Below are 56,614 nucleotides of genomic sequence, written 5' to 3'. Positions count from 1 at the left end.
TGGACGGCGGCCCGCTGCAATGGAGCCTGGCCCGCTTCGCCGACTTCTTCGCCGAACCGCTGCACCTGCAGGTGCTGTGGCGCACCCTGCGCATCGCCGCCCTGGTCACCCTGTGCTCGGCCCTGCTGTGCTATCCCGCCGCGCAAGCCATCGTCCGGGTGGCACCACGCTGGCGCGGACTGGTGCTGGGCATGATGATCCTGCCGCTGATGGTGTCGCCCATTGCGCGCACCTATGCCTGGATCGTGCTGTTCGGGCGCAATGGCGCGGTCAATGCCGTGCTGCTGCAACTGGGCCTGACCGATGAACCGCAACGCCTGCTCTTTACCGAGATGGCGGTGTTCGTGGGCTTGCTGCAGTTGCTGCTGCCGCTGATGCTGATGTCGCTGGTCAGCGCGATGGAAAACATCTCCGCCGATCTGGCGCTGGCGGCCTCCACCCTGGGCGCCAATGCCTGGCAGGTCTTCACCCGCGTCACCCTGCCGCTGACCCAGGAGGGCTTGATCGTGGGCGGCACGCTGGTGTTCACCGGCAGCGTCACCGCCTATGTCACCCCGGCCTTGCTGGGTGGCCCCAAGGTCTTGATGCTGGAAACCCTGCTCTACCAGAAGGTCAGCGTGGAGAGCGACTTCGGCACCGCCAACGTGATCGCGGTGATCCTGGTGGCGATGACGCTGGCCGTCAACGCCGGATTGAAACGCATTGCCGCTCCCCGGAGGACGACATGAAACAAGGACTGTTCCCGCGCCTGGTGCTGTGGGCCGTGATGTTGTTCCTGCTGGGGCCGTTCATCATCGTCTTCCTGGCCGGCTTCAGCGGCGGCGAGACGCTGGCCTTCCCGCCGCCCTCCTATTCGCTGCGCTGGATCGTGGCGGTGCTGCAGGCCGACGAATTCCGCCAGGCCTTCGCTACCAGCCTGGAAATCGGCCTGCTGGCGACCGTGATCGCCCTGCTGCTGGGCGTGCCCGTGGCCTATGCCATGTCACGCATGCCGCCGCCCGGCATGGCGGTGATCAAGCAGGTGCTGACCTCGCCCCTGATCATCCCGGCCATGCTGGTGGGCCTGGGCCTGCTGCGCCATTTCGTGCTGGTGATCGACGCGCCGGTGTTCCTGGGTCTCTTGATCGGCCACGTCGGCCTGTTGACGCCCTATGCGGTACGGGTGGTCTATTCCAGCCTGGCCAATCTGCGCGTGGACATCGAGGAAGCCGCCATCACCCTCGGCGCCACCCGCGCCCAGACCTTCCGCCTAGTGGTCTTGCCCAATATCCGGGGCGCCGTGATCGCGGCCTTCTTCCTGGCCTTCGTGACCTCCTTCAACCAGGTGCCGGTGTCGCTGTTCCTGACCGGACCTGGCATCAGCACCCTGCCCATCGAGATGCTGGGCCACATGGAAAACAGCTTCGATCCTTCCATCGCGGCGCTGTCCACGCTGCTGGTGCTGTTCACCATGGCCTTCGTGCTGGTCACCGAAAAGGTGCTGGGCATTTCCAAATACATGTGATGTGAGAACGTGATGAGTTACCTGACACTGCAGCAAGTCGCCCTCGGTTACGGCAATGCCAAGACCGCCGTGCAAGGGCTGGACCTGGACGTGGCCCGGGGCGAGCTGATTTCCCTGCTCGGCCCCAGCGGCTGCGGCAAGACCACCACCATGCGCGCCATCGCCGGCCTGATCGAGCTGCGCGCCGGCAGCATCACGCTGGACGGACGCGACATCAGCCGCCTGCCGCCCAACAAGCGCGACATCGGGCTGGTATTCCAGTCCTATGCCCTGTTCCCGCACCTGAACGTGTTCGACAACGTCGCCTTCGGCCTGCGCCTGCGCAAGGTGCCTGCGGCCGAACTGCGCCAGCGGGTGGAGAAGGTGATTGCTGCCGTCGGCCTGGCCGGCTTTGAAGCGCGCCTGCCGGCACAGATGTCGGGCGGCCAGCAGCAGCGCGTGGCGCTGGCACGGGCCATCGTGATCGAGCCCAAGCTGCTGTTGCTGGACGAACCGCTCTCTAACCTCGACGCCAAGCTGCGCGTGCAGATGCGCGCCGAGCTGCGCCGCATCCAGCGCGAGCTGGGCATCACCATGCTCTACGTCACCCACGACCAGGATGAAGCGCTGGCGATGTCGGACCGCATCGTGGTCATGAACGGCGGCAAGATCGAGCAGCTGGATACCCCGGAGCGCCTCTTCAATGCCCCGCGCACCCGCTTCGTCGCCAATTTCATGGGATTCGAAAACCTGTTCGACTACCGCGACGGCGCCCTCCACGGCCCGCAGGGCAGCCTGCCCTGCCCAGGCCTGCCCGCTGGCACCGCCTGCGCCGGCTGGCGCGTGCAGCAGGTCCAGGTCGGCAGCGGCAACTACCAGGGCCGCGTACTGTCACGGGGCTTCCTGGGTGAATCGGTGGAATATCTCTTGCAGACGGCCCTGGGCGAAGTGCGCGGCATGGCCCCGGCGGCCCAGGCACTAGCCCGTGAAGGCGACGACGTGGCCTTCCACCTGCCGCTGGAACAAGCCCTGACACTGTCGGCCTGAGCCCGCCCCTACCCTCCAAGGAAAACAAGAACATGCACAAGATCTGGCTTGATACCGACCCCGGCTTCGACGACTGGCTGGCCATGCTGATGCTGTCGGCCAATCTCGATGTTAACTGGCTGGGCGTGTCGGTGGTGGCGGGCAACGCGCCGCTGGCGACCACCTACGACAATGCGCTGCGCATCAAGCAGCACTACCAGCTGGATGTCCCGGTCTATGCCGGCTGCGAGAAGCCGCTGGCCGGCAACATCGAAACCGCGCAATCCATCCTCGGCCAAGCCGGCATGGCCACCACCGGTGACGCCTTGCCGCAGGTCGACATCGCCGAACTCGAAGCGCGCCAGTCGCAGCAACTGCAGCGCTCGCCGCTGCCGCACGCGGTGGATGCCATGATCGAGGCGATCCGCCTGCACGCCGGCGAGATCACGCTCATGTGCATCGCGCCGCTGACCAATGTGGCCATCGCCCTGCAGCGTGCGCCCGAGATCGCCTCCATGGTCAAGGAAATCATCCTCATGGGGGGCTCGGCCGACCAGGGCAATCACACGGCGGCGGCCGAATTCAACATCTTTGCCGACCCCGAGGCGGCCGATGTGGTGTTCCAGTCGGGCATCCCCTTGCGCATGTTCGGGTTGAACCTGTGCCGTCAACTGCTGGTGACCGCCGACGAGGTGCAGCAGGTGCGCGCCCTGGGTACGCCCCGCGCGCGCTGGCTGGCCGGCTACTTCGATGCCTATCTGCGCATCCGCAGTCCGGACGGCTCGGTGCCCATGCCGATGTACGACCCGGCGGTGGCGATCTGGCTCAAGCGTCCGGAACTGTTCAGCTTCCGCTCGGCGCGGGTGGATATCGAACTGCAGGGCCGGCTCACGCGCGGCATGACGGTGTGCGAATTCCGCGTCCCCCGGCGCGCCCCGGCCAATACCGAGGTTGCCATGACCGTCGATGGCCCGCGTGCCATGCAATGCATGATGCAGGAGCTGCTGGGCACGCTGTCCTGAAGACGCCCCCGCCACTCCTCCCTGAACCGATCTTTCGCGATGTTTCGTCCATGAGTTTTAACGACCCCACCGATACCGGCCCGCTGACGCTCGAACAATTCGTGCGCGCCCTGCCCAAGGTCGAATTGCATTGCCATCTGTTCGGCGCGGTGCGCCGCCAGACCTTCAGCGAACTTTCCGCGCGCGCCGGCCATCCGGTCTCGGCCGAAGAGATCGAAGCCTTCTACACCCGTGGCGAAAAGCCGGTCGGCGTGCTGCGCGTGCTGCGCGCCCTCGATGCTGTGCTGATCCGGCAGCCCGACGACCTCTACCGCATTACCTACGAATACCTGCAGGACGCCAGGCAACACGGCGTGGCCTATAGCGAATTCTTCTGGAACCCGACCGGCACGGTGCGGGTCTCGGGCATTGCCTATGACGCCGCACAAGACGCCATCGTGCGCGCCATCGCGGATGCAGAACGGGACATCGGCATCATCGGCCGCCTGATCCCCAGCATCGACCGCGAAGCCAGCCCCGACGAGGCCCTGAGCATGGTGCAGTGGATGCTGCAGCATCCGGCGCCGCAGGTGTTGGGCATCGGCATGGACTACCGCGAGAACGACCGTCCGCCCGAGCTGTTCAAGACCGCCTACCGCCTGGCGCGCGAAGCAGGCCTCAAGACTACCGCGCATGCCGGCGAATTCGGCATGCCCTGGAACAACGTGGCCACCGCCATCGACCTGCTGCAGGTGGACCGCGTCGATCACGGCTATACCATCGTCGACAACCCGGCACTGCTGCAGCGCTGCATCGAACGCGGTCTGATCTTCACGGTGGTGCCGACCAACTCCTATTACCTGCGCACGCTGGCGCCACAACGCTGGGCGCAGGACCATCCGATCCGCCAGATGCTGGCCGCCGGCCTGCGCCTGCACCCCAACACCGACGACCCGACCCTGCATCTGGTCACCCCCACCGGGGCCTGGCTGATGATGCTGCAACTGGGGGCCGACATCGATGCCCTGCGCGGCTTCATGCTCAACGGCCTGGATGCTGCCTGGATGGCACCGGCCCTGCGCGAGCGCTGGCGCCGGGAATGGCCGGCCCGCTTCGATCAGCTGCGTGCCCGGCTGGCGGCCTGAGTCGCGCGGCGCGGGTGCCTGACGAGTCCGCTATTGGATCATCAGGTAGGGCATGTCGTCGTCCAGGGTCGGCAACAACTGGAATTCGCCTACCAGGTGGGCCAGCCGGATCGCCTGCTGCTGCATCGATTCGGACGCTGCCGAAGCCTGCTCGACCAGTGTGGCATTCTGCTGGGTGACGTCGTCGAGCTGCTTGACCGCCTGTGAAATCTGCTGCAGACCGGTCGACTGCTGCACACTGGCACCGGCGATGTCGACGATCACATCACTGACCCGCTGCACGCTCTGGACCACCTCGGCCATGGTCTGCCCGGCTTTCCGGACCAGCAGGTTGCCGGTCTCCACCCGACTCACGGAACTGTCGATGAGGGTCTTGATCTCCTTGGCCGCAGCCGCCGCGCGCTGCGCCAGATTGCGCACTTCCCCGGCCACCACCGCAAAGCCACGGCCCTGGGTCCCGGCGCGCGCCGCCTCCACCGCCGCATTGAGGGCAAGGATATTGGTCTGGAAGGCGATGCCGTCGATCACCGCGATGATCTCGACGATGCGATGCGAGGATTCCTTGATCGATGCCATGGTCTGCACCACCTCCCCCACCACCAGGCCCGCCTGCTGCGCTACCTGCGAGGCGGTGCCGGCAAACTGGCTGGCGCGCTGGGCGTTGCCGGCGTTGCGCTGGACGGTGGCGTTCATTTCCTCCATCGAGGCGGCTGTCTGCTGCAGGGAACCGGCCTGCTGCTCGGTGCGCGAAGACAGGTTCTGCGATCCGGAGGCGACCTCGGTGGCCGAGACGCGGATCGATTCGGCGCCATGGCGCACCTGGCGCACGATGCTGGCCAGGCCATCGCGCATGTCCTGCAAGGCGTGCAGCAACAGGCGGGTCTCGCCCTTATAGCCGACCTCGATGCTGGCGGTCAGATCGCCATGCGCGACGCGCCGGGCCACTTCCACCGCTCCCGTGAGCGGACCGGCGATGGCCTTGTACACCACCACCAGCGTGCCGACCAGCACCAGCAGGCTCAGCCCGATGAGCAGATAGACCAGCCGCGTCATGCGCTCGGCGACTTCCCGCGCCCGCTGCACCTGGGCGGCGGTGCGCTGGTCCAGCATGGCGAAGAACTCGTCGAGCGGCTGCATGATCCTAGCCTTGTTCTGATGGTAGGTGGCATCGTGCATCATGCGCCGCGCCCGCTCCAGTTCGCCCTCGTCCACCGCTGCACCGCGCTCGGCCAGGGCCTGCTGGGCGCTGACCATGTCCATGGCTACGCTCTCCAGCCTGGCCAGCGAATCGGAGATGTTCTTGGCTTCCCCCAGCTTGCCCAGTTCGGCCGCCGTGAAACCGTTCTGGCGCATCAGCTCCTCCAGCGCGATGGTGAGGGCGCTGTCCGGACGAGGTACGCGCCCGTCGGCTTCGACGAAATCCCAATAGATGCGTTCGTAATGCTGGGGTCGCGCGCGCCGCCCTTCGCGGATGTCGAGCACGGCCTGGTAGTGCTGCGCAAAGCGCACATCGCCGGTCACCACATAGGTACGCACCATGCGCGTGAGGTCGTCGGAACTCTGGCGCAGTTCGGCCGCCAGCAGGAAGGAGTCGAAACGCTGCTCGTTGGCCAGGTTCAGCGCCCGGTGCGCCCGCTCTTCCTCGAAGGCGGCGGTGGCCACCAGCGACATCAACAGGGCGATCACCACGACCAGCGCGATGAAGATCTGCCGGATGGAAAACCGTTGATAGATGAAATGCACGATGAATCCTCCCCAGGAATACCCGGCCTGCCCACGCCGCCGGAGTGCAGACGATACGGCGAGCCTGGCGGGGAGAATCGGATCTAGAAAATTTACTGATCCTTCATCGAATTTATTCTATAAAACCACGTTCTCCCGTCCCCTCAACTTGTCACATCCGGGCATCGTCGCCCGCCAGCGCCCTTCCGTCTTCCAGGCGCCGCCGGCCCCGCCAGCAAAAAAACGCACCAAGGTTCACAATAGCGCTCTTTGTCCACGCAGCATCCCCTTCATGAACCCCTCTGCCAAGCCGTCTCCCAACCACCCGCGCTTCCTGCTGTTCCTGATTTGCGCCTTTGCCTCGGCCGGGCAGCTGGCCATCGACCTGTACGTGCCGGCGCTGCCGGAAATGGCCATCGACTATGCCACCTCGGCCCAGGCCATCCAGACCAGCGTGACCGGCTACCTGATCGCCTATGCCTGCGGCCAGCTGGTCTTCGGACCGATGGCCGATGCCTATGGCCGCAAGCGCATCCTGGCCCTGGGGCTGGGCCTGTTCACGCTGGGCTGTGTGCTGACCCTGCTGGCACCGAACCTGGAAACCTTCGTTGCCGCCCGCATCCTGCAGGGCTTCGGCATCGCCGCCACCAATCTGCTGGCCAAGGCCATCATCACCGACTCCTTCGGTGGCCAGGCACTGGTGCATGCCTATACCTATATGGCCACCGCCTGGGGCCTTGCGCCCATCATCGCCCCGGTGATCGGTGCGCACCTGCAAGAGGCCTTCGGCTGGCGCTCCTGCCTGGTCTTCCTGCTGCTCTATTCCTTCGCCATGTGGGCCATCCTGTGGCGCTACCGGGAAACCCTGGCACAGCCGGTACGCCTGCACCCGCGCACACTCTTGCGCAATGCCCGCATGGTGCTGACCAGCCCGGTATTTCAGAGCTGCTTCCTGGCTCAGGGCCTGTGCTACAGCATCCTGCTGGTATTCAACATCGTCGGCCCCTTCATGGTGCAGAACACCTTGCACCAGCCGCCGACCTTCTTCGGCTACATGGCGCTGGCCATCGGCATGATGTATTTCGTGGGCGGCATCTCCAATCGCATCCATCATCCCCGCCTGCCCAGCGCCGAGGTGCGCCTGCGCCTCGGCGCCCGGGTCATGACGGCGGCCGCCTTCGCCATGCTGGCGCTGGCGCTGACCGTGGGACTGCAGGTGTGGACGCTGATCACGCCGGTGCTTGTCATGGCCTTCTGTGCCGGTGCCATGTACCCCACGCTGATGGCCAAGGGCAATTCGATCTTCCCGCATATCGCCGGCCTGACCAGCGCCATCCTGGGTTTTGCGCTGTTGCTGGTGTCCTCGGGAATGATGGGCCTGGCAGGCTTCGTTTCCATTCAGAGCCTCACGCCGCTGGCTGTGTTCTTCTGCCTCCTCGGCCTGACCGTGATCCTGATGGTGAGCAAGCTATTGCAACACCTGCAAGAGCCGCCAGCGGCGCTGGTGCAGCCAGGTTCGGGACGCTGAGGCGGCGTTGCGGCCAACCACATCAGAAAAACCCTGATAGGCGGCGCCCGTACGGCGGCATACGATGAGGCCATCGACATTGAATGCGTCCCCAAGGAGGACCTATGGCCATCATCGACACCCTGCTGCACTACGGTAGCTATCTCGCCGCCTTCTACGCCCTCTATGTGGTCGCGGGGGTACTGGCTTTCGGCCTGTTCCTGCGTCACAGGTTGCACCAGAATGCCCGCCGCACACCGCTGGCCTTGCGTGTGCGCCGCGAGCCGGCGTCTGCCCGCGACGGTGAGTCGCGCTCGCACTGATCACGCGCTCACAGGCAAAGGGCCGGATTCACCGAATCCGGCCCTTTTTGCGTCCGCAGAGGCATCAGAACAGTTCTTGCTGGGGTGAGGTCACGGCCGCGAAACTGTCGCCGACGAACAGCAGGATGGCATCGGCCACCGGGGCCAGCTGGCGCTCCAGATAGTGCCGATGGTCGATGGCGGCGCTGCGCTTTTCCAGCGGTTCCGGTCCGGCGGTGGTCATGACGTAGTTGATCCAGCCGCCCTGCTGGTATTGCAGGGGGCGGCCATCCTGCCGGTTGACCTGGTCAGCCATGCGCGCCGCCCGCACGTGTGGCGGCACGTTCTTTTCGTAATGGTCGAGCTGGCGGCGCAGGCGCTTGCGGTAGACCAGCAGATCGTCCAGCCTTCCTGCGAACAGGTCGGCCACATAGCCGACGATGTAGTCGCGATACGGTTCACCCCGGAAGATGCGCAGGTACAGCTCCTGCTGGAAGCGCTGCGCCAGCGGCGACCAGTCGGTGCGCACCGTTTCCAGCCCCTTGTAGGTCACCTTGTCGCTGCCATCGGCGCTGCGGACATAGCCGGCGTAGCGCTTCTTGCTACCGGTATCGGCGCCCCGCACGTTGGGCATCAGGAAGCGTTGGTAATGCACCTCGTACTGCAATTCCAGCGCGCTTTCCAGTGCGTATTCCCGTGCCAGGTGGTCACGCCACCAGGCATTGATGCGTTCGGTCAGACGCAGGCCGATCTGGTGCGCCTGTGCGTCGTCGTGGGCGCGACGCAGCCAGACGAAGGTCGAATCGGTATCACCATAGATGACCTCGAAGCCCTCTTCCTCGATCAGTTCACGCGTGCGATGCATGATTTCATGCCCGCGCCGGGTGATGGACGATGCCAGCCGCGAATCGAAGAAGCGGCACACCGTCGAACCCAGCACCCCGTAGAAAGAGTTCATGATGATCTTCAGCGCCTGCTGCAAGGGCTTGTTGCCCTGTGCCTTGGCGGTTTCCCGGGCTTGCCACAGCTGCTCGATGATGGCCGGCAGGCTGTGGCTGCGACGCGAGAAGCGCCCACCGTTGAAACCAGGCACGGTCTGCTCTTCCGGCTCGTTGAGGGTGCCATCGACCAGCCCCACCGGGTCGATCAGGAAGCTGCGGATGATGCTCGGATACAGGCTCTTGTAGTCCAGCACGATCACCGAGTCATACAGCCCCGAGCGCGAATCCATGACGAAACCACCAGGACTGGCCAGCGGCTCGGCATCGCCCAGGTTGGGCGCGACATAGCCCTTGCGGTGCATGTGCGGCAGGTAGAGATGGGTGAACGCTGCCACCGAACCGCCGCTGCGGTCGGCCTGCAGGCCGGTGACGCTGGCCCGTTCCAGCAGGAAGGACAGGATCTCGGTATGCGCGAAGATGCGCGTGACCAGCTCGCAATCCTTGAGGTTGTAGGTGGCCAGGGCCAGCTTATCCTCGGCGAACATGCGGTCGATCTCGTCCATGCGCTGGTAGGGGGTGGCAATCGCCTTGCCCTCGCCCAGCAGGGTCTGTGCCACGTTCTCCAGGCTGAAGGACGGAAAATTCCAGAACGCCGAACGCAGGCTTTCGATACCGTCGATCACCAGCCGCCCCGGGGCCGACACCAGCAGGTGGTTGGCGCGCAGGCCATGTTCGCGCCATTCCAGGGCCCGTCCGGCCCGCCCCAGGCGTAGCGGAACGCGGTATTTGTCGGCCTGTTTCTGCAATACGTTGAGGTCGAACTGGATCAGGTTCCAGCCGATCAGGGCATCCGGATCATGGCGCGCCATCCAGTCGTTGAGGGCTTCGATCAGCGCGGCACGGCTGTCACGGAATTGCAGCGCAAAACCGGCCTCGGCCGCCTTGGCGACCGCCTCGCCTGACTGCCCGGCGGCTCCGCTGTCCGTCTCCAGCACATAGACGCTGCGCTGGCCGCAACCTTCGATGGCGATGCTGTAGAGCTCGCCCTGCCAACTGGTCTCGATATCCAGCGAAGCCAGCTTCAGCGGCGGGCTGTAGCCCGGCAAGGCGCGGATGCGGGCCTCGAGCAGCACTCCCTGGCCATCGTCGATGCCCTGGAAAGCCAGCGGCGCGTTGATGAAGCGCTCCATGAGGTAGCGCTCAGGCGGCCGGATATCGGCTTCATAGACGGGGATGCCGGCAGCGATCAGCGCCTTTTCAATCTTCAGCAGCTTGCGGTAATGGCGACCATACAGGCCCATCACCGGCCGCTGGCTATAGTCCTTGAGTCGTTCCAGCGGACGCAACTGCATGCCGCGCTCGCCGGCGATCAGGGCGTCTACCCGTTCGGCCTCGGCCTGCGGCACGAAGGCCACCGCCTCCTGCGGCGGCAGGCGCAGGCATTGCGGGCCGTCATCGGTGGCCACCCACAGCTCGATCTCGACGCCCGCCGGCGTGTCGCGCCAGTGTCGGCTCAGGATGAAGCCGGCACGTTCGCCTGGGCGCAATTGCGATTGCGGGGTGTTGTCCTCTGTGCCTGTCACCGGTCTGCTGCGTGCTGGTTGTGTGCTGGTTATGTGCCTTGCGCGGATCGCGCAAATGGCATGAAGACCGCGATTCTACTGCCATGTGGCATGGCCTGCGCGAGCAGGCAGCACGATGAATGTGAAGACAAACCCAACACGCTTTTTCAGCTGCAAAGATTTTGGAAATTTTCCCTGTCTTATCCGCGTTTTGCGTCGGGGCGCGCAATGCGAAGCTGGCACCCGTCATTCGCTCGCAATACGGATAGTCTCGCCATGAACAAGCTCTCCCATTTCGCTTTACCAGCACTGCCGGCCCTGCTGACGCTCCTGGTCACCTCCGGTAGCTTGGCCGCCAGCTTCGATTGCGGCAAGGCCGCTTCCCGCAACGAAAAGACCATCTGTGGCGATGCCCAGTTATCGGCCATGGATGACGCCCTGGGTCGGGTCTTCCGCCAGGCCCGCGACATGGCCCCCGACAAGCGCGCCTTTCGCGCCGCCAGTGATGCGCAATGGCGCTGGCGCGAGCAGCACTGCAGTGACCGTGCCTGCCTGCTGGACTGGTACCGTCGGCGTCAGGCCGAACTTTCCGCCGCCGCAGGCCAGGCCGATATCAGCGACCAGGGTAAAGCCGCCGTACCGGTGCCACTGGCCCAAGCTTTGCGGCTGGGGCTCGATGCGCGCCAGATCGACGGCCTGGCGCCGGCCGGCAGCATGCCGTGGCCGCATTACACGCGGGTCGAACGCGGCACGTACTTCTATCACGACCCCGATGCCGACGCCTCACAGCAACTGGTGAGCGTGCGCTACTACGGCGTGGAACACGGGCAGACCATCCTGGAGGCGGTGCGCGGCCAGACCGTGCTGCGCTACACCTGCAGCAGCGACTGTCGCTACATCGCACAGCTGGTGCTGCCGGGCGATGTCGAGAAGGACAGCGTCATCCTCGCCAACGACCACCACTCCCTGCCCTCACTGATCGTCGGCGATGCGCTCAATGGTTTGCTGGTGCCGGCTACGGTGCGCTGAATGCCCGGAAACGGCAGATGCCGGGCGGCGCTCAGCCTGCCCGCGAGGCGGCTGCCCGAACCGCCACGGCCTGCCCACGATAGAGGATCAGTGTGGCCGACAGGCCGCAGACGGCAGCGAAGGTCAGCCAGTAGCCGGGCGCCGCCTTGTCGCCGGTGAGTTCGATCAACCAGGTCGAAATGGCCGGGGTGAAGCCGCCGAATACGGCGGTGGCCAGGCTGAAGGCCAGCGAGAAGCCGGCCACGCGGATCTGCTCCGGCATGATCTCGGTCAGTGCCGCCACCATGGCGCCGTTGTACATGCCGAAGAAGAACGACAGCCACAGCAGCACCAGCAGCATGCGTTCCACACTGGGTGCGGCCGCCAGCCAGGATAGTGCGGGATAGGCGGTCAGGATCGCCAGCACGGTGATGCTCAGCAGCACCGGGCGCCGCCCGATACGGTCGGACACCATGCCGCCGATGGGCAGCCAGAAGAAATTCGACAGCCCCACCAGCAAGGTCACCACCAGGCTGGCCTGGGTCGAGAGCTTGAGTACCGACTTGCCGAAGGTCGGCGTGTAGACGGTGATCAGGTAGAAAGTGGTGGTCGTCATGGCCACCAGCAGCATGCCGGCGATCACGGTCTTCCAGTTCGCCAGCATGGTGCGATAGACCTCGCCCAGGGCAGGACGATGGGCGCGTGCCTTGAAGGCTTCGGTCTCCTGCAGGGAACGACGCAGCAGGAAGATGAACGGCACGATCAGGCAGCCCACGAAGAAGGGAATGCGCCAGCCCCAGGCGGCAATCTGCGTTGCGTCCAGCCAAAGATTGAGGGCATAGCCCATGAGCGCGGCCATGACGATGGCGATCTGCTGGCTGGCCGACTGCCAGGCAGTGTAAAAACCCTTGCGGCCGGGCGTGGCCATCTCGGCCAGGTAGACCGATACCCCGCCCAGTTCGGCCCCGGCCGAGAAACCCTGCAGCAGGCGTCCGATCAGGACCAGCAGCGGCGCCAGCAGACCAATACTGGCGTAACCCGGCACGCAGGCGATCAGGATGGTGCCGCTGGCCATGATGGAAAGCGTCACGATCAGGCCTTTGCGGCGGCCCACTTCGTCGATATAGGCACCCAGCACGATGGCGCCCAGGGGCCGCATCAGGAAGCCGGCACCGAACACGGCGAAGGTCAGCATCAGCGAAGCGAAATCGCTGCCGGTGGGGAAGAAGACCTTGGAAATGTGGGTGGCGTAGAAGCCGAACAGGAAGAAATCGAACTGTTCCAGGAAATTGCCGCTGGTCACGCGCAGGACGGCGCCTGCGCGCGAACCGCGCGTCTCGGGTTGGGTGCTCATGCTGAAAGTCTCCTTGCTGTTGTGTTCATGAAAACCGGGTGGGCCGGCGCGTTGGCCGGCCCGGGATCAGGCCGATCCGGGATCGTGCCGCAGGGGCTGCCGCTTCTCGATGGCGGACTTGAGCAATGCGGCACTGCGATAGATGCCGTGGGCGAACTTGCCGTAAGGCAGGGTCAGGAACAGGGCCATCACGCAGCCCAGATGCAGGGCCAGCAGGGCCGCCATGGCAGCGCTGTCACGCCAGGCCAGCAGGGCCAGACCGGTGGCACTGACCAGCAGCAGCAGGACGATGAAGCCACGGTCCATGGGCCGCTGGCGACGGTCGCCCTGCTCCGGATGCCGCCGCAGGTTCAACCACAGCAGACCGGCGGGACCGACCAGCAGGCCGATGCCGCCCGCCGTGCCCAGCAGCACCGGCAGGCTCAGTACGGGGTATGGTGCCTCCAGCCCCAGCAGGTAGTGGTACAGGGTCGCCACCGAGGTGGCCGCCAGGCACAGCATGAAACCGTAGAAGGTGAAGTGATGGAAGCGCCGGCGCATGAGCGTGTAGCCGTCATCGGACTCGTTGCACCCCTCTCCGTGGCCGCCATCCAGATAGCGCAGGGCCAGCACGTCACGGGTGGCCTCGGCCGCCGCTGCGCCGCCCGGGGCGCCAGCCGTGCCGTCCGTGATATCACGCCAGAAGCGCCTCACGCCCATGCCCAGCGCCAGCACCGCCAGGGCGAACACCGCACCGAACATGCGTGCCAGCTGCCCATGCGGGAATACCGCATAGAAATTGCCGCCTGCCGGGCTGCCGGCCAGCGTGCCGTTGAGCGCCAGGGCCAGCAACAGGAACAGGGCCAGGCTGCCCGCCAGCGCCAGGGCCAGGGTCAGGCCATTACGCCGATACAGTGCGCCGGCGGCGGCCGGCCAGGCATAGCTGGAATAGGTGTCCAGTCGTACCCGCGCCATGGCCTTGGGAACGTTGACCGCGAATTCATGGGGCGGCGCGTACTGGCAGGCGTGATAGCAGGCGCCACAGTTGTGGCACAGGTTGGCCAGGTAATGGACATCGGCCTTGGCAAACTCCAGACGGCGTGTCATGGCCGGGAACACCGCACAGAACCCTTCGCAATAGCGGCAGGCATTGCAGATCTGCATCTGCCGGGCCACTTCGGCCTCGTCGGCGTTCATGGCCGGCGCCGCCTTGACGGGCAGGATGGGAATGATGCGGGCCCCGCCCGGGGCAACGGTGGCAGGACCGGCCTGCGCGTCGCGGCGGGCGGCATCGGTCAGGGCTTCAAGCTGCTGCATGGGAAACTCCGGAAGATCGGGTGGCGAACTGGGCGGCCTGCGCTCCGGCAATGCGCCCGAAGGCGGTGCCGATGGACATGCCCACACCGGCTGTATAGCCCTTGCCGAGCACGTTGCCGGCCATCATTTCGCCTGCCACGAAGAGGTTGTCGCTGGGCCTGCCGGCAAAATGCACCTGGGCTTTGTCGTTCACTTTCAAACCGAGGTAGGTGAATGTCACGCCAGGTCGCAGGGCATAGCCATAGAACGGCGCCCGCTCCAGCGGCCGCGCCCAGTGGGTCTTGGGGGGCTGCAGGCCGTCGGTATGGCAGTCGTCCAGCACGGTGTGGTCGAAGCTTCCCTGGCGGCAGGCGGCGTTGTAGTCGCGCACGGTCTGTTCGAACTGTGCGGGCGGCAGCCCCAGATGGCGTGCCAGGTCCGCCAGGGTCTCGGCCTTCTCGCCGGGGAACACCGGTGGCATGAAGTGTCCGATGGCCTGACTGTCGATGATGGAATAGGCGACCTGGCCCGGCTGTTGCGCCACCAGGCGGCCCCAGATGGCGTAGCGCTTGGGCCAGAAATCCTCGCCCTCGTCGTAGAAGCGCCGGCCGTCGCGATTGACCACCACGCCCAGCGAGACGCAGTCGATACGGGTGCAGATGCCGCCGTCATAGAGCGGTGCACGGGCATCGATGGCCACCATGTGGGCCTGGGTGGGATCGCCGATGCTGTCGGCGCCAGCCTCGATCATGTAGCGCAAGAGTTCGCCACGGTTGAAGCGGGTGCCGCGGATCAGGAAATTGTCGGCCGGCCATTCGCCGCGCTCGTTCTGGCCCCAGGCCTGGCGCAACCATTCGCGATTGGATTCGAAGCCGCCAGCGGCCAGCACGCAGGTGCGGGCGGTGAAGCGCTGGCGGCCACTGCGGGCAGCGACGAAGCGCGTGCCATCCAGTTCGATGGCGTCCACCGGGGTGTCGTAGCGGATCTCCACGCCCAGTGCCTCGGCACTGCGGTAGTAGGCATTGACCAGCGCCTTGCCGCCGCCCATGAAAAAGGCATTGGTACGCGCCACGTGCAGCGCGCCCGACAGCGGCGGCTGGAAATGCACCCCATGCTTGCGCATCCAGGGCCGGCAGGTGGCCGAGGCGCGGATGGTCAGGCGCGCCAGATGTTCGTCGGTAAGGCCGCCGGTGACCTTCAGCAGATCCTGCCAGTATTCCTCTTCAGGATAGGCCTCTACCAGCACGTCCTGCGGTGCGTCGTGCATGCAGCGCAGGTTGCGGGTGTGTTGTGAGTTGCCCCCGCGCCAGGCGCGAGGCGCCGATTCCAGCAGCATGACCGAGGCGCCGGCCTCGCGTGCCATCAAGGCCGCGCACAGGGCAGCGTTGCCACCGCCAATAACCAGAACGTCCAACATCGCCGTCCCCTCCTTTGATATGTCCAGGGAGGCGACTATAGGCAGCCTGCCGGTGCGCCGCTATCAGCGCGCCGGCAAGGGGTGTTCAGTTTTCGTGAAGACCGGTGCCGCGCAGGGTAGCACCGGGCCAGCGGCCCTGCCCCACCTGGGTACGTGCCACCTCGGCCAGCAGCACCCGCGCGGCCAGCCCGGCCGGAGACAGTTCGTCATCGGAGACGCTGACGATCAGGTTGGGGCGGGAGGCATCGCCATCGGCCACCGGCACGCTGGCCAGGTCGGCATTCTCGGCCCGGGCCAGGACCGCACCAGGCTGGATGGTGGCTCCCATGCCGGCGCGCACGGCGTCCATCAACATCGGCAGGCCGTCAACCTCAAGGACGATATTGGGTGTGTAGCCCGCATGACGGAAAGCCGAATCCAGCAGCGAACGCAGCCCATGCTTGCGGGTCGGCAGGATCAGGGGCAGATCCCCCAGCTTGCCCAGGCGTGCCTGGCGCGCAACGGGCATGCCGGCCAGCGCGGGGGCGCCGATCACGAACAGCCGCTCATCCAGCAGGGGCAGTACGCTCCAGCGTTGTGCCGGTTCTTCCTGGAACAGGATGGCCAGGTCGATCTGGCGCGCGCCCAGCATGGCGCCAAGGTGACCGGACAGGCTTTCCACCATGCGCAGACGCACCTCCGGATAGCGTTCGTGCATGGCCTGCATGAAGGCCAGCCCCATCACCCCCGCCGTACTGGAGGCCATGCCCACGCTGACATGCCCGGACAGGCGCGCCTGTCGCGCCGCCAGGGCGGCATCGTCGATGTGGCGCAACGCCAGCTGGGCCTGCTTGAGAAAGGCGATGCCCGCTGCGGTCGGCACCACTCCAGTGGAGGTGCGCTGCAGCAGACGGGTGGCCAGTTCGGTCTCCAGGCGGGTAATCTGCTGGCTCAGGGCCGATGTGACCATGCCCAGCTCCAGGGCGGCTTTGCCGATGCTGCCGTGTTCGACGATGCTGGCGAAATAGCGGAGCTGGCGGATTTCCATAGTGATGAATGAAGGTGGCGGAGGTAGCAAACAAGGCGACAATTCAGCGCGCATGATGCCATAGCTCTTGTCCTACAAACGATTGCGCAGGCGGACGACATCCAGCCACCAATCTGCGCGGCATACTTCCGCAAACTGCTGCTGTTGAGTTGACCGCCCCGTCCTGACGGCGGAGTCAGACACCTCAGGCAGCTCAGACACCTCATTGCCCTGGTGAGAATGACGATGAAGAAAATCGAGTTCGACGGTTATCTGCTGGTCTATCAGGCCGACGACAGCGAAGGCCGCTGGAAAGGCTCCTACGCGATCCTGAAGGATCGCACCGAGATCAGCCGCGGCTCCTTGCCGCTGGCGGCCCACTCCGAAGATGAGGCTGCTTTCGAGATCCTGACAGCGGCGCGGCGTCACGCCGGCCTCCCCTCAAGCGCCTTGCCGCATTAGTCACCATTAGACCACCACCTCCCGCACGCTGCGACGGCGGGTCAGCTCGGTCAGCCGCCGCAACGCATTGACCAGTTCGAAACGGCTGCGCGAGCGGCCCAGCGAGATGCGGATGTGCGCCGCGCCGCTGTCCCTGTATTCCCCTGCCTGGGGGTCCTGCTCGACCGAGAAACTGCTGTGTGAAACCACGTTCAGCCCCGCCTGGCGGGCCTTGAGCACGAAATCCTGCCCGCGCCAGTGGGTCGGCAGCGCCTTCCACAGATGAATCCCCCCACCCCCGGCCAGCCCTGGCTCGCCCAGCGTGCGCAGCGCCAGTTCCTGGCGCGCCCAGGCTTCGTTGCGGATGCCGTCCAGCAAGGCGGCGGCGGTGCCGTCGTGTATCCACTGTGTGGCCAGCGCCGTCATCAGCGGCGTGGACATCAGCACGAAGGAACGCAGCGCCCCCAGTACCTCTTCCTGGCCCTGGCCCTCGGGCATCACCACATAGGCGGTACGCAGCCCCGGCAGCAGGCATTTGGACAAGGTCGAGACATGGAACACATGGCGCGGCGCGTAGTAGGCCAGGGGCCGTGGGGCATGTGCGGCAAAGCGCCAGTAGGGATCGTCCTCGATGACGCGCAGGTCCAGCCGCGCGACGACCGCCGCGATCTCGGCCCGCCGCGCCGCCGGCATGGTATGGGTGGTCGGATTCTGCAAGGTCGGATTGAGGTAGACCAGCCGCGCCTGGTGCCGGCGGGCCATGGTCGCCAGCAGGTCGGGCCGCATGCCTTCGCCATCCACATCCACCGCCACCACTCGTCGGCCCAACTGGGCGGCCGCCGTCAGCAGTCCAGGATAGGTCAGCGGCTCGGCCAGGATGACCTCGCCCGGGCGGGTCTGCGACAGCAGCAGCGCCGCCAATGCCGCCTGCGCCCCCGGACAGGCCAGCAGCCGGCCTTCGTCGACCCGCCCGAGCGGCTCCCGCAGCCACATCGCCGCCGCCGCCCGGTCGGCGCTGCTGCCCCCGCCCAGGTGATAGGTCATGAGCAGATCGGCGTCACTGTGGATCAACACCTGCGACACCCCCTGGCGCAGCAGGTCGTCCAGGTCGATGCCGGCCGGTGGCGGCGGGATGTTCATCGACAGGTCCAGCACCTGGCTCAGATCCACCTTGGGCGCAGCCACGAAGCTGCCGGCTGCTCCCCGTGCTTCCAGCAGGTGGCGACGGCGGGCCTCGGTATAGGCGCGGGTGACCGTGGTCAGGTCCACGCCCAGCCGATCGGCCAGCTGGCGCTGGGGTGGCAGGCGGTCACCGGGCTTGAGCCGGTCGTCGGAAATGGCCTGCTCCATGAAGCCGACGATCTGCAGGTAACGCGGCCCGCCATTGGCGGTAAATTGGCCGACCCAGTCATGTGTTCGGGTGGATTTTTCCATGATGTGAAGAGGCGATAGGGCCGGTTTGTAGGGATCTTGCATGGATTGTTGTGCTTCCATGCGGGTGTTAGTATGGATTTCATTTAAACACAGATCCGTACATCGGTACACCCCTACGCCCCCCGGGCTTCTCACAAGGCTTTTCGACCATGGCAGTGCCAGACCCACTTTCCCGAGCGCCTTCGCCGTATCGCCGGGACGGCTTTCCCCGCCTTTTTCCCATGACCCATCCCAGGAGTACAGCATGGCCAATTACCTCTTGATCCACGATGTCTGGCAGGGCAAATGGGTGTGGCCTGCGGTGACCGCCGAACTCACCATGCGCGGGCACGAGGTACACAGCATCGACCTGCCCGGCAGTGGGGCCGACCTCACGCCGCATGACCAAGTCAGCCTGCCGCTGCAGATCGAGGCTATCGTGCGCGCCATCGCGGTCATCGGCAAACGGGTCACCTTGGTGGGCCACGGCATCGGCGGCATCGCCGTCAGCGCCGCAGCCGAACAGGCGGCCGACAGCCTGGCCCGCCTCATCTACCTGTCTGCCTTCGTGCCGGGCAATGAAGACGGCCTGAACCTGCTGGCCGACCTCGCATCCTCCCTGCAGGCGCAGGTCGACGCCGTAGCTGCGCCAACCCTGGCGACGTCACGGACCCAGACCTTCATGCAGGACGCGCCCCATGCCGTAGCCAGCTGGGCAGTGCCGCAATTCCGCGCGCAGGCCCTCGCGCCCTTGCTGGCGCCAGTACAGCTGACGCCGGAGCGCTATGGTCAGGTCCCCAAGAGCTACATCGTCTGCACCCGCGATCGCGCCATCGAACCGGTGCTGCAAAGGCGCATGGCCACGCGCGCGGGCTGCGCACGCGTCAAGGAGCTGGCCAGCGACCATTCCCCCTTCCTTTCCCGGCCTGGCGAGACGGCCGAAATACTGCACCGGATGGCGACCGAACTGTGAGACCTGCTCAGGCGGCCGCCGCCCATTCGCGCGCATCGGCGCCAGCGGGAATGCGCGGTGGCGCAGTCGGGTCGGTCGCGGCCTGCCACACGGCGTGGGCGACGTCGCTGGCGTACGTCACCTGGCTGTCGTCCTGGAAATTGGCGAAGACCTGCGCGGCCAGCGCGCCATAGGCCTCGGGAATGGCACCCTCCATGCGCGGCCGGGCGTTGTCGGCAAAGCGCGTCTCCGGTGAGCGGCCCGGCAGCACCAGCCTGGCCTGTACGCCTACACTGGCCAGTTCGAGCGCCATCGATTCGGTAAACGCATTGACGGCGGCCTTGCTGGCCGTATAGACCGCCAGCAGGGGCAAGGAGCGCAAGGTCACCGAGGATGTGACGTTGATCACCACGCCCTGGGCGCGCTCGCGCATCTGGGGGATGAAGGCCTGGCACATGGCGATGCTGCCCAGGGTATTGGTCTCGAAGATCTCGCGCACCTGCGCGGGTGACTGGGCTTCCACAGCGGCCAGGGCGCCGATGCCGGCATTGTTGACCAGCACGTCGACCGGGCCGGCCTGCGCGACCACGGCACGGATGCTGGCCTCATCGGTGACGTCCAGCGGCAGAATGCGCAATCTGGGCGAGGCCGGCAGCAGGTCCTGGCGTGGACTGCGCATGGTGGCGACCACGTTCCAGTCGCGATCGAGGAAGTAACGTGCGATTTCCAGGCCGAAGCCAGAAGAACAGCCGGTGATGAGGATGGTTTTCATGTTGGACTCCTTTGAATGGATGGGAACGACAGGACGAAGAATAGGCGCAGCACACCGGACTTGCTACAATCCAAAGTCCACCATTCATTTGCAATCGTCCAGACATGTCCGATTCCATCGATCCCTTGGCCGAGGTCGTCACCCTGCTGCAACCGGCGGCCCGCTATACCAAGTACGTACAAGCGGCAGGCGGCTGGCGGGTGCGCCGTTCGCGTTCCGATCTGGCCTTCTATTGCACCGTTATCGAGGGAAGTTGCCGCATCTTGCGCGACGATGGCGAGGATATCGTCCTGGCAGCGGGTGATTTCGTGCTGGCGCCGGCGCTGGAGGGTTTTACGCTATCAAGCATGCAGGACAGCGACACCGCCTTGCTGGACGAAGACAATCCACCGCCCCGCCTGCCCGATGGCCGCTATCACCTCGGCCCTCTGGAGCTGGCGCCGGAAGTACAACTGGTGGTGGGTCATTGCGTCTTCGACTCCCCCGATACGCCGCTGCTGCTATCGCTGCTACCCGATCTGGTGGTGGTGCGCGCCCATGCGCGCCTGAGCACGCTGGCGCAGTTGGTGGGCGAAGAATTCCGCGCCACCCGGCCGGCGCGCGAGATGGTGCTGGCACGGCTGCTGGAAGTCGTGCTCATCGAGGCCTTGCGGTCGACCTCGCAAGCCGGTTCGGCACCGACGCCCGGCCTGCTGCGCGGACTGGCCGACACCCGGCTGGCGCAGGCGATCCGTGCCCTGCATGCGCGGCCGGCCGAGAACTGGAACGTGCCCATGCTGGCGCGTGAGGCAGCCCTGTCGCGGTCATCCTTCTTCGAACGCTTCCGGCGCGAAGTGGGGCTGGCACCGATGGAGTACCTGCTGGCGTGGCGCATGGCGCTGGCCAAGCGCCTGCTGCTGCGCGCCGATGCCGGCATGACGGAGGTCGCGCAACAGGTGGGCTACAGCTCGGCCTCGACCTTCAGCGTGGCCTTCACGCGTCACGTGGGTGTGCCGCCATCGCAATTCACGCCGGCGCGCCAGGCCGCCTAGCCCGCCACGAAACCGACACGCTCCATGGTGCCGATGTGCATGCTCAGCAGTTGCACCGCTCGGTCGGCCTTCTTACCCTTGAGCGCGTCGATGATGAGCAGGTGATCGTGGTCCGAGCGCGGCTGCCAGCCGCGCTTGAAGCCGGTCGAGAACAGGTAGCGCGAGTTGGTCAGCTGCAGCTGCTTGAGCACTGCCAGCAGGCGCGGCATGCCGCACTCGCTGGCGAGGATGTCGTGGAACAGGTTGTTGGCGGCATCCCACTCGACCAGCGAGGCAGCCCGGGCGCAGGCGTCCTGCGCCTGCTCCAGCCGGGCGATGTGCTCGCCGGTGAACTTGCGCATGCCGTGGCGCAGGGCGAGGATTTCCAGGGCCCCGCGCATTTCGGCGTTTTCCTTGACTGTGGCCCGGTCCACCATGCTGACCCGCACCCCGCGACGGGGCAAGGTGAGCACCAATCCTTCCGCTTCCAGCTGTCGAAAAGCTTCGCGCACCGGCACGTGGCTGGACTGGAATTCCTGCGCCACGTGGTCCTGCCGAAGTGCCGCCCCGCCTGCGATTTCGCCGCGGATGATGCGCGTTCGCAAGACGTCGGCGATGCGGCTGACGGTACTGCCTGGCTCATTATTCATGCTATCAAAGTATAGATAATCTATGAAAAAAGAAATTGTTAAATGAAATTGGCCGAAGATAGAATCCGCCGGAACGAAATTCTAAGCCTTTTTCACCAGCACACGGATTTTATCGATGAGCCATTGCCCCTCTTCCGCCAGTGTCGCGACCAATGTCCCGCTGCATTTCCACGCGCCCCACAAGTCCGCCCCGAGCGCCAACGAAACGATCGAAAGCCTGTTTGCGCTCCCCTTCCTCGACCTGCTGTTCCAGGCGCAGGGCGTGCATCGCCAGCATCACCCGGCCAACCAGGTACAGCTGTCCAGCCTGCTGTCGATCAAGACCGGTGGCTGCGCCGAGGATTGCGGTTATTGCTCGCAGTCGGCGCATCACAAGGAGGCAGGTGTGGCGGCCGGCAAGCTGATGGCGGTGGACGAGGTGGTGCAGGCGGCCCGAGCCGCCCGCGAGCAGGGTGCCACCCGCTTCTGCATGGGCGCGGCCTGGCGCAATCCCAAGGAGCGCGACATGGCGGCACTGACCACCATGGTCAGCGAGGTGCGCGCCCTCGGTCTGGAAACCTGCATGACCCTGGGCATGCTGGAGCAGACGCAGGCCGAGGCCCTGAAGGAGGCCGGTCTGGACTACTACAACCACAATCTGGATACCGCTCCCGATTTCTACGGGCAGGTCATCTCCACCCGCAGCTACCAGGACCGGCTCGATACCCTGCAGCGGGTGCAGCAGGCGGGCCTGCAAGTCTGCTGCGGCGGCATCATTGGCATGGGCGAAAGCCGCGCCCAGCGTGCCGGTCTGATTGCCCAGCTGGCCAGCCTGCCGGTGCCGCCGCAATCGGTACCGATCAACCATCTGGTGCCGATTGCCGGTACGCCGCTGGAAGATGTGCCGCCACTGGATGAATTCGAATTCGTGCGGACCGTGGCGGTGGCGCGCATTGCCTTGCCGCAGGCGGTGATCCGTCTGTCGGCCGGGCGCGAGAGCATGAGCGAGGCCACCCAGGCGCTGTGCTTCGCGGCCGGTGCCAATTCCATCTTCCTCGGCGCCCGCCTGCTGACCACGGCCAATGCCCCCGTTTCGTCCGACCTCGACCTGTTGTCCCGCCTGGGTCTGCAGGCGGCCCCGGCGAGCGCAGGATGAGTGTGCAGTGGAGCGCAGCGCATTGCGGCGGCGCCTGGGTCATCAGCAGTTATGATGGCGTGGCCGCGGCCTTGCGCGATCCGCGGCTGTCGGTGCGACGTGGCGCGCGCTGGATCAACCGGGGCATGGGCAATGTGTCTGCCGAGCTGCCCGCGCAGCGGCGTTTCAAGCGGCTGTTCTCGCGCTCCGTCCTGTTTCTCGACGGACGGGCGCATCGCCGCTTGCGCGGCGTGCTCCATCCGGGTTTCAAGCCCACCGAACTGGACGCACAACGGCCCGCCATCGCCCGTATCGCCGCACAGTTGCTCGACGCCATCGTGATCGATCCCCACGCCCGGCAGGGCTTCGATTTCGTCAGCCGCTTTGCCCGGCCGCTGCCGGCACTGGCCATCGCCAGCCTGCTGGGATTGCCTGGCCGCGTGCCCGCAGCCTTCGTCGACTGGGCCGCCGACCTGGCCGCCTTCATCGGCAGCCCGACCCCGGATGCGTCCCAGACCCTGGCAGCGCAGGCGGCGATGGAAGCACTGTGCGACTTCTTTGCCGGAGTCATGCAGGACGCCGCGGCCTTGCCACCGCACAGCCTGCTGGCGCGCCTGCTGCAGGCGTACCGGCAGCAAGGAATCAACCGCAATGAAATGCTGGCGCAATGCTGTACGCTGCTCTTCGCCGGTTACGAGACCACCCGCAACCTGCTGGGCAATGGCATGCTGGCCCTGCTGCGGCATCCCGCGCAGTGGGCCGCCCTCAGGGCGGATCCCTCGCTGCTGCGCTGCGCCCTGCACGAGATGCTGCGCTATGACAGCCCGGTGCAATACACCGGACGCCGCCTGCTGGCCGATCTTCCGGTGGCCGACCGGACGCTGCGCCAGGGCGAACTGGTGATCCTGCATATCGGACAGGCCAATCACGACCCGCGCCGCTTCACCGACCCGCAACGCTTCGACGTCCAGCGTGATGAGGGCATGCACCTGTCCTTCGGCCAGGGACCGCACGTCTGCCTGGGGGCGTCCCTGACCCTGCTGGAGGCCGAGATCGCCTTCACCGCACTACTGCAACGCCTGCCTACGCTAGCATTGCCGGCCACCCCTCCGCGACGGCAGACGCTTGCCGCCTACAGCGCGCTGGACTGCCTGCCGCTGATCTTCTGAAGGAATGCTCATGCAAGATTTTTCAAGCGAGCTGGCCGCGTTGGCCAGCCAGAGCCTGCTGCGTACGCGGCGCGTGGTGGATGGACCGCAAGCGCCGTTGCTGACGGTGGAAGGACGGCGCCTCCTGTCCTTCTGCAGCAATGACTACCTGGGACTGGCTGACCATCCCGAGATCGTGGCCGCCGGCATCGCGGGCCTGCGACAGTACGGCATGGGGGCCGCGGCATCGGCGCTCCTCAGCGGCCACAGCGCGCCCCTTCAAAGGCTGGAGGCAGAACTGGCCCGCTTCGTCGGGCTGCCGGCGGCGCTGTACTTTTCCAATGGCTACATGGCCAACCTGGGCGTGATCGGCGCCCTGGTGGGCAGCGGCGACACGGTGGTGGTGGACCGGCTGGCCCATGCCTCGCTGATCGATGGCGCACGCTTGTCCGGGGCCAGCCTGAAGGTGTTTCCCCACAACGATTCTGCGCGACTGGCGCAGGTGCTCGCGCGCTGTCCCGACGGACGCCGGCTGGTGGTGACCGATGCGGTCTTCAGTATGGATGGGGACCTGGCGCCGCTGGGCCAACTGGCCACCGTATGCGCGCAACACGATGCCTGGCTGCTGGTGGACGACGCCCACGGCCTGGGCGTACTGGGGCCGCACGGCAGCGGCAGCCTGGCGCAGGCCGGGGTGGCCGCACCGCACGTAATCTACATGGGGACGCTGGGCAAGGCGGCCGGGGTGGCGGGAGCCTTTGTCGCCGGAGAGCCATCGCTGATTGCATGGATCACCCAGCGCGCCCGGACCTACATGTTTACCACTGCCAATCCACCTGCCCTGGCGGTGGCCACCTCGGCCAGCCTGGCGCTGATGGCCGGCGACGACTGGCGGCGCGAGCGACTGCGCGCGCTGGCCGCGCAATTGCGGCAGGGATTGGCTGGCCTGCCGTGGACACTGCTGCCCTCTTCCACCGCCATCCAGCCCCTGATCGTGGGCGACAATGCGGTGACCCGTGCGCTGGCGGCGGCACTGCTTGAGCAGGGCCTGTGGGTGCCGGCCATCTGTCCGCCCACCGTGCCCAGGGGCAGCGCCCGCTTGCGCATCAGCCTGTCGGCCCTGCATACGCCGGAACAGGTCGGACAGCTGATCGCCGCCTTGCAGTCCCTGGCCGCTGAAGGACGGTTCGCATGAGAGCGCCGGACTCCCTGGCCGCCCGCAGCCTGCGCAGCGTCTGGCATCCCTGTACGCAGATGCGCCGCCATGAAGGCGCGCCACCCATCGCCATCGAGCGCGCCCATGGGCCATGGCTGGTCGATACCGATGGCCGGCGCTATCTGGATGCCATCAGTTCCTGGTGGGTCAACCTGTTCGGCCACGCCCATGCGCGCATCAACGCCGCCCTGGTCGATCAGTTGGGCCGGCTGGAACATGCGATGCTGGCCGGCTTCACGCACGAGCCGGTGGTGCAACTGTCCGAGCGCCTGTGCGCCCTGACCGGGGGGACGCTGGGCCATTGCTTCTATGCCTCCGACGGCGCCTCGGCGGTGGAGATCGCACTGAAGATGAGCGTACATGCCTGGCGCAATGCCGGGCAGACCGACAAGAACGAGTTCATCTGTATCGCCGGCGGCTATCACGGCGAGACCGTGGGCGCGCTGGGAGTGACCGATACCCCGCTGTTCCGCAGCGCCTACGAAGCCCTGCTGCGACCGGCGCATGTGGCGCGCTCGCCCGACGCACGGCTGGCGCGCGACGGCGAGAGCGCGACCGATGTCGCCATGCGGGCCCTGGCCGATGTGGAACGTCTGCTGCAACAGGCGCAGGGACGCATCGCCGCCATCATCGTGGAACCACTGGTGCAATGCGCGGCCGGCATGGCCATGCACGAGCCGGTCTATGTGCGTGGCCTGCGGCGCCTGTGCGATACCTATCGAGCGCACCTGATCGCCGACGAGATCGCGGTCGGCTGTGGCCGCACCGGCAGCTTCTTCGCCTGCGAGCAGGCCGGCATCTGGCCCGACTTGCTATGCCTGTCCAAGGGCATCAGCGGTGGTTACCTGCCGCTGTCGCTGGTGATGAGCAGCCAGGCCATCTACCAGGCCTTCTATGACGATGACGTGCGACGCGGCTTTCTGCATTCGCACTCCTACACCGGCAACCCGCTGGCCTGTCGCGCCGCGCTGGAGACGCTGGCGATCTTCGAGCAGGAAGACATTCTGCAGCGCAATCGCGACTTCGCGCCGGTGCTGGCGGCGGCCATGGCGCCGCTGGCGCGGGACAGCCGGGTGCGCCACGTCCGCCAGTGCGGCATGATCTGGGCCTGCGACGCGGCGCTCGACCACGCCGCCGCACCGGCCTTCGCGCGTCGCATGGCCAGCGAGGCGGCTCGACGTGAATTGCTGGTACGGCCCATCGGCGCCAGCGTGTATGTCATGCCTCCCTATATCCTCGACGCCGATCAGGCCGACTGGCTGGGCAAGCGCTTGCATGCAGCCTTCGAGGCGGCCCATGCAGACATGACGGAGACCTGATGGGACGCAGCTATTTCGTCACCGGCACCGATACCGGTGTCGGCAAGACCCTGGTGGCGTCGGCACTGATCCACCTGCATGCCGCGCGCGGACTGCGCACAGGTGGCATGAAACCGGTCGCCTCGGGGGCGCTCCGGCAGGACGGGCAATGGTATAACGAGGATGTGCAAGCCCTGCAGGCGGTGGCCAACGTGGCACTGCCGGCGGCGCTGGTGAACCCCTACCTGTTCCGCCGTCCGACTGCGCCGCATATTGCAGCAGCCGAGGAAAGGCGGACGATCGATCTCGACCACCTGGCGCGGTGCCATGCGCAATTGCAGGCGGCTTGCGAGATGCTGATCGTGGAAGGGGCTGGCGGCTTCATGGTCCCGCTGGACCGGCACCACAACAGCGATGAACTGGTGGCGCGGCTGGGCCTGCCGGTAGTGCTGGTGGTCGGAATCCGGCTGGGGTGCATCAACCACGCCCTGCTGACATGCCAGGCGGTAGAGGCCAGGGGACTGACGCTGGTCGGATGGGTCGCCAACCTGATCGATGCGCTGGAAGACCAGGCCGATGCCATGATCGAGAGTCTGGCGCAGCGCCTGCAGGCACCGCTGCTGGGCCGCTTGCCCTGGTCGCCGGGCATGACTGCGGCGCAGGCGGCGGCGCGGCTTACTTGGCCAGATCCAGCCTGAGCGGGGCGCCCGACTGGCCGCGCGGAGCGGTGAAGTGCTTGTCGTGGATGGTGCGGAAGCTGACGATACCCAGCTCGGCGATGGCATTGGACAGCTGGACCAGTTCGGTCACGGCCTCTTCGGCGTACATGGCGTCAACTTCATTGGCATCGAGCCAGTGGCGGATGCGACGCTCGCCGGCAAACACGAAATCGCTCAGGCGCGCCCAATGGTCGCGGATGAGCACGGCTTCCGGGCCATCGCGTCCGGTGAGTACGCCATCGACCAGCGCCACCAACTGGCGCATGCTCTTGCCGCTGCCATCGGCGAGGAAGCGACCAATCTCTTCCTCGCTGGCGCAATACCACAGCCACAGCGCATTGAAGGCGGTCTCGATCTGGTGTCCGATCAGGGCGAAGGCCGAGGCATGCACCGGCATGTCATCGCGCAGCAGCAGGATGATGCCGCAATGATGCTGGTGGGCCACCGTCAGGCAACCGATGGCAGCGCAGGCGCGACGGTCTGGCGGCAGCGGCTGGCCGTTGAATTCGGCGGAAATGCGGTAGGCCAGGGACTGTGCCCTGGCCAACAGGTGATCCAGTTGCATGGAACGACTCCCTTTCGTGAGGGGACAGGCGGACGGCTTGTTGTTATTGTTTTCAGCTCACGCCAGTGGCGCCGTCGAGGACAATGCGGATCTTGCGGGCCAGTTCATCGTGGCGGTAAGGCTTGTCGAGGACGGGGAACTCGCCATCGGCACCATGCCGCTCTATCGATTCGCTGGCGTAACCGGTAGTTAATAGAATTTTCAGCGAAGGTAACATGCGCCGCGCTTCACGCGCCAGTACCACGCCGTTCATGCTGCCCGGCATGATGAGGTCGGTGAACAGCAGGTCAACCGGCTCGCCAGCGCGGATCAGCTGCAGGGCCTCGGTCGGTGAATTGACCATGCGCACCCGGTAGCCCAGACTTTCCAGCATCGCCTGAGCCAGCTCGGCGACTTCTATTCTATCGTCAACCACCAGGATGTGCTCGTGACCACCCTGGCTCTGGCCGCGCTGGTCATACTCGAAAGCGCCGCCGACCTGGTCCTGGGTGGCGGGAAAATAGATCGTCACCGTGGTACCGCCCTGCGCGCCGGAGGATATCCGCACCGAGCCGCCGGATTGCTTGACGAAGCCATACACCATCGACAAGCCCAGACCGGTGCCCTTGCCTTCGTCCTTGGTCGTGAAGAACGGGTCCATGACGCGGGGCAGGATGTCGGCCGGGATGCCGGGACCGTCGTCGATCACCGCGATGCACACGTACAGCCCCGGCTTGACGCCGATCTGCAGGGCGCGCTCATCGCTGGAGAGGTCCTCATTGCTGGTCTGGATACGTACCCTGCCCTTGCCGGCCATGGCATCGCGCGCATTGATGAGCACGTTGAGCAGCGCCACTTCCATCTGGGTCGGATCGAGCCGGCAATTCCACAACCCGGGCGCCAGGGCGGTGCGTACCTGGATATCCCCCCCCAGGGTCCGCTGCACCAGATCGGTAAAGCCATCCGTGAGCGAATTGAGATTGATGGTGCGACCTTCCAGGCGCTGCTTGCGGGCGAAGGCCAGCAGCTGCTGGGTCAGCATGGCCGCCTTGCCGGATGCCTTGCGGATACTGTCGGTGCTGCGCGCCACGCGGCCCAGGTCGGGCACATCGCTGCGCAGGGCCAGATTGATGATGTCGAGATAGCCGCTGATGACCTGCAGCAGGTTGTTGAAGTCGTGCGCGATACCACCGGTCAGCTGGCCCAGCGCTTCCATCTTGCGCGCCTGGCCCAGGGCCTGTTCGGCGTCCCGCCGGCGGCTGATGTCCAGTTGCGAGCTGAAGAAGTATTTCAGTTCGCCCTGCTGGTCATAGACGGGCGAAATGAAGAGCGCGTTCCAGAAGGTGGAACCGTTCTTGCGATAGTTCAGCAACTCAGTGGCGATCTCGCGCCGTTCGGACACGGCTTCGCGCACCTGCGCTACCACCGCACGGTCGGTTTCCGGGCCTTGCAGGAAACGGCAATTCTTGCCGATCACATCGGCCCGGCTGTAGCCAGTCATGTTGATGAAGGCATTGTTGACGAAGATGATGGGGTTGTCCGGCTGGTTCGGGTCGGACACGATCATCGGCATGCGCGTCATTTCGACGGCGGCAAAAAAGATATCGTTGGCGTCATCGCCTACCGCGACCTTGGCGTGGTCGTTACGTATTCCTGCATCGTTGTAGTCGTCGGCAGGCCAATGCACCGGAAGGCGCTTGGCAAGTGTGGGCATTGTGTTCTTCTCCGTATGGATGGGCTCGGTTGCAGCGTGGCAAGCAAAGGCGAGCTGAAACAAGCTGTTCTCAGGAGTTTGGACACACGCGGACTCAACGGTTCCCCCGCAATTGCAACAAGCGCGACGGTGCTTTGTTACATCCTTTTGAAGCCCTTGCTACAGGCCGGACTGCTGCTGATGAGCTTGCACCTGTTGGGGACTGCCGTGATGCAGGATACGACCCTGATCGAGCAGATAGGCACGGTCGCTGACCAGGCTGGCGAAGTGAATGTTCTGTTCGCACAGCAACACCGACATGCCGCGTTCCTTGAGCCGGATGATCATGGCCGCCATCTGCTCCACGATAACCGGCGCCACCCCTTCGGAAGGCTCATCCAGCAGCAGCAGATGGGGATTGCCCATCAAGGTGCGGGCGATGGTCAGCATCTGCTGCTCGCCACCGCTCATGCGGCCACCCGGGCGTTCAGGCATGGCGCCCAGGTTGGGAAAGAGATCGAACAGCGCCTGCGCTGTCCAGACCGGCGCACCGTCACGCGGTGGCTGGCGCCCTGCTTCCAGGTTCTGCAGCACGCTCAGTTCGGTGAAGATGCGGCGGTCCTCCGGGACGAAACCCAGGCCCAGCCGCGCACGCTGATACGGTGCCAGGCGCGCGAGATCGCGACCACCGAAACTGACCTTGCCACGCGTCCCCTCCAGCAGCCCCATCACGGCCTTGAGGGTGGTGGACTTGCCGGCACCATTGCGTCCCATCAGGGCCACTACTTCGCCCCGGCCCACCTTCAGGCTGACATCGAAGAGGATATGGGCGCGGGCGTAGAAGGCGTTCAGGGCCTCGACCTGCAGCAAGGCTGCGCTCATGCCGGGCTCCCCATATTGGCCTCGCCGAAGCTGGCGCCGCTGCCGAAATAGGCCTCGCGCACACGGGCATCGCGCCGCACCGACTCGGGTACACCCTGGGCGATCAACTGGCCACGCGCCAGCACGATGATGCGGTCGGCAAAGGCGAAGACCACGTCCATGCTGTGTTCGGTGAACAGGACCGAGAGCCCGCGCTCGCTGACCAGGCGCCGCGTCAGGGCCATCAATTGCTGGCGTTCGCGGGGCGCCATGCCGGCGGTGGGTTCGTCCATCAACAGCAGCCGTGGTTCGTTGGACAGGGCCATGGCCAGTTCCACCCGCTTGATGTCGCCATAGGCCAGTACCCCGCAGGCACGGCGCGCCTGCGCTGCCATACCCACCTGCTCCAGCAGCGCCATGGCTTCATCACGCAGGCAGGAAGCCGCAGGACGCCACCAGCGCCACAACTGGCGCCGGTGCGAGAGCAAGGCGGCCTGGACGTTTTCCAGCACGGTCATGGAGCCGAAGGCGGCCGATACCTGGAAGGTGCGGGCCACGCCGCGCTGCCAGATATGGCGCGCCGGCATGCCGGCGATGTCTTCGCCCGCCAGCAGCACGGCGCCGGCATCCGGGCGCAACTGGCCATTGATCAGGTTGAAGCAGGTGGACTTGCCGGCGCCATTGGGGCCGATCAGGGCCAGCATCTGGCCGGCCGGGAGTTCGAAAGACACATCATCCAGCGCGGCCACGCCGCCGAAGGTCTTGGACAGGTGTTGCACGTGCAGCAGGCTCATGCGCCCTCCCCCCGTCCGCGCCAGCCGCGCAAGGCGCCCACGATCCCGCCTGGGAAGAGCAGGACCAGCAACAGGATCACCCCGCCCAGCAAGGCGCGCCAGTAATCGGTCTCGCGTGCCACCAGGTCCTGCAGCCAGACGAACAGCGAAGCGCCCAGCAAGGGACCGAGCAGACTCTGCACGCCGCCCAGCAGCACCATCACCAGCCCATCGACCGAGCGCCCTACACTGGCCACCTCGGGAGAAATGCTGCCCTTGGAAAACGCGAACAGCACGCCGGCCAGGCCGCAGAACAGACCGGCCACGGCAAAGCCGCCCCACTGCAGCGCACGCACATCCATGCCCAGCGCCTCGGCCCGCACGGGCGCATCGCGTGCGGCGCGCAGGGCCAGACCGAATGGCGCCTGCACCACGCGTCGCAACAGGTATACGCCCAGCGCGGCGCAGGCCAGCGCCAGGTAGTAATACGCCACGGGGGAAGCCAGCGCCTCGCCCGGGCGCAGACCGACCAGGCCATTGCTGCCGCCGGTCAGATCATCCCACTGGAAGATGCCGGCCCAGACGATCTGCGCAAAGGCCAGCGTGAGCATGGCCAGGTACACGCCCGACAGGCGCACGCAAAACCAGCCGAACAACAGGGCGGCCAGCATCGCCGCCAGCGCGCCGCTGACCATCGCCAGCGGCAGCGGCCACTGCAGGCGCAACGAGACCAGCGCGGCGGCATAGGCGCCCAGGCCGAAATAGGCGGCATGACCGAAGGACACCATGCCCCCCGGCCCCATCAGGAAATGCAGGCTGGCGGCGAACAGCACGGCGATCAGGATTTCCACCATCAATACCGGCAGATAGGGGAAGCGCCCCGCCAACAGCGGCAGGGCCAGCAGCAACAGCAGCGATGCCAGCCCGGCCAGGCGCGCGACACGCCCGCCTGCTTCCAGCGGCGCGGTATGGGCCGCCGCCACGCGCACCGCCGCCAGCGGCTTGCCGAACAGGCCCCAGGGGCGCAGCACGAGGATCACGGCCATCACCAGAAATTCGACCACCAGCGTCAGCCGCGAGAGGGAGAGGTCGAAGCCGAAGACGGAGACGTTGCCCACGGCGATGCAGAGTGCCTTGACTTCGGCGATCAGCACCGCGGCCGCGAAAGCACCGCCGATGGAGCCCATGCCGCCGACCACCACCACCACGAAGGCGTTGCCGATGGTGTCCAGGTCCAGGGCCAGGTTGGCCGGCATGCGCGGCCCTTGCAGCGCGCCACCGAGGCCGGCCAGGAAGCAGCCCAGGGCGAATACGGCGGTAAACAGCCAGGCCTGGTTCACACCCAGTGCACCCAGCATTTCACGGTCCTGGGTGGCGGCGCGGATCAATGTGCCCCAGCGGGTGCGGTTGAGCAGCAGCCACAGCAGCGCCAGCACCAGCGGGCCAATGAAGATCAGCAGCAGGTCATATTGCGGCAGGCGCCGTCCCAGCAGTGGCACGGCACCGCCCAGGCCCGGGGCACGCGGGCCGAACAGGTCTTCCGGGCCCCAGTACCAGAGGGCGGCGTCCTTGATCACCAGCACCAGCGCAAAGGTGGCCAGCAACTGGAACAGCTCGGGCGCGCGATAGATACGCCGCAGCACCACGACCTCCACCAGCGCGCCGAGTGCCGCCACGATCAGGGCCGACAGCAGGACCGCGCCCCAGAAGCCGAGCGCGCTCGCGCCCAGCCGTTCCATCAGGCTATAGGCCAGGTACAGGCCCAGCATGTAGAACGAACCATGGGCGAAGTTGACGATGCGGGTGACGCCGAAGATCAGCGACAGGCCGACGGCCACCAGGAACAGCGCGGAGGCATCGGCCAGGCCATTGACCATCTGCACGGTGAGACTGGCCAGGGTCATGGCGTCACGCGCGCTCGCCGGAAAGGAAGTTCACCACGACGACACTCAATCGGCCGGGCGCAGTTTCCTGACCTCGTCATCGGGCAATTGCAGGCTGGCGCCGTCGACGTAGCTGAAGCTGGTCATGATGCCCTTGCCATCCTTGATGCCGGTGCGACCGACGAAGGCGCCCAGGGTGGACTGGTGGTCCTGCGGGCGATAGACGATGCTGGCCACCGGCGTGTCGACCTTCAGGCCGGAGAAGGCGGCGGCAAGCTTGTCGGCATCGGTGCTGCCGGCCTTCCTGATGCCGGCCGCGATCGACATCAGGGCGCTGTAGCCGACCAGTGAGCCGTTACGGGGGTAGTCATTGAATTTCTTGCGGTAGGCCTCGACGAACTTCTTGTGCTCGGGCGTATTGATGGCGTACCAGGGATAGCCGGTGACGATCCAGTTCTGCGGGGCTTCGTTCTTCAGCGGGTCCAGATATTCCGGCTCGCCGGTCAGCAGCGACACCACTTCCACATGATCGAACAGGCCGCGGGTATTGCCTTCCCGCACGAACTTGCCGAGGTCGGCCGCGAACAGTGCATTGAAGATGGCATCGGGCTTGGCGTCCGCCAGGGCCTGGGTCACTGCACCGGCGTCGATCTTGCCCAGCGGTGGCGCCTGTTCGACCACGAACTCCACATCGGGCTGGGCCTGCTTCATGAGGGTCTTGAAGCTGGCCACGGCCGACTGGCCGTATTCATAGTTGGGGTAGACGATGGCCCAGCGCTTCTTTTTCAGCTTGACCGCTTCCTTGACCACCGAGGCCACCAGCATGTAGGTGGAGGGACGCAGGCGGTAGGTGTACTTGTTGCCGTTCTGCCAGACGATCTTGTCGGTCAGCGGTTCGGCGGCGAGGAAGAATACCTTGTGCTGGCGGGCGTAATCGGTCAGCGCCAGGCCGGTGTTGGAGAGGAAGCCGCCGAACAGCAAGGCCACCCGCTCACGCGCCATCAATTCCTCGGCCACGCGCACGGAGTCGCCGGGGTTGCCATTGTCGTCGCGGGCGATCACTTCCAGCTTCTTGCCCAGCACGCCACCGGTGGCATTGACTTCATCGAGGGCCATTTCCCAGCCGCGGCGATACGGCTCCAGGAAGGCCGGTTGTGCCTTGTAGCTGTTGATCTCGCCGATCTTGATGGTCTCCTGGGCGTTGGCGCAGACGGTGGCGCTGGCGCCGGCCAGGGACAGGATGGCGGCGCCGGCCGCCCACAGGATGCTGCGCTGGAAGTTGAACTGGAAGTTGAACTGTTTCACGTCATTCCCTTTTGATGAGATGGCCTTCTGATCCCTGGCGGTAACGCCGGGCGGTCTTGATGATCATCGCCGGCGCCCTGCCCTGGCGCTTGCCGGGATGCCTACTTGACCCGTTGTTTTTCCAGCTTGCGGGCCAGGGTACGGCGATGCATGCCCAGCCGGCGGGCAGTTTCGGAGATATTGAAATCGGTTTCCACCAGCACCTCATGGATGCGCTCCCATTCCAGGGTCTTGATGGAGGTGGCGCGGGATGGCAGCTCGACCTCGGAGACGCCGGCCACGTGGCCGAAGGCAGCTTCGATGTCGTCGGTATTGGAAGGCTTGGCCAGGTACTGGCAGGCGCCCAGCTTGATAGCTTCGACCGCCGTGGTGATGCTGGCAAATCCGGTGAGGACCACGATCAGCATGGCATCGTCATGGGCATGCAGCATCTGCACGCAGGCAAGACCCGAGGCGTTGCCACCCAGCTTGAGATCGACCACGGCGTAGCCGGGGCGGTGCTGCCGCAGGTGCACGGCCGCTTCTTCCTGGCTGGCGGCGAGCAATACGGTATAGCCACGGCGCTCGAAGGAGCGCCCCAAGGTGCGTGCGAAGGCGGCATCGTCCTCGATGATCAGGAGCAGGCGATCAGCCGGCATGTACATTCCCTATTTCTTCTATCTGCTTTCCCAGGGCGCTATTGTATGTCGAGACGGCGCCAGGCATGTCAGCCAGCAAAAGAAAAAGGAATGATGGCAATCAAACGCGCTTGGGGCGCGGCTTGCGGCACATCAAGCGCCGGTCGGAAAATCCGGCGCGACACTACCCGGTGCCGCCTCGGGCGGATTTTCCAGGCTGATGGCCGACAGCGGCAACTCCAGCGTGACGCAGGCGCCACCACCACTGCGATGGCTGGCCCAGACCCGCCCTCCCAGCTTACGCGCGACGTTGACCACGAAGAACAGGCCCAGACCGCGACCGGGCTTGCCCTTGGTGGACTGGTAGGGCTTGCCGATCTGGTTGATCATCCAGTCCGGGAAGCCCGGGCCCTGGTCGGTCACTTCCATGAGCAGCAGATCGCCTTCACGCCGCACCTCCAGCGCCAGCCAATGCGGCGAGACCTCGAAGGCATTGTCCAGCACGTTGCCCAGCATCTGCTTGATGGCCGAGTCGAAGGCCACCGGCACATCCTGTTCGATCAGGTTGCGGTACTGGAATACCTCCACCGGCCGCGTCTTGCGCCAGTCCTCGGCCACGCTGTCGAGGAAGGTGTTGAGGGTGGTCTTGATCGAGGATTCGCCACGTGCCTGACCGGCCGAGAGCAGTACGCCGCTGACGATGGACTTGCAGCGCTGCAGTTGGGCTTCCATCTCGGCGATATCGTCCAGCATGTCCTGGCGCTGGCTGATCTCGGGCATGCGCTTCCAGTCGCCGAGAATGACCGAGACGGTCGCCAGTGGCGTGCCCAGTTCATGGGCGGCGCCGGAGGCCAGCAGGCCCATGCGCACGATATGGTCCTCCTCCGCGGCACGCTGGCGCAGGTCGGCCAGCAGGGCATCGCCGGCACGCAGGTTGCTGCTGATGCGGGTGATGAAGAACACCATCAGGCCGGCATTGAGCAGGAAGCAGATCAGGGTACCTTCCACATACAGGCTCAGCAGGCCGGCATTGTGGTCCGGCGGCAGCGCCAGCGGCTCGGAGAACAGCGCCAGTCCGGCCAGGCAGACCATGGTGACACCGACGATGGCCCAGCTCGACCAGGGCTTCAGGAGCACGGCCGAGAGGATGATCTGCATCAGGTAGAGGAAGGCGAAGGGATTGGTGATGCCGCCGCTCAGATAGAGCTGGAAGGTCAGCACCGCTACATCCACCAGCAAGGCCAGGAACAGTTCGGCGTTGGTGGCAATGCGCCGTTCATGCCAGCGCAGGTGGCTGGCGATGTTGAAGGCGATCAGGCAGGACAGCACCTCCAGCATGTGCGGCAGCGGCAGGTGCAGGTCGAACACCAGCACCACGAAGGCGATGGTGGACACCTGCCCCAGCACCGCCAGCCAGCGCAGCTGGATCAGCAGCAGCATGTTCTGGTGGCCGGCCGGGTTCTGCTCCCCCTGGCGCAGGCGCTGCCAGCGCTCGCGCAGGGTCTTGCGCTTGGCGAAGGTGTCGGCGGCGGTCATGCGTGTCAGCCCTTGGAGCGGGCTTCCTGGATGCGCTGGCGCCAGCGGCGCTCATCGCGGATCACCCAGTAGCCTGCGCCTAGCGACATCAGGGCCAGGGCGTACCAGGTCAGGGCGTAGACCAGGTGGCTGTTGTGGAAGGCGATGACGGTCAGGCCACCGACCGGTTTCTGCGCATCCGGGGCAACCACGGCGTTGGCTTCGGCCGATGCCTTGTCGGCATCGACGAAGTATGGCGCCACCTGGCTCAGACCGTGCGCCTGGGCAATGGCTGCGACGTCGCGCGAATACCAGCGGTTGTGGGACGGGTCATTGCTGCGCAGGAAGCCACCACCCTGCTCGCTCATGCGCAGCAGGCCGGTCACCTGCACCGGCCGATCGGCCGGGCCATCCGAGATCCCCGCGACGCTCAGCTTGAGCGGCGAGGCAGCGACGAAGCCGCGATTGACCAACACCAGCGTGCCATCGGCCAGCTGCAAGGGCGTCAGCAGCCACGAACCGCTGCCCAGGTCGGTGCTGGCCTGCACGGCCACGGTCTGGCTGTAGAGGTAGCGGCCGGACAGGCTCACGCGGCGATATTCGTCACGTTCAGCCGAGACCTGCGGCCATTCCTGGGGGCCAGGAGCGGACACGGGTGCGGCATGCACGCGGGCATCGACCTTGGCGATCAGGTCCAGCTTCCATTGCAGGCGATAGACCTGCCAGCTTCCCAGCGCGGCGAAGACCAGAAAGAAAAATCCCGCCAAAAGGGTCAGCAACAGCAGGCTGGCCTTTGTGCGGGATACCGGAGCGGCTTGCGCCGCTCCGCTTTCTTTGCCCTGCTTCACGCCTTGATTCGGCGTCGGGCTCATTTCGATTGGGCTGCGCCGTGTTGCATACCCTGCATGCCCTGCATCGATTGCGGGACAGTTTCGGTCGGCATGTTTTCCGGCGACATGGTCGGCATCATGTTGTGGTTCAGGTGATACATGACCCACAGCGAACCGGACAGGGTGATGACCACGATGACGATGGTGAAGATCATCGCCAGCATGTTCCAGCCACCTTCGGACTTGCCGTTCATGTGCAGGAAGTACTTGATGTGCACCACGATCTGCACGGCCGCGAAGGCCAGCAGCACGATGCCCAGCGTGGCCGAGCTGGAGATGGACTTGTTCATCACCATCCAGAACGGGATCGCAGTCAGGATCACGGCCAGCACGAAGCCGGTGACGTAATCCTTCATCGTGCCGTGGGCGGCGTGGTCGCCATGACCATGACCGTGGCCATGGTCATCGTGGTGGCCCATCGGACGGGCCGGGTGTTCTTGGTGGCCGCGGCTCATGGCAGGACTCCCATCAGATAGACAAAGGTGAAGACACCGATCCAGACCACGTCCAGGAAGTGCCAGAACATCGACAGGCACATCAGGCGACGGCCGTTGGCTTCGGTCAGACCATGCTTGTTGATCTGGAACAGCAGCACGACCAGCCAGATGATGCCGAAGGTGACGTGCAGACCGTGGGTACCGACCAGGGCAAAGAACGAGGTCAGGAAACCGCTGCGGGTCGGGCCGGCGCCTTCGTGGATCAGGTGCAGGAACTCATACAGTTCGAAGTAGATGAAGCCGGCACCCAGCAGACCGGTGATGACCAGCCAGATGATGGTGTTCTGCTGCTTCTTGGCCTGCATGGCCAGCATGGCGAAGCCGTAGGTGATCGACGACAGCAGCAGCAGCGCGGTGTTCAGCGCCACCAGCGGCAGGTCGAACAGCTCGGCGCCGGTCGGGCCGCCTGCGTAGTTGCGGCCGAGCACGGCATAGCACGCAAACAGGCAGGCGAAGATCAGGCAATCGCTCATCAGGTAGATCCAGAAGCCCAGCAGGGTGCCGTTCTCCGGATGGTGATGGCGGACGAAATAGCGCGAGCTAGGCGTCGCGTCGGCCGTGTGGTTGATTGCTTCAGACATGGCTATTCAACAGACGTGTGCGCTCTGCTTCGACACGGACGACTTCGTCGGCCGGGATGTAGTAGTCGCGGTTGTAATTAAAGGTGTGGATGATGGTGGCGGCAACCAGGACGACGAAGATTGCCACGGCCGGCAGCCACATGTGCCAGATCAGGGTGAAGCCCAGCACTGCCGACAGCGCAGCGATGATGAAGCCGGCACCGGTGTTCTTGGGCATGTGGATTTCCACGAAGTCACCCAGCGGACGCTGATACTTGTTCTTCTTCATGTCAGCCCAGGCGTCGTTGTCATGCACGACCGGGGTGAAGGCGAAGTTGTAGACAGGCGGCGGCGAGGAAGTCGACCATTCCAGGGTACGGGCATCCCACGGGTCGCCGGTGACGTCGGCCAGCTTCTTGCGATCGCGGATGGAGACGGCGATCTGGATGATGAAGGAACCGATGCCCAGGGCGATCAGGCCGGCACCCAGCGCGGCGATGACGAACCAGATCTGCAACGACGGATCGTCGAAGTGGCTCATGCGACGGGTCACGCCCATCAGGCCCAGCACGTACAGCGGCATGAAGGCCAGGTAGAAGCCCACGAACCAGAACCAGAACGAGCACTTGCCCCAGAACTGGTTCAGCTTGAAGCCGAAGGCCTTCGGGAACCAGAAGTTGATGCCGGCGAACATGCCGAACACCACGCCACCGATGATGACGTTGTGGAAGTGAGCGATCAGGAACAGCGAGTTGTGCAGCACGAAGTCGGCCGGGGGAACGGCCAGCAGCACGCCGGTCATGCCACCGATGACGAAGGTGACCATGAAGCCGATGGTCCACAGCATCGGTACTTCGAAGCGGATGCGACCACGGTACATCGTGAAGAGCCAGTTGAAGATCTTGGCACCGGTCGGGATCGAGATGATCATCGTGGTGATGCCGAAGAACGAGTTCACGCTGGCGCCCGAACCCATGGTGAAGAAGTGGTGCAGCCACACCAGGTAGGACAGGATGGTGATCACCACGGTCGCATAGACCATGGAGGTGTAGCCGAACAGACGCTTGCCGCTGAAGGTCGAGACGATTTCAGAGAACACGCCGAAGGCCGGCAGCACCAGGATGTAGACCTCGGGGTGACCCCAGATCCAGATCAGGTTCACGTACATCATGGCGTTGCCGCCCATGTCGTTGGTGAAGAAGTTGGTGCCGAAGACGCGGTCCAGCGACAGCATGGCCAGCACGGCGGTCAGCACCGGGAAGGCCGCCACGATCAAGACGTTGGTGCAGAGCGAGGTCCAGGTGAAGACCGGCATCTTCATCATGTTCATGCCCGGGGCGCGCATCTTGACGATGGTCACCACCAGGTTGATGCCGGAAAGTAGTGTCCCTACCCCGGCCACCTGCAAGGCCCAGATGTAGTAGTCCACCCCCACGTCAGGGCTGTACAGGATGCCCGACAGCGGCGGGTAGGCCAGCCAGCCGGTGCGGGCGAATTCGCCCACGAACAGCGAGGCCATCACCAGCAGCGCACCGAAGGTGGTCATCCAGAAGCTGAAGTTGTTCAGGAACGGGAAGGCCACGTCGCGCGCACCGATCTGCAGGGGCACGACGTAGTTCATCAGACCGGTCACCAGAGGCATGGCCACGAAGAAGATCATGATCACGCCGTGGGCGGTGAACACCTGGTCATAGTGGTGCGGCGGCAGGAAGCCGGCGTTGTCGCCGAAGGCGATGGCCTGCTGTGCGCGCATCATCACCGCATCGGCAAAGCCACGCAGCAGCATGACGATGGCCAGCACGATGTACATGATGCCGATGCGCTTGTGGTCGATACTGGTGAACCAGTCGCGCCACAGCATGCCCCACAGGCGATATTTGGTGAGCAGGCCCAGTACCACTATGCCGCCCAGCGCCACCATGGCGAAGGTACCGATCAGGATCGGCTCATGGTATGGAATCGCTTCCAGACTGAGGCGACCGAAGATCAGCTTTATCAGGTCAAAATTGTCAGACATCTTTACTTCCCGGGGAAAAAGGAAATTGGGGCGCAGCGGTGTTCTGCTGCGCTGATACGGCTACCAGGCAAGGAAATCATTCAGCCTTTTGCTGGCCCGGTTTCACGTTCAGATCGGTGGCCATCATCTTGTCCATGCAAACCGTGTTGGGTGCGACGCAACGATTCACGATGGCGTGGAACAGGTTCGGCTCGACGCTGCCGATCAGGCGGGCAGGTTCGCGCTCGCTGGGCTGTTCCAGCTTGAGGTACTCGGCACGGTCCAGCTTGCCGGAGTCAGCCTTGGCCTTCTGCACCCAGGCGTCGAAGCCGGCCTGATCCATGCCGTGGAACTTGAAGCGCATGTGCGAGAAGCCGGCGCCGCTGTAGTTGGCCGAGAAGCCGTCGTATTCACCGGCCTTGTTGATGACCGCGTGCAGCTTGGTTTCCATGCTCGGCATGGCGTAGATCTGGCCGGCCAATGCTGGGATGTAGAAGGAATTCATCACATTGGAGGCGGTAATTTTGAACTGGATGGGAACATCCACCGGCGCGGCCAACTCATTGACTGTAGCGATGCCCTGTTCCGGATAGATGAACAGCCACTTCCAGTCCAGCGCGACCACCTCGACCACCAGCGGCTTGACCTGCGGTGCCAGCGGGCGTTGCGCATCGATGCGAGAGAGAGGACGGTACGGGTCCAGGGTGTGGGTGGTGATCCAGGTCAACAGGCCCAGGGCGATGATGATCAGCAGGGGTGCGCCCCAGATGACCAGCTCCAGACGGGTCGAGTGATCCCAGTCCGGCTCGTAGGGAGCAGAAGTGTTGCCCTTGCGATAACGCCATGCGAACAGCAGCGTCAGGATGATCACCGGAACGATGATGAGCAGCATCAAGGCGGTCGAGATGACGATCAGGCGCGCTTGCTGGTTAGCGATGTCGCCGGAAGGATTCATCACGACGGTGTTGCACCCAGCCAACAAAAGCGCAGGAAGCAGGAGCAATCCGCGACGAAGGATTTGAGAAACCATGAAGGAAAATTCCAGTCGTATGTATCAGAGCGTGGTAATGTAACGCCAATAAAGTGTGTTGGCGATTGGACGTTTTGTCCCACCCTGTCAGCTGCCACCTGCCAGGTTGGGATATTAGTAGTACGTACTGCGACTAAACCTCTAACAGTGGGAGACAAAGCCATGGCAAGCACCAGCATCCACAACAGTCAAGGGTCGGGTGAATTCAGATCGCAATCGGACCATCCTTCCACTTCCCACGACCACGGCAGGATCGAACCCGGTGAAATCGCCGTCGGCGTGGTCATCGGACGAGCGTCCGAATACTTCGATTTCTTCGTCTATGCGCTGGCTTCGGTGCTGGTGTTCCCGACCCTGTTCTTCCCCAACGATCCGAAACTGGAAGGCACGCTCTACTCCTTCGTGATCTTCTCCTTCGCCTTCCTGGCCCGCCCCATCGGGACCACGATCTTCATGGCGATTCAAAAGCACTACGGCCGAGAGGTGAAACTGACGCTGGCGTTGTTCATGCTCGGCTTTTCGACTGCGGGCATTGCTTTGTTGCCAACTTTTGAGCACATCGGTGTCTGGGCCATCATCTTGCTCTCGCTTCTGCGGGTTGGTCAAGGCTTGGCGCTGGGTGGGGCGTGGGACGGCCTGCCTTCGTTGCTGGCGATGAACGCGCCTGAGCACAAGCGTGGTTGGTACGCCGCGCTGGGCCAGCTCGGCGCACCGCTTGGCTTCGTGGTGGCGGCCAGTCTGTTCGCCTACATGCTGACCAGCCTGACCACGGCCGACTTCCTCGAATGGGGCTGGCGTTATCCGTTCTATGTGGCCTTTGCCATCAACGTGGTCGCCCTGTTCTCGCGCCTGCGCCTGGTGTCGGCCCCGGAATACGCCAAGCTGCTCGATGAACGCGAGCTGGAACCGGCCGGCGTCGTCGAGCTGGCCACCACTCAGGGCCGCAACATCATCATCGGCGCCCTGGCCGCGCTGGCCAGCTACGCCCTGTTCCACCTGGTGACGGTGTTCCCGCTGTCGTGGATCAAGCTGTATTCGCTGCGTGAAGCCGCCGATTTCCTGGTGATCCAGATCTGGGGCGGGCTGATCATGGCGGTCGGCATCGTGGTCTCCGGCGTGGTGGCAGATCGCTTCGGTCGCCGCAATACCCTGGGTTCGATGGCCCTGCTGATCGCCATCCTGTCGGCCTTCGTGCCGACCCTGATGAATGGCGGCGAATCCGGGCAGAACACGTTCATCCTGATCGGCTTCGCCCTGCTGGGCCTGTCCTACGGCCAGGCAGCCGGCGCGGTGACCGCCAACTTCAAGACCCGCTATCGCTACACCGGCGCGGCCCTGACTTCCGATCTGGCCTGGCTGGTTGGCGCCGGCTTCGCTCCGCTGGTGGCGCTGGGATTGTCGGCCCACTTCGGCATGGCCTACGTGAGCTTCTACCTGCTCTCCGGCGCGGTCGGCTCGCTGGCTGCACTGAGCCTGAACCGCGCACTGGAAGCGCGCGACGACTGAGCGATCAGGGTTCGGCCGCCGGGGGCGGCCAGCCATCAAAAAACCCGGAAGCTGGCTTCCGGGTTTTTTATTGCCTCACCTGGCGCCAGGCGGCTATACGGCTTCTTCCTGCGACTCCCTGCGCTCGCCATTGACCACCTCGTGTACAAAGCGCAGTTTCTCCAGCACCGGTGTGGTCAGGGTGAAGGGATAGGAATCCGGCATGCCGATGCTGCGATTGAGACTGTTGAGCACATAGGTCAGCGCGAACCACTCCCGCGCCAGCTCATCGAATGACCCCGCCGCCACCGGCGGCGCCTTGATCACCAGCTTCTGCTCGCCCTGATGGCGCGGCCGCAGCTGCACCCCGCAGGCATAGGCCGTCTCCAGGGTATCGAACATGTGCAGGTAGTGGGCCCAGGTCTCGGCCCAGTCTTCCCATGGATGGCTGCTGGCGTAGGCGCTCACGAAATGTTCCTCCCAGTCGACGCGCGGACCGTTTTCGTAGTGGAGCTTGAGCGCCTCGCCGTAATCCTGGCGTTCATCCCCGAACAAGGCACGGAACGGCCCCAGCCAGGTGGTCGGCGCCACCAGGCGATCAAAGTAGTAGTGCCCGCTCTCGTGCCGGAAATGCCCCAGCAGCGTACGGTAAGGCTCGGCCATCTGCTCCCGCGCCTGCTCGCGATAGGCCGGATCGGCTTCGGCGATGTTGATGGTGATGACGCCGTCGGCATGCCCGGTCAAGACCCGCTCGCCATGCGGCAGATCCTGCAGGAATTCGAAGGCCAGCCCGGCTTGCTCGTCCTCCATCTTCGGGACCGGCTGCAGCTGCAGCGTCCACAACGAATGCAGCAGGCGCCGCTTGGCCGTTTCGAGCCGGCTCCAGAGCACGCGATTGTTGTCTTCTTCCAGATTGGGGATCACGCGAGTCAGGCGGCAGGAAGCGCACAGCTCATGCGGCTCGCGCTCATCCAGCATCCAGTTGCAGATATTCTCCCGCCAGTAGTTCACGCACTGCTTAAACACCCGCCCCTCATTCTCCGGCTTGACGCTGCGCCAGCGGCCGGCCCCGACCGCCGGTGCGGATTCAGCGGCGTCCCCGGCGGCGACCGGAGACGCCACTTCCAGCGGAGAAAAGCTGGCAATGGCCTGCAATTCGGGCTGATAGCCCAGCATCCACCCGCAATTGCCGCAGACGGTATTTTCGAAGAAGACCTGCATGCCGCAATTGTCGCAATGGAAGGTTTTCATGATGGCTCCCCTGTTATTGGTCGTGGCCGCGCCTGGACTGGCACAGCGGTAGGCGTTTGAAGGCCAATTCGCCGATACGTTCCTGCATCTGAAACGTTTGCCAAGTGCAGCCTTCTTCAGCGATCCTAGCGCGCTGTGATCTTCACTCGGGAGCCATTGCCATGCTTTACCTGCTCAGCTATGAATTCGTCGGCGACTACCTGGAGCGCCGCACCGCCCTGCGCCCCGCCCACCTGGACCTGTGCCGGCAAGCCGTGGCCCGCGGCGAAATGCTGGCCGGCGGCGCTGTCGGCGATCCTCCGGCCAGCGGGCTGCTGCTCTTCCTGGGAGCAGCCGAACATGCCGAGCGCTTCGCCGCCGCTGACCCGTATGTCACGCATGGACTGGTGACACGCTGGCAGGTGCAACCCTGGCACGTCGTGGTCGGCACCAAGGAACTGTTGCCCGACCCGCTCTAAGGCCCGGCAGGGCCGTCACCGTGTTGCGCAGGATCAACTGTTGACGGCGATACGTTGTCGATGAGCTTCAAAATTGTTACTATTGAAAACAAGGAGATGGCATTCCTCCTCAAACCGCCACCCAATCCCATTGGGGGCTGATGATGCCTACAGTGACCTGGCAATCCGGGGCTGTAGGTGTTTGCCTTCACGCTTCCCCTGCTTCGTATTTCCAGGCCGATTCACTCCCAGTCCTGGCAATATGAAACATTCCAAATACCCGGAACAGCTCTACCTCCTGCCCTATATCGTCAAATGGTGCCTGATTGCCTGCCTGGTCGCGGCGCTGGCAGGATCGGCCTCGGCCTTCTTCCTGTTCGCGCTGGACTACGCCACGCAATGGCGCCAGGGCCATCCCTGGATCATCTGGCTGCTGCCGCTGGGTGGCTTTATCGTGGGCTGGCTCTATCTGCACACCGGCAAGCCGGTCGAAGCAGGCAACAACCTGCTCATCGATGAAATCCACGACCCGCGCAAGGTGATCCCCCTGCGCATGGCGCCACTGGTGCTGTTCGGCACCGTGATGTCGCACCTCTTCGGCGCCTCCGTCGGGCGCGAAGGAACCGCCGTGCAGATGGGTGGCGCGCTGGCCGACCAGCTCACCCACCTGCTGCGCCTGCGCACCGAAGATCGCCGCATCCTGCTCATGGCCGGCATCAGCGCCGGCTTCGCTTCCGTCTTCGGCACCCCGATGGCCGGCGCCATCTTCGGGCTGGAAGTGCTGGCCATCGGCCGCATGCGTTATGACGCCATCCTGCCCTGCTTCATCGCCGCCATCGCCGCCGACCAGGTCGGCTTGGCCTGGGGCGTGCATCACACCCACTACCTCATCAGCGGAAGCGCCCCCGTCACCTTATGGAGCGTGGCCGCCGTGATCGCTGCTGGCGTGGTGTTCGGCCTGATCGGTATGGTCTTTGCCAACAGCACGCATCGCCTGTCAGCCTTCATGAAAAGCCGCATCGCCTATGCGCCGCTGCGCCCCTTCGTCGGTGGGCTGGTCGTGGCGCTCGGGGTGTGGGCCATCGGCACCGATCGCTACATCGGCCTGGGCATTCCGGTCATCGTGGAAGCCTTCCAGCAACCGCTGGCACCCTGGGATTTCCTGGGAAAGATGGTCTTCACCGTCACCTCGCTGGGAACCGGCTTCAAGGGCGGCGAAGTCACGCCGCTGTTCTACATCGGCGCCACCCTCGGCAACGCCCTGGCACCGCTGCTGCACCTGCCCTTCTCGATGCTGGCCGGCATCGGCTTTGTGGCCGTCTTCGCGGGTGCGGCCAATACGCCGATTGCCTCCACCATCATGGCCATCGAATTGTTCGGGCCGGAAATCGGCCCGTTTGCTGCGCTGGCCTGCGTGGTCGCTTACCTGTTTTCCGGCCATACCGGCATCTACCACGCGCAACGGGTGGGCTGGGCCAAGCATGGCCTGCTGCCCCGGGGATTGAAGATCGGAGAAGTCAGGGCCTACAAGGCGAAGAAATCGGCTGAGCCGACCAATGAAGGCTGATCGGCGAGACTGCATTGCAAGCATTGGTGAGGGGCAAGGAAGTGCTGCCCCCTTGGATGCGGCGTTATTGCGCTTCTACGGCATTAGCGATGTCGATGTGGTCTTCGGCCACCTTGGCCAGCATCTTGCAGGCGGTGATCGTCAGACGCAGCAAGACTTCCCTGTCAACCACTGACAGCAAGGGCTTGCCATCGATAGCCTCCGCGTCGCTGAATGCGATCAAGGAAAGCAAGGTGGAGACGCCGCCACCTATATCCAGCGAATAGTCAGCCAGGGTTTTCTGATGCGACGGGGGCGTATCGGCGCGATGCCAGGAGAACGAACGATCGGGGACGAGTCAGGGACGTGCGAACACTTGTCGGACATGGTTTCTCCGGTAAGAAGGATTGTTGAATGTCGTGGGTGTGTTCGAGTCGCCAAACTCGATCCCATGTGCGATGGGATGGCGGAGACTAGCAAGCATGATGCGCTAGCGTCAAGGCAGGATCGCCAATTGCCGCTCAGAAGTCCAATTGTTCCTTGGAGATACCCAAGGCGACTGCGATCCTTGAAATCGTAGATGTTCTCGGCCTCAGGGTCTTCTCATATTTTGCATAGAGCGCCTGGCTAATCCCGAGGCGTTGCGCGACGACCGCCTGTGTCAGCCCCAGATGCTCGCGCCATGCCTGTATCGGCGTCAAGCCGTCCATGGTCGCACCCACTACTTCATTGGCAATCCGATTACCCTGCCCGCCGTAACTTGGAGTCCGGATCATTTGAATATTGTTAGCGGCCTTCATCTCGCCTCGTCACGTTCTGGAGAGTTGTCTCATCAAGGCCAAATATAGCCGCGCTGCGACTTCTGGGCAGATAAAGCTGACTTCAGGAAGAAATTCTCGTCACTTCCACTACTGAGCAATTGAACATCCCGCCCGGTGAAACTCCTTCCGGTTAAAAACATTCATCAGCAAGCCCACCCAGAACGCAGGATAATTCACCACACCAGCCGCATACCAAGCGGCCCATCCGACGGCCCACCAAAGCCGCACCCAGACACCTTAGCCAGGAGACCGCATGCCCACCCCGCAAGCCTTTGCCCGTACCGTCCGCCATCCCGGCCCGCCTGAACCCGAACGCATCGTCAGCCTGGAAGGCCAGGCCATGCAGCTTGATTTCACCCTGGAGGCGGGCCTGAGCCTGCGCGACGCGATCAGCATCCCGCTCTCGCGCGCCGGGCTCGATGGCGGTACCGTGCGCTTTGCCAATCTGAAGATCGCCGCGCTGCACTTCCTCATGCCCGCGCTGGCGGTGGATGACCAGCATGCCGCCTTCTACAGCGCGCCGCATGCGATGGAAGAAGGTACCGTCATCGAATACGCCTGCGCCACCTATGGGCGCAAGGACGGCGAGCCCTTCGTGCATTGCCACGCCATCTGGCGTGGTCGCGATGGCCAGCGCCAGGGCGGCCACCTGATGATGGAAAAGACCATCGTCGGCCAAGCCACACCGGCCCAGGCCTGGGGTTTGCACGACGCCACCATGGCAACGCGCTATGATCCGGAAACCAATTTCACCCTCTTCTACCCCACCCGCCTATCGGACCAGGCCGTCGTCGCCACCGGCAAGCGCGTGGTGCTGGCCCGCATCCGGCCCGACCAGGACCTGACCATGGCCGTGGAGCAGGCCTGCGCCGCCCACGACATGCGCAACGCCATCGTGCGCGGTAGCGTGGGCAGCATCATCGGCGCCGAGTTCGAAGACGGCCGCGTACTGGATGACCGCGCCACGGAAATCCTGATCCGTGCCGGGGAAGTCCGGGATGGCATCGGCCGCCTGGATATCGGCCTCGTCAATCCGCAAGGCCAGGTCTGTGAAGGGGTGCTGGCGCGCGGCTGCAATCCGGTGCTGATCTGCTTTGAGCTGGTGCTGGAAGAGCAGTAAGGCGTGGCAATAAAGGCCCGCACGCCCCGATCCCGGAAATTGCCGGATTTCGAAAGCACCACGACCGGCATTACTGTCGGCCGTGGGGAGATCTTGTTTGAATCTGACCAGGCGCCTCAGCGCCAAGCAACAAGCAGTTTTACGCCCCCACCAGCTTCTTGAAAGTCGGCAGCACCGCCTCCCCCTTGAAGGGTTTGACGATCCAGCCCTTGATGCCGGCGGCCTTGCCGCGTTCCTTCATGATGGGCGAGTTCTCGGTGGTGAGCATGATGATGTTCACGCTGGCATTGCCCAATTCGCTGCGGATCTTCTCGGCCATGGTCAGGCCGTCCATGTTGGGCATGTTCACGTCGGACACCACCAGCTTGATGGCCGGGTCGCCCTTGAGCTTGTTCAGCCCGTCGCGGCCATCCACGGCCAGCGCCACGTCCAGGCCGTTCTTCTTGAGGAAGTCGCCGACCTCGGCGCGCACGGTGCTCGAATCGTCCACTACCAGGATTTGTGCCATGTTGAATTCTCTTTCACTAGGGTTGCGTCAATGAGGGGGTTGGGGGGCGCAATCTCGCCGCGGGCAGCCAGGTCAGAACAGTTCCAGCTCGCCCGATTCAAACAGTTCTTCCACCGAGGTCTGGTTCTCGCGGAAATCCTCGGGCGACCACGACAGGTTGAAGATGAAGCGCTGCAGCAGCACCAGCGGCACGCCGTCATCCCGGCGCAGCACGTACTTGAAGCACAGCTGCGCATCGTCCGAGCCGAACGAAATGTAGCGATGCTGGTGGTTGATGATGATCGGCACCTGGCTCAACTGCTGGATGGGCTGACTCTGGTTGATGAAGCGGTTCTTGAACCAGCCCCAGATCAGGTTGGTCAGTTCGCCCAGGGCATTGTTGAGGTGGCGGAAATCATCAGCCGCTTCCGGTGCCAGCGCCTGCAGGGTCTTCTGCTCGGCCTGCAGCATCATGTAGCCACGGCACCAGCTGCTCTCCAGCGGGATCAGGGTGAACACTTCACCGAAGATGATGCGGTCACGCACCAGATAGGGTTGGTCGATCTCCACCTCCATGCCCGGGAACTGGCTCTCCAGCACCATGCGGCTGATTTCTGCGATGCCGCGCACCAGCGCATTGGGGTAGTGCTGGCTGAAGATGGAGGCCGCCACGGCGGGGGCCAGGGCTTCGATGTCGTCGATGCGGTAGACGGCGCTGAAGAGTTCGCTGTCGCGCTCGGCCAGTGGCGTGTCGGCGCTTTCACGGCGGCGGCGCAGGAAGAGCGGCAACTCGGGGCGCACCTCGCGGATGCGGCGGGCCAGGCCGCGACCGCCCTCGCCCAGACCGGCCAGGCTCTCCGAGAGCATGATGCCGCCCAGGTCGACGTTGCTGCGCAAGACCGCCATGACGTGTTCTTCATGCGCCTTCAGACCGACCAACTGATGCCGTTCGCAAAAGGATTTGATGGTGTCGTAGCAGTCGGCATCACGGTCCAGGACCAGGACCTTGCTGGTGATGGTGTTGTCGAGGCTGGCGCTGGCTTGCATGATGGTGTGGGTTCCCCGGATCGTTGATGGAGGTCTAGAACAGTTCGAGTTCGCCTGTGGTGTCTGCCTGCTCTTCGGCCGATACGGCAAAGTCCAGCCGGTCATAGGCCGATACGCAGAGCGAGACATGCAGCCGGGGCGACTGGTCGATGTCGATGGCGAAATGGCGCACATGGGCCTGCCTGAGCTTGTGCAGGTAGTGCACGCACTGGGTGTCGATGACATTGGGTGTGGACATGCCCAGGTGCGGAAAGAAGCGCCCCAGCTCGCGATTGAAGATGCCGCAGCACAGGTTGCCACTTTCGGCCAGCGTGTCCATGAAGGCCTGCTCGCTCTCTGCCGCCCCTCCACCGTCACCGGTGAGCCGCGCAAAGTGGCCCTTGGTGGCGGCGTCCGGCGTGAAATGGAACATCACCATCAGGCGGAACAAGTAGGAGGAAATGGTGAGCACAACCATCTTCTTTTCCGCCAGATCGTCCACCTCGACGGCGGTGATCACCGCGTCGGCGCCGGAGGGTACCAGGCTGCCGCGCAGGGCTAGCTGCAACAGGGTGTCGAAGCCATCGCGGGCGCTGGCGCTGATGCGCTCATCGGCGACGCTCTCGGCCACGGCCTGCAGCTCGTCCATATCGTTGGCGCTCATGCCGCCTCGGCCAGGGTTTCCCTGGTCTTCTTGTTGATCAGGTCCAGGCCGATGACGGCACCCATGATCATCTTGCCGCCAGCCTGCAGGTCCTGGAAGGTGGTGGTGGTGATCAGGTCGTTCTGGTACAGGTTGGCGCGGTAGCTCTTGGAGAGTTTCTCGGCCCGTTGCGCCAGGTCACGCACCTCCTGCGCCACTACCGCGAAGCCACGCCCGTGCACGCCGGCGCGGGCGGCCTCGATGGAAGCATTCAGGGCCACGATGATGACCTGGTTCACGATCAGGGCGAACTCGTCGTTCATGCGGTGCATGTCGCGGTTGTGGGTGATGAGTTCGTTCATGTCGTCGTGCCAGCGCTCGAAGGTCCGCACCAGGCCCAGCAGCTTGCCGATGGTGTCCTGGGAGGCGTCGCAGTTCTGCATCACGCGCGAGAGGCTGTCGCTCTGCTGGTGATTGAGGCGGGCCAGCATGGCCTCGCTCTCGTGCCGCATCTCGGCCATGTGGCGCTCGGCGTCCAGTTGCTGCTGTTCCAGCTGCTGCTGATGGACGGCCCACTGCTCTTGCTGCTGTACCAGGGTGGCCAGTGCCTGGTCGCGGACCTGCTCCAGCTGGCCGGCATCGAACAGCTGCCCGGCGCGACGCTTCTGCCGCAGCCACAACCAGGTCATCGGCAGGCCGGCCAGGACGGCGCCCAGCGCCACCAGGAGGATCGAATTGAACATGCTCATCCGTTTTAGCTTCCGCGTTTGCTTCTCTTGCTTGGCTGCCCGATGCCGGTCAGTCTTCAGGCCACCTGGGGATTGCCGTCCTGCGGCAACATCACGGCTGCAGCCGTGTCCTGGCCTGCCACCGGGTAAGGCACGTCGATGCCGTCCACTTCCACCGCCACGCTCTCGGGCAGCATCACGATGATCTGGAAGGGACGGAAGGCCGCCCCTTCGTTGGTATCGGTAAAACGGATCTCGATCTGTCCATGTTCGCGTGTGACGAAATCCAGCACCGCATCCATGCCCACGCCACGACCGGAAACGTCGGTCACTTCGCTACGGGTGGAGAAGCCCGGTTGCAGGATCAGGCGGGCGATCTCCGCGTCCGACAAGGCCTGGTCCACGGTGATGAGCTGTTTTTCGATGCCGATCTGGCGCACCTTTTCCAGGGCCAGGCCGCGACCGTCATCGGACAGGGCCAACTGGAACATGTCATCCATCACGCCCATCTCCAGCCTGATGCTGCCTGTTTCCGGCTTGCCCTTGGTCACCCGCTCCTCACGCCCTTCCAGGCCGTGATCCATGGCATTGCGGATCAGGTGCATGAACACATTCTGCAGCAGGGGCGAGGCAAAACTGTGGACCACATAACCGTTGTCCTCGATCTGCACCAGCGGCGCAGCCTTGCCCAGATCAGCGGCCAGCGCCGGCAGCGAGTCGATCACCGGGGCCAGGACCTCGGCGACGGTCTCGGTGCCCAGCAGGCGCAGGGTACGGCGCACGTCGTTACGCACGGCCACCAGTTCGTGCAGGTTGGCGGTGTTGACGTTTTCCAGGCGCTGCAGGCTTTCCTGGATGTGCTTGCGGTCGATGGTCAGGACCTGGCGTTCGTAGCCCGGCAGCACCGGGTCTACCGCGACGCTGACAGCGCGGCCCAGGGTGACATCGTTGATGCGGGCGTAGCGCTCGATGATCTCGCGCACCTGCGCCAGTTGCTGCAGCAGTTCCTGCTGGTTCCACACGGCGCCGCTGGCCGGGTGACGCAGGTCATCGTAGTGCTGTTCGGCGTGGTGCACCACATTGGCCAGGTGCAGCAGGCCATAGGTGCGGCCATTGCCCTTGATGGTGTGCATGTTGCGGAACAGCTTGGCGATGGCGAAGGCGGTCGCTTCCGGGTTCTGGTGCACGATCTGCTCATTCTCGTCAAGGAAGCGGCGCGCGCTGCCGATGAACTCGGCGAACTTGGGCGCAGCCACAGCCAGGATCTCGCCGATCATTTCCAGTTCGCGCTTCTGTTCGTTGGCTTCCGCCGCCAGCTGGCGCAGCTCGGTCACGTCACGCACGCACAGCATCAGGCGGATGACCATATCGCTCTCGTCGGTGATGGGCGACCAGGACAGGTCCAAGATCTTCTTGCTGCCGTCGGCCATGGTCTTTTCGATCTCGCCCACCATCAGGTGTTCGTTGAACTCGAAGTTCATGACGTCTTCGCCGATGCAGGCGCCGCCAATGGCCTCGATCTGCGACAGCGTATCGGCGCCCAGGTTGGTGTTGGCAAAGACCAGTTCCATCACGTCGCGGCCGGCGATGTCGGTGGTTTCGAAGACGGTTTCGAGGAAGGCCGAGTACTCCGGATGGATGCGGTTGCCATCGACAATGGTGAGGATGCCCTGCGGGATGTTCTGCAGCATGGCCTGCATGTCGGCGGTCTTCTGACGCACCTGGGCCGAGGCTTCTTCGATCTTCTCCACCATGCCGTTGAAGGCCACGATGGAGTGACCCACCTCATCCATGCGCTGCACCGGCAGACGGCGGGTGAAATCCTGGCTGGTAGCGATCTCGCCCATCATCGCCGCCATGCGGCTGATGGGGCCGGTGATCTGGCGATACAGCAGGAAGCCGATGCCCCCCAGCAGCAGCACAGCCATCACCGTGACCACGCTGATGGTGGTGGTGGTCTGGGCCAGCTTGCCGTTGAGCGAGGCGATGGCATCATCCTTGAAGCGGTTCTTTTCGATGCGCAGGGTGTTGACGATGCCTTCCAGTTCGCTCTGGTACTGCATCACGCCGCCGAAGAACTGCGCCTGGGCGATCTCGTTCTTGCCAGCCAGCTTGAACTTGGCGGTGGTGTCGATGGCGCCGAAATAGTTGTCCAGGCTTTCCCTGGCCTGCTCGATCAGGCCACGCTGTGCCACACCCTCAGCCTGCCTGGCCTGCGCTGCCAGGGCCTGCTCCAGCACGGCCTTCTTTTCGGCCAGCTTTTCATTTTCCTGTGCGACCAGTTGAGTATCGCTCTCGGTGACCATCACCATGGCCGCCAGCTGTACGTCCTTCAACTGCCCCATCAGGTCGGACGAGGCCAGCACGCTGGGCATCACACCTTCGGTGACGGAACGGACCTCGACGGCACTGCTGCGCGACTGGTACATCGCGTAGCCACCGATGCCGGCAATGGCGACGAAGGTAAGTATCACCAGTAGCGTGATACGCATGCGGATGGTCATGGAATTCCCCTTGATATGGCGACGAATCGGCGATGTTGTCATTTGGCTCACACTCTTCCTTGGAAGATGAACAAATGAACGACCGGCCTGGATGCGGGGCGCATTGTTGCACTCAAGTATTACTGCTACGTGACAATTCATCCGCCGCGTACACCGCATGAACGCACTCGCGTTCGCTGTCCAGCAGTCGCCCCGACCGACGGTCCCGGGCAATGGGAAGGCAGCCCTTTCGCCGCCAATGGAGACAGCATCTTCCTACATCAGCTTGCGGGCCTGTCCGATGTGCCGACGGCCGACGAGGGCCTATCGTGAGGCATTGGCATTCTGGTCAGCAGGTTGCCCGTCATTTTCTGCAAAGGAGTCCGCATGCATCCACTGAATCCCTCCCATCTGCAACGTTTCAAGGACAAGGTCGTCATCGTGACCGGTGCCGCCTCCGGCATCGGTGAGGCCACCGCCCGCCGCTTTTCCGATGAAGGCGCGAAAGTCTTGCTGGCCGACCGTGACGTGGCATCGCTGAACAAGGTATTCGATTCGCTGCCGGCCGAGCGCACCGCTGCGCGCGAGACCGATGTGTCACGCCATGAAGATGTGCGCGAAATGGTGGCCTTCGCCATTGAGCGCTTCGGCCGCCTGGATGTGCTGGTGAGCGACGCCGGCATCTTCGCCGAAGGCAACGTCACCGAGGTCAGCCCGGAAGACTGGCATCGGGTGCAGGCCACCAATGTAAACGGCGTCTTCTATGGCGCGCGCGAAGCCATGCCGCACCTGGAGAAGACGCGCGGCTGCATCGTCAATGTGGCCTCGGTGTCGGGGCTGGGAGCGGACTGGAATCTGTCGGCCTATAACACTTCCAAGGGTGCCGTGGTCAACCTGACCCGCGCCATGGCAATGGACTTCGGCCGCAAGGGCGTACGCGTCAATTCGGTCTGCCCCAGTTTCACCCATACCGCCATGACCGCCGAGATGGAAGACGACCAGGTCCTGCAGGACAAGTTTGCCGAGCGTATCCCCCTCGGCCGCGGTGCCGATGCCCCGGAGATCGCCGCCGTGATCACCTTTCTGGCCAGCCCCGATGCGGCCTTCGTCACTGGCGTGAACATGCCGGTCGATGGCGGTCTGACGGCGTCCAACGGCCAGCCCCCGCAGTGAACGTCCACTGCCTCCGATGAACATCGCCACCAGGAGCACACCATGAGCCAGGCCATTCCCCTGCCCGAAGAGACTACCCGCGCCACCGAAACCGGACTTGACAAGAGCAAGCCCCATCCGCTGCCGGCAGCGCCACACGAGGTGCAGCGCCCGGGCCGGCAGGGGCCAGCGCAGGACCAGGCGGCACCGCCTGCCGAAGAGCATCCACTCTCGGTCGGCAAGCCCTGATCCGGCGCGACCGGCGCCCCATCCACCACAAGAACAACTGGCGCATCATCACGCAGCGTCGCGCCCCACGGAGGCCCTACCATGCCGTCCCCTATCGAATCGGATACTCCCCCACCCGGACTTCTGCAGCCCGGTCGCAATTGCTGGCGCCTGGAACATGCGGACCGTTTCAAGTTGCTGATCGACGCGGCCGACTATTTCCGTGCACTGCGGCTGGCGCTGCTGCAGGCGCGGCGCAGCGTCCACATCCTTGGATGGGATCTCGACAGCCGCACGGTACTGGTTCCCGATGGCACGGACGACGGCCTGCCAGCGCAGTTGGGCGACCTGCTGCATGCGCTGGTGGAGCGTGAGCCGGGACTGCACATCCGCGTCCTCAACTGGGACTACGCCATGCTCTACGCGCTGGAACGGGAGTGGATGATGGCCCGCAAGCCCGGCCGCGCGCGTAACAAGCGACTGCGTTTCCGCACCGACGCCCGCCATCCGGTGGGGGCATCGCATCACCAGAAGATCGTGGTCATTGATGACCGGCTAGCCTTCGTCGGTGGACTGGACCTGACGCGCTGTCGCTGGGACACTCCGGCACATGCGGCCGAGAATCCCCTGCGCCGCGATCCGGATGACAAGCCCTACGCCCCCTTCCACGATGTGCAGGCCATGGTGGATGGCGATGTCGCCCGGGCCCTGGGCGAGCTGGCGCGCCGGCGCTGGTTGCTGGCCGGCTATGCCGAGCGGCGCCCGCAGCCGCGCGAAGCCAGCGAATGGATGGAACTGAACCAGGCCGATCCTTGGCCGGCCGAATTCGAGCCCGACCTGCGCGACCTGCGCGTGGGTATTTCCCGCACCGAGCCGGCCTATGAAGACCGCCCCGGCGTATTCGAGGTGCGCGAGCTGTATCTGGACGCCATTGCCGGTGCGCGTGAACAGCTGTTCTTCGAAAACCAGTATTTCACGTCCAACGTGCTGGCCGAGGCCATCGGCGCCCGCCTGCGTGAAGCCGACGGGCCTGAAGTGGCGGTGATTTCGCCGCAGACCCAGAGCGGCTGGCTGGAGCAGGCCACCATGGGGGCGCTGCGTGCGCGCATCCATCATCGTCTCAAGAGCGCGCTGGAGACGCACGGTCCGGAAGCCGCCGCACGCTACCAGATGTATTGCCCGCACCTGCCTGGTCTGGAGGACGCCTGCTGCCTGAACGTGCACAGCAAGGTGTTTGCCATGGACGACCGGCTCTTTTCCGTGGGCTCGGCCAACATGAGCAACCGCTCCATGGGCTTCGACACGGAATGCAACCTCAGCATCGAGGTCCAGGGCGATGCCGACAAACAGCGCGAGGTCGCGCAGGCCATCGCGTTGATGCGCAACCGGCTGCTGGCCGAGCATCTGGGCGTGACACCCGCCGCCGTGCAACAGGCCATGGATGAACAGGCTGGCCTGCATGCCGCCATCGACCGCCTGCGCCGGCCGCAGCAGCGCGAATTGCGTCCCATGGACCCGCGCCTGATCCCCGAACTGGACGCACTGACCCAGGACAATGCGG

The 56,614-nt window shown here is 64.7% G+C and carries 53 protein-coding genes and 1 riboswitch (2 of these 54 cut by a window edge); of the genes, 23 read left to right on the top strand and 30 right to left on the bottom strand.

Going from position 1 to position 56,614, the window contains the following annotated elements:
• The 5 genes in view from VE092_RS05135 to VE092_RS05115 are tightly spaced (at most 50 nt apart) and all read left to right on the top strand, a layout consistent with a single transcriptional unit that may run on beyond the window.
• Positions 1–728, top strand: partial view of an ABC transporter permease gene (locus VE092_RS05135; RefSeq protein WP_006462232.1) — the 3' portion only. 133 nt of this gene lie to the left of the window's left edge; the window shows 728 of its 861 coding nt (coding positions 134–861); the start codon falls outside the window, past its left edge; the stop codon is at positions 726–728.
• Complete coding sequence (locus VE092_RS05130) at positions 725–1,504, top strand: ABC transporter permease (protein ID WP_324874457.1); 780 nt, start codon at positions 725–727, stop codon at positions 1,502–1,504. The genes VE092_RS05135 and VE092_RS05130 overlap by 4 nt, the downstream gene beginning before the upstream one ends.
• 12 nt (positions 1,505–1,516) lie before the next feature.
• Positions 1,517–2,530 (top strand): ABC transporter ATP-binding protein, encoded by a 1,014-nt coding sequence (locus VE092_RS05125; protein ID WP_324874455.1) that lies wholly within the window; start codon positions 1,517–1,519, stop codon positions 2,528–2,530.
• A 32-nt stretch (positions 2,531–2,562) separates the two neighbouring features.
• Complete coding sequence (locus VE092_RS05120; RefSeq protein ID WP_006462235.1) at positions 2,563–3,531, top strand: nucleoside hydrolase; 969 nt, start codon at positions 2,563–2,565, stop codon at positions 3,529–3,531.
• Between the two features lie 50 nt (positions 3,532–3,581).
• The gene (locus VE092_RS05115; protein ID WP_324874452.1) at positions 3,582–4,655 is read left to right on the top strand and encodes an adenosine deaminase; all 1,074 of its coding nucleotides are present in this window, start codon (positions 3,582–3,584) and stop codon (positions 4,653–4,655) included.
• Positions 4,656–4,685: 30 nt separating this feature from the next.
• Here the strand turns inward: VE092_RS05115 and VE092_RS05110 are convergent, their stop codons facing one another.
• A complete protein-coding gene (locus tag VE092_RS05110) occupies positions 4,686–6,398 on the bottom strand; it encodes a methyl-accepting chemotaxis protein (RefSeq protein WP_324874449.1) in 1,713 nt (570 codons plus the stop codon).
• 271 nt (positions 6,399–6,669) lie between these two features.
• Here VE092_RS05110 and VE092_RS05105 point away from each other — a divergent pair, with 271 nt between their 5' ends.
• Positions 6,670–7,905, top strand: a complete 1,236-nt coding sequence (locus VE092_RS05105; RefSeq protein WP_324874446.1) for a multidrug effflux MFS transporter — start codon at positions 6,670–6,672, stop codon at positions 7,903–7,905.
• A 104-nt stretch (positions 7,906–8,009) separates the two neighbouring features.
• Positions 8,010–8,207 carry a hypothetical protein gene (locus VE092_RS05100; RefSeq protein WP_324874444.1) on the top strand — a complete coding sequence of 66 codons (198 nt, stop codon included), beginning with the start codon at positions 8,010–8,012 and terminating at the stop codon, positions 8,205–8,207.
• Between the two features lie 64 nt (positions 8,208–8,271).
• Here VE092_RS05100 and VE092_RS05095 read toward each other — a convergent pair whose 3' ends face one another.
• Positions 8,272–10,710 (bottom strand): DNA polymerase II, encoded by a 2,439-nt coding sequence (locus tag VE092_RS05095; protein WP_324874442.1) that lies wholly within the window; start codon positions 10,708–10,710, stop codon positions 8,272–8,274.
• 255 nt (positions 10,711–10,965) lie between these two features.
• On the opposite strand from VE092_RS05095, the gene VE092_RS05090 reads away from it, so the two are divergent.
• A complete protein-coding gene (locus VE092_RS05090; protein ID WP_324874440.1) occupies positions 10,966–11,718 on the top strand; it encodes a hypothetical protein in 753 nt (250 codons plus the stop codon).
• A gap of 31 nt (positions 11,719–11,749) precedes the next feature.
• Here VE092_RS05090 and VE092_RS05085 read toward each other — a convergent pair whose 3' ends face one another.
• From VE092_RS05085 to VE092_RS05070, 4 genes are all read right to left on the bottom strand, one after another.
• Positions 11,750–13,051 carry an MFS transporter gene (locus tag VE092_RS05085; protein WP_324874437.1) on the bottom strand — a complete coding sequence of 434 codons (1,302 nt, stop codon included), beginning with the start codon at positions 13,049–13,051 and terminating at the stop codon, positions 11,750–11,752.
• Between the two features lie 66 nt (positions 13,052–13,117).
• Positions 13,118–14,347 carry a tricarballylate utilization 4Fe-4S protein TcuB gene (gene tcuB / locus VE092_RS05080; RefSeq protein ID WP_324874435.1) on the bottom strand — a complete coding sequence of 410 codons (1,230 nt, stop codon included), beginning with the start codon at positions 14,345–14,347 and terminating at the stop codon, positions 13,118–13,120.
• Positions 14,334–15,743, bottom strand: coding sequence for an FAD-dependent tricarballylate dehydrogenase TcuA (tcuA, locus tag VE092_RS05075; protein WP_324874433.1), 1,410 nt, complete (start codon positions 15,741–15,743; stop codon positions 14,334–14,336). The genes tcuB and tcuA overlap by 14 nt, the downstream gene beginning before the upstream one ends.
• Positions 15,744–15,828: 85 nt before the next feature.
• Complete coding sequence (locus VE092_RS05070; protein WP_006462245.1) at positions 15,829–16,770, bottom strand: LysR family transcriptional regulator; 942 nt, start codon at positions 16,768–16,770, stop codon at positions 15,829–15,831.
• Between the two features lie 219 nt (positions 16,771–16,989).
• Here VE092_RS05070 and VE092_RS05065 point away from each other — a divergent pair, with 219 nt between their 5' ends.
• Positions 16,990–17,211: a hypothetical protein gene (locus VE092_RS05065; protein WP_324874430.1), complete on the top strand. Its 222-nt coding sequence runs from the start codon at positions 16,990–16,992 to the stop codon at positions 17,209–17,211.
• A 6-nt stretch (positions 17,212–17,217) separates the two neighbouring features.
• On the opposite strand, the gene VE092_RS05060 is transcribed toward VE092_RS05065, so the two are convergent.
• On the bottom strand, positions 17,218–18,624 hold the full coding sequence (locus tag VE092_RS05060; protein ID WP_324874486.1) for a PLP-dependent aminotransferase family protein: 1,407 nt from the start codon (positions 18,622–18,624) through the stop codon (positions 17,218–17,220).
• A gap of 244 nt (positions 18,625–18,868) precedes the next feature.
• Between VE092_RS05060 and VE092_RS05055 the strand changes: the two genes are divergently transcribed.
• Positions 18,869–19,576 (top strand): alpha/beta fold hydrolase, encoded by a 708-nt coding sequence (locus VE092_RS05055; protein WP_324874428.1) that lies wholly within the window; start codon positions 18,869–18,871, stop codon positions 19,574–19,576.
• A 7-nt stretch (positions 19,577–19,583) separates the two neighbouring features.
• Here VE092_RS05055 and VE092_RS05050 read toward each other — a convergent pair whose 3' ends face one another.
• Positions 19,584–20,327 (bottom strand): SDR family oxidoreductase, encoded by a 744-nt coding sequence (locus tag VE092_RS05050; RefSeq protein ID WP_324874426.1) that lies wholly within the window; start codon positions 20,325–20,327, stop codon positions 19,584–19,586.
• 104 nt (positions 20,328–20,431) lie between these two features.
• Here VE092_RS05050 and VE092_RS05045 point away from each other — a divergent pair, with 104 nt between their 5' ends.
• A complete protein-coding gene (locus tag VE092_RS05045) occupies positions 20,432–21,358 on the top strand; it encodes an AraC family transcriptional regulator (protein ID WP_324874424.1) in 927 nt (308 codons plus the stop codon).
• Here the strand turns inward: VE092_RS05045 and VE092_RS05040 are convergent.
• Entirely contained in the window at positions 21,355–21,987 is a 633-nt protein-coding gene (locus tag VE092_RS05040) for a GntR family transcriptional regulator (protein ID WP_324874423.1), read from the bottom strand. The genes VE092_RS05045 and VE092_RS05040 overlap by 4 nt on opposite strands.
• A 115-nt stretch (positions 21,988–22,102) precedes the next feature.
• Between VE092_RS05040 and bioB the strand changes: the two genes are divergently transcribed.
• The 5 genes from bioB to bioD are packed head-to-tail and all read left to right on the top strand — an operon-like array spanning position 22,103 to position 27,461.
• Positions 22,103–23,122: a biotin synthase BioB gene (gene bioB, locus VE092_RS05035; RefSeq protein WP_324874421.1), complete on the top strand. Its 1,020-nt coding sequence runs from the start codon at positions 22,103–22,105 to the stop codon at positions 23,120–23,122.
• The gene (locus tag VE092_RS05030; protein ID WP_324874419.1) at positions 23,119–24,270 is read left to right on the top strand and encodes a cytochrome P450; all 1,152 of its coding nucleotides are present in this window, start codon (positions 23,119–23,121) and stop codon (positions 24,268–24,270) included. The genes bioB and VE092_RS05030 overlap by 4 nt, the downstream gene beginning before the upstream one ends.
• Positions 24,271–24,280: 10 nt before the next feature.
• Positions 24,281–25,444, top strand: coding sequence for an 8-amino-7-oxononanoate synthase (gene bioF / locus VE092_RS05025; protein ID WP_324874416.1), 1,164 nt, complete (start codon positions 24,281–24,283; stop codon positions 25,442–25,444).
• A complete protein-coding gene (gene bioA, locus VE092_RS05020) occupies positions 25,441–26,784 on the top strand; it encodes an adenosylmethionine--8-amino-7-oxononanoate transaminase (RefSeq protein WP_324874414.1) in 1,344 nt (447 codons plus the stop codon). The genes bioF and bioA overlap by 4 nt, the downstream gene beginning before the upstream one ends.
• Positions 26,781–27,461: a dethiobiotin synthase gene (gene bioD / locus VE092_RS05015; RefSeq protein WP_414653417.1), complete on the top strand. Its 681-nt coding sequence runs from the start codon at positions 26,781–26,783 to the stop codon at positions 27,459–27,461. Before bioA ends, bioD begins: the two co-directional genes overlap by 4 nt.
• Here the strand turns inward: bioD and VE092_RS05010 are convergent.
• The 13 genes from VE092_RS05010 to cyoA all read right to left on the bottom strand — a co-directional run bounded on the left by VE092_RS05010 (position 27,439) and on the right by cyoA (position 41,646).
• Positions 27,439–28,047 (bottom strand): DUF6988 family protein, encoded by a 609-nt coding sequence (locus VE092_RS05010; protein ID WP_324874410.1) that lies wholly within the window; start codon positions 28,045–28,047, stop codon positions 27,439–27,441. The genes bioD and VE092_RS05010 overlap by 23 nt on opposite strands.
• Positions 28,048–28,099: 52 nt before the next feature.
• Positions 28,100–29,740: a histidine kinase famiy protein gene (locus tag VE092_RS05005; RefSeq protein ID WP_324874408.1), complete on the bottom strand. Its 1,641-nt coding sequence runs from the start codon at positions 29,738–29,740 to the stop codon at positions 28,100–28,102.
• A 159-nt stretch (positions 29,741–29,899) separates the two neighbouring features.
• On the bottom strand, positions 29,900–30,601 hold the full coding sequence (locus VE092_RS05000; RefSeq protein ID WP_324874406.1) for an ABC transporter ATP-binding protein: 702 nt from the start codon (positions 30,599–30,601) through the stop codon (positions 29,900–29,902).
• The gene (locus tag VE092_RS04995) at positions 30,598–31,374 is read right to left on the bottom strand and encodes an ABC transporter ATP-binding protein (RefSeq protein ID WP_324874404.1); all 777 of its coding nucleotides are present in this window, start codon (positions 31,372–31,374) and stop codon (positions 30,598–30,600) included. The genes VE092_RS05000 and VE092_RS04995 overlap by 4 nt, the downstream gene beginning before the upstream one ends.
• Positions 31,371–33,257 (bottom strand): ABC transporter permease, encoded by a 1,887-nt coding sequence (locus VE092_RS04990; RefSeq protein ID WP_324874402.1) that lies wholly within the window; start codon positions 33,255–33,257, stop codon positions 31,371–31,373. Before VE092_RS04990 ends, VE092_RS04995 begins: the two co-directional genes overlap by 4 nt.
• A 45-nt stretch (positions 33,258–33,302) precedes the next feature.
• Entirely contained in the window at positions 33,303–34,502 is a 1,200-nt protein-coding gene (locus tag VE092_RS04985) for an ABC transporter substrate-binding protein (RefSeq protein WP_414653416.1), read from the bottom strand.
• 140 nt (positions 34,503–34,642) lie between these two features.
• Complete coding sequence (locus VE092_RS04980; RefSeq protein ID WP_324874399.1) at positions 34,643–35,179, bottom strand: response regulator transcription factor; 537 nt, start codon at positions 35,177–35,179, stop codon at positions 34,643–34,645.
• A 132-nt stretch (positions 35,180–35,311) separates the two neighbouring features.
• Positions 35,312–36,694 carry an ATP-binding protein gene (locus VE092_RS04975; RefSeq protein WP_324874397.1) on the bottom strand — a complete coding sequence of 461 codons (1,383 nt, stop codon included), beginning with the start codon at positions 36,692–36,694 and terminating at the stop codon, positions 35,312–35,314.
• Between the two features lie 5 nt (positions 36,695–36,699).
• Positions 36,700–37,545 carry an SURF1 family protein gene (locus tag VE092_RS04970; protein ID WP_324874395.1) on the bottom strand — a complete coding sequence of 282 codons (846 nt, stop codon included), beginning with the start codon at positions 37,543–37,545 and terminating at the stop codon, positions 36,700–36,702.
• Complete coding sequence (cyoD, locus tag VE092_RS04965; protein ID WP_006462265.1) at positions 37,542–38,018, bottom strand: cytochrome o ubiquinol oxidase subunit IV; 477 nt, start codon at positions 38,016–38,018, stop codon at positions 37,542–37,544. The genes VE092_RS04970 and cyoD overlap by 4 nt, the downstream gene beginning before the upstream one ends.
• Complete coding sequence (gene cyoC, locus VE092_RS04960) at positions 38,015–38,641, bottom strand: cytochrome o ubiquinol oxidase subunit III (RefSeq protein ID WP_077238011.1); 627 nt, start codon at positions 38,639–38,641, stop codon at positions 38,015–38,017. Before cyoC ends, cyoD begins: the two co-directional genes overlap by 4 nt.
• A complete protein-coding gene (cyoB, locus tag VE092_RS04955) occupies positions 38,634–40,637 on the bottom strand; it encodes a cytochrome o ubiquinol oxidase subunit I (protein ID WP_324874391.1) in 2,004 nt (667 codons plus the stop codon). Before cyoB ends, cyoC begins: the two co-directional genes overlap by 8 nt.
• A gap of 76 nt (positions 40,638–40,713) precedes the next feature.
• On the bottom strand, positions 40,714–41,646 hold the full coding sequence (cyoA, locus tag VE092_RS04950) for a ubiquinol oxidase subunit II (protein ID WP_324874389.1): 933 nt from the start codon (positions 41,644–41,646) through the stop codon (positions 40,714–40,716).
• Between the two features lie 162 nt (positions 41,647–41,808).
• Here cyoA and VE092_RS04945 point away from each other — a divergent pair, with 162 nt between their 5' ends.
• The gene (locus VE092_RS04945; protein ID WP_324874387.1) at positions 41,809–43,152 is read left to right on the top strand and encodes an MFS transporter; all 1,344 of its coding nucleotides are present in this window, start codon (positions 41,809–41,811) and stop codon (positions 43,150–43,152) included.
• 93 nt (positions 43,153–43,245) lie between these two features.
• On the opposite strand, the gene VE092_RS04940 is transcribed toward VE092_RS04945, so the two are convergent.
• Positions 43,246–44,382, bottom strand: coding sequence for a zinc-binding metallopeptidase family protein (locus VE092_RS04940; protein ID WP_324874385.1), 1,137 nt, complete (start codon positions 44,380–44,382; stop codon positions 43,246–43,248).
• Between the two features lie 161 nt (positions 44,383–44,543).
• Between VE092_RS04940 and VE092_RS04935 the strand changes: the two genes are divergently transcribed.
• Together VE092_RS04935 and VE092_RS04930 are read left to right on the top strand one after the other, a co-directional pair.
• Positions 44,544–44,840, top strand: a complete 297-nt coding sequence (locus VE092_RS04935) for a YciI-like protein (protein WP_324874383.1) — start codon at positions 44,544–44,546, stop codon at positions 44,838–44,840.
• A gap of 83 nt (positions 44,841–44,923) precedes the next feature.
• Positions 44,924–44,997, top strand: a riboswitch (Fluoride riboswitch).
• A gap of 84 nt (positions 44,998–45,081) precedes the next feature.
• Positions 45,082–46,386: a voltage-gated chloride channel family protein gene (locus tag VE092_RS04930; RefSeq protein WP_324874381.1), complete on the top strand. Its 1,305-nt coding sequence runs from the start codon at positions 45,082–45,084 to the stop codon at positions 46,384–46,386.
• Positions 46,387–46,450: 64 nt separating this feature from the next.
• On the opposite strand, the gene VE092_RS04925 is transcribed toward VE092_RS04930, so the two are convergent.
• Together VE092_RS04925 and VE092_RS04920 are read right to left on the bottom strand one after the other, a co-directional pair.
• Positions 46,451–46,618 carry a hypothetical protein gene (locus VE092_RS04925; RefSeq protein WP_324874379.1) on the bottom strand — a complete coding sequence of 56 codons (168 nt, stop codon included), beginning with the start codon at positions 46,616–46,618 and terminating at the stop codon, positions 46,451–46,453.
• A 268-nt stretch (positions 46,619–46,886) separates the two neighbouring features.
• Entirely contained in the window at positions 46,887–47,165 is a 279-nt protein-coding gene (locus VE092_RS04920; protein WP_324874377.1) for a helix-turn-helix transcriptional regulator, read from the bottom strand.
• 274 nt (positions 47,166–47,439) lie between these two features.
• Between VE092_RS04920 and VE092_RS04915 the strand changes: the two genes are divergently transcribed.
• On the top strand, positions 47,440–48,306 hold the full coding sequence (locus VE092_RS04915; RefSeq protein ID WP_324874374.1) for a PCC domain-containing protein: 867 nt from the start codon (positions 47,440–47,442) through the stop codon (positions 48,304–48,306).
• A 139-nt stretch (positions 48,307–48,445) separates the two neighbouring features.
• Here VE092_RS04915 and VE092_RS04910 read toward each other — a convergent pair whose 3' ends face one another.
• The 5 genes from VE092_RS04910 to VE092_RS04890 form a co-directional block, all read right to left on the bottom strand.
• Positions 48,446–48,814 carry a response regulator gene (locus tag VE092_RS04910; protein WP_006462277.1) on the bottom strand — a complete coding sequence of 123 codons (369 nt, stop codon included), beginning with the start codon at positions 48,812–48,814 and terminating at the stop codon, positions 48,446–48,448.
• Between the two features lie 72 nt (positions 48,815–48,886).
• On the bottom strand, positions 48,887–49,840 hold the full coding sequence (locus VE092_RS04905; protein ID WP_324874372.1) for a chemotaxis protein CheX: 954 nt from the start codon (positions 49,838–49,840) through the stop codon (positions 48,887–48,889).
• Positions 49,841–49,874: 34 nt separating this feature from the next.
• Positions 49,875–50,483, bottom strand: coding sequence for a hypothetical protein (locus VE092_RS04900; protein WP_324874370.1), 609 nt, complete (start codon positions 50,481–50,483; stop codon positions 49,875–49,877).
• Entirely contained in the window at positions 50,480–51,205 is a 726-nt protein-coding gene (locus VE092_RS23155) for a methyl-accepting chemotaxis protein (protein ID WP_414653412.1), read from the bottom strand. Before VE092_RS23155 ends, VE092_RS04900 begins: the two co-directional genes overlap by 4 nt.
• Positions 51,206–51,267: 62 nt before the next feature.
• The gene (locus VE092_RS04890) at positions 51,268–53,694 is read right to left on the bottom strand and encodes an ATP-binding protein (RefSeq protein WP_324874368.1); all 2,427 of its coding nucleotides are present in this window, start codon (positions 53,692–53,694) and stop codon (positions 51,268–51,270) included.
• 366 nt (positions 53,695–54,060) lie between these two features.
• Between VE092_RS04890 and VE092_RS04885 the strand changes: the two genes are divergently transcribed.
• From VE092_RS04885 to VE092_RS04875, 3 genes are all read left to right on the top strand, one after another.
• Entirely contained in the window at positions 54,061–54,846 is a 786-nt protein-coding gene (locus VE092_RS04885; protein WP_324874365.1) for an SDR family oxidoreductase, read from the top strand.
• 42 nt (positions 54,847–54,888) lie between these two features.
• Positions 54,889–55,074 (top strand): hypothetical protein, encoded by a 186-nt coding sequence (locus VE092_RS04880; protein WP_324874363.1) that lies wholly within the window; start codon positions 54,889–54,891, stop codon positions 55,072–55,074.
• Positions 55,075–55,155: 81 nt separating this feature from the next.
• Positions 55,156–56,614 carry the 5' portion of a VTT domain-containing protein gene (locus tag VE092_RS04875; protein ID WP_324874361.1) on the top strand. Its footprint extends 902 nt past the window's final position, so 1,459 of the gene's 2,361 nt are visible here — the first part of the coding sequence; its start codon is at positions 55,156–55,158; its stop codon lies beyond the right edge, outside the window.

The organism is Herbaspirillum sp., from assembly GCF_035644555.1.
GTDB lineage: Bacteria > Pseudomonadota > Gammaproteobacteria > Burkholderiales > Burkholderiaceae_D > Herbaspirillum.
The sequence above is the reverse complement of the archived record's forward strand: the minus strand, read 5'-3'. Positions and strand labels throughout refer to the sequence as shown.

Excerpts from the sequence above, each read along its gene's own strand:
- VE092_RS05130 (WP_324874457.1), top strand. The coding sequence starts at position 725 with ATGAAACAAGGACTGTTCCCGCGCCTGGTGCTGTGGGCCGTGATGTTG.
- VE092_RS05125 (WP_324874455.1), top strand. The coding sequence starts at position 1,517 with ATGAGTTACCTGACACTGCAGCAAGTCGCCCTCGGTTACGGCAATGCC.
- VE092_RS05120 (WP_006462235.1), top strand. The coding sequence starts at position 2,563 with ATGCACAAGATCTGGCTTGATACCGACCCCGGCTTCGACGACTGGCTG.
- VE092_RS05115 (WP_324874452.1), top strand. The coding sequence starts at position 3,582 with ATGAGTTTTAACGACCCCACCGATACCGGCCCGCTGACGCTCGAACAA.
- VE092_RS05105 (WP_324874446.1), top strand. The coding sequence starts at position 6,670 with ATGAACCCCTCTGCCAAGCCGTCTCCCAACCACCCGCGCTTCCTGCTG.
- VE092_RS05100 (WP_324874444.1), top strand. The coding sequence starts at position 8,010 with ATGGCCATCATCGACACCCTGCTGCACTACGGTAGCTATCTCGCCGCC.
- VE092_RS05090 (WP_324874440.1), top strand. The coding sequence starts at position 10,966 with ATGAACAAGCTCTCCCATTTCGCTTTACCAGCACTGCCGGCCCTGCTG.
- VE092_RS05085 (WP_324874437.1), bottom strand. The coding sequence starts at position 13,051 with ATGAGCACCCAACCCGAGACGCGCGGTTCGCGCGCAGGCGCCGTCCTG.
- tcuB (WP_324874435.1), bottom strand. The coding sequence starts at position 14,347 with ATGCAGCAGCTTGAAGCCCTGACCGATGCCGCCCGCCGCGACGCGCAG.
- tcuA (WP_324874433.1), bottom strand. The coding sequence starts at position 15,743 with ATGTTGGACGTTCTGGTTATTGGCGGTGGCAACGCTGCCCTGTGCGCG.
- VE092_RS05070 (WP_006462245.1), bottom strand. The coding sequence starts at position 16,770 with ATGGAAATCCGCCAGCTCCGCTATTTCGCCAGCATCGTCGAACACGGC.
- VE092_RS05065 (WP_324874430.1), top strand. The coding sequence starts at position 16,990 with ATGACGATGAAGAAAATCGAGTTCGACGGTTATCTGCTGGTCTATCAG.
- VE092_RS05060 (WP_324874486.1), bottom strand. The coding sequence starts at position 18,624 with ATGGAAAAATCCACCCGAACACATGACTGGGTCGGCCAATTTACCGCC.
- VE092_RS05055 (WP_324874428.1), top strand. The coding sequence starts at position 18,869 with ATGGCCAATTACCTCTTGATCCACGATGTCTGGCAGGGCAAATGGGTG.
- VE092_RS05050 (WP_324874426.1), bottom strand. The coding sequence starts at position 20,327 with ATGAAAACCATCCTCATCACCGGCTGTTCTTCTGGCTTCGGCCTGGAA.
- VE092_RS05045 (WP_324874424.1), top strand. The coding sequence starts at position 20,432 with ATGTCCGATTCCATCGATCCCTTGGCCGAGGTCGTCACCCTGCTGCAA.
- VE092_RS05040 (WP_324874423.1), bottom strand. The coding sequence starts at position 21,987 with ATGAATAATGAGCCAGGCAGTACCGTCAGCCGCATCGCCGACGTCTTG.
- bioB (WP_324874421.1), top strand. The coding sequence starts at position 22,103 with ATGAGCCATTGCCCCTCTTCCGCCAGTGTCGCGACCAATGTCCCGCTG.
- VE092_RS05030 (WP_324874419.1), top strand. The coding sequence starts at position 23,119 with ATGAGTGTGCAGTGGAGCGCAGCGCATTGCGGCGGCGCCTGGGTCATC.
- bioF (WP_324874416.1), top strand. The coding sequence starts at position 24,281 with ATGCAAGATTTTTCAAGCGAGCTGGCCGCGTTGGCCAGCCAGAGCCTG.
- bioA (WP_324874414.1), top strand. The coding sequence starts at position 25,441 with ATGAGAGCGCCGGACTCCCTGGCCGCCCGCAGCCTGCGCAGCGTCTGG.
- VE092_RS05010 (WP_324874410.1), bottom strand. The coding sequence starts at position 28,047 with ATGCAACTGGATCACCTGTTGGCCAGGGCACAGTCCCTGGCCTACCGC.
- VE092_RS05005 (WP_324874408.1), bottom strand. The coding sequence starts at position 29,740 with ATGCCCACACTTGCCAAGCGCCTTCCGGTGCATTGGCCTGCCGACGAC.
- VE092_RS05000 (WP_324874406.1), bottom strand. The coding sequence starts at position 30,601 with ATGAGCGCAGCCTTGCTGCAGGTCGAGGCCCTGAACGCCTTCTACGCC.
- VE092_RS04995 (WP_324874404.1), bottom strand. The coding sequence starts at position 31,374 with ATGAGCCTGCTGCACGTGCAACACCTGTCCAAGACCTTCGGCGGCGTG.
- VE092_RS04990 (WP_324874402.1), bottom strand. The coding sequence starts at position 33,257 with ATGACCCTGGCCAGTCTCACCGTGCAGATGGTCAATGGCCTGGCCGAT.
- VE092_RS04980 (WP_324874399.1), bottom strand. The coding sequence starts at position 35,179 with ATGCCGGCTGATCGCCTGCTCCTGATCATCGAGGACGATGCCGCCTTC.
- VE092_RS04975 (WP_324874397.1), bottom strand. The coding sequence starts at position 36,694 with ATGACCGCCGCCGACACCTTCGCCAAGCGCAAGACCCTGCGCGAGCGC.
- VE092_RS04970 (WP_324874395.1), bottom strand. The coding sequence starts at position 37,545 with ATGAGCCCGACGCCGAATCAAGGCGTGAAGCAGGGCAAAGAAAGCGGA.
- cyoD (WP_006462265.1), bottom strand. The coding sequence starts at position 38,018 with ATGAGCCGCGGCCACCAAGAACACCCGGCCCGTCCGATGGGCCACCAC.
- cyoC (WP_077238011.1), bottom strand. The coding sequence starts at position 38,641 with ATGTCTGAAGCAATCAACCACACGGCCGACGCGACGCCTAGCTCGCGC.
- cyoB (WP_324874391.1), bottom strand. The coding sequence starts at position 40,637 with ATGTCTGACAATTTTGACCTGATAAAGCTGATCTTCGGTCGCCTCAGT.
- cyoA (WP_324874389.1), bottom strand. The coding sequence starts at position 41,646 with ATGGTTTCTCAAATCCTTCGTCGCGGATTGCTCCTGCTTCCTGCGCTT.
- VE092_RS04945 (WP_324874387.1), top strand. The coding sequence starts at position 41,809 with ATGGCAAGCACCAGCATCCACAACAGTCAAGGGTCGGGTGAATTCAGA.
- VE092_RS04940 (WP_324874385.1), bottom strand. The coding sequence starts at position 44,382 with ATGAAAACCTTCCATTGCGACAATTGCGGCATGCAGGTCTTCTTCGAA.
- VE092_RS04935 (WP_324874383.1), top strand. The coding sequence starts at position 44,544 with ATGCTTTACCTGCTCAGCTATGAATTCGTCGGCGACTACCTGGAGCGC.
- VE092_RS04930 (WP_324874381.1), top strand. The coding sequence starts at position 45,082 with ATGAAACATTCCAAATACCCGGAACAGCTCTACCTCCTGCCCTATATC.
- VE092_RS04920 (WP_324874377.1), bottom strand. The coding sequence starts at position 47,165 with ATGAAGGCCGCTAACAATATTCAAATGATCCGGACTCCAAGTTACGGC.
- VE092_RS04915 (WP_324874374.1), top strand. The coding sequence starts at position 47,440 with ATGCCCACCCCGCAAGCCTTTGCCCGTACCGTCCGCCATCCCGGCCCG.
- VE092_RS04910 (WP_006462277.1), bottom strand. The coding sequence starts at position 48,814 with ATGGCACAAATCCTGGTAGTGGACGATTCGAGCACCGTGCGCGCCGAG.
- VE092_RS04905 (WP_324874372.1), bottom strand. The coding sequence starts at position 49,840 with ATGCAAGCCAGCGCCAGCCTCGACAACACCATCACCAGCAAGGTCCTG.
- VE092_RS04900 (WP_324874370.1), bottom strand. The coding sequence starts at position 50,483 with ATGAGCGCCAACGATATGGACGAGCTGCAGGCCGTGGCCGAGAGCGTC.
- VE092_RS23155 (WP_414653412.1), bottom strand. The coding sequence starts at position 51,205 with ATGTTCAATTCGATCCTCCTGGTGGCGCTGGGCGCCGTCCTGGCCGGC.
- VE092_RS04890 (WP_324874368.1), bottom strand. The coding sequence starts at position 53,694 with ATGACCATCCGCATGCGTATCACGCTACTGGTGATACTTACCTTCGTC.
- VE092_RS04885 (WP_324874365.1), top strand. The coding sequence starts at position 54,061 with ATGCATCCACTGAATCCCTCCCATCTGCAACGTTTCAAGGACAAGGTC.
- VE092_RS04880 (WP_324874363.1), top strand. The coding sequence starts at position 54,889 with ATGAGCCAGGCCATTCCCCTGCCCGAAGAGACTACCCGCGCCACCGAA.